This window comes from Bradyrhizobium sp. WU425 (genome assembly GCF_021052305.1).
GTDB lineage: Bacteria > Pseudomonadota > Alphaproteobacteria > Rhizobiales > Xanthobacteraceae > Bradyrhizobium > Bradyrhizobium canariense_D.
This window is the reverse complement of the sequence record NZ_CP088089.1, coordinates 1,183,297-1,227,500: the sequence shown is the minus strand read 5'-3', so window position 1 is coordinate 1,227,500 and position 44,204 is coordinate 1,183,297. Positions and strand designations below refer to the sequence as shown.

At 63.7% G+C, this 44,204-nt stretch carries 37 protein-coding genes, 2 tRNA genes, 2 rRNA genes and 1 riboswitch (2 of these 42 only partly in view); of the genes, 14 read left to right on the top strand and 27 right to left on the bottom strand.

What is annotated here, in order from left to right:
* The 4 genes from BcanWU425_RS05850 to BcanWU425_RS05835 all read right to left on the bottom strand — a co-directional run.
* Positions 1-1,063 (bottom strand): 23S ribosomal RNA (locus tag BcanWU425_RS05850) (it extends 1,810 nt beyond the left edge of the window).
* Positions 1,064-1,468: 405 nt separating this feature from the next.
* Positions 1,469-1,544: transfer RNA gene (locus tag BcanWU425_RS05845), tRNA-Ala, on the bottom strand.
* A gap of 33 nt (positions 1,545-1,577) precedes the next feature.
* A tRNA-Ile gene (locus tag BcanWU425_RS05840) sits at positions 1,578-1,654 on the bottom strand.
* 188 nt (positions 1,655-1,842) lie between these two features.
* Positions 1,843-3,331: ribosomal RNA gene (locus BcanWU425_RS05835) — 16S ribosomal RNA — on the bottom strand.
* Together the 16S and 23S rRNA genes with 2 tRNA genes alongside form the textbook arrangement of a ribosomal RNA operon.
* 1,030 nt (positions 3,332-4,361) lie before the next feature.
* Between BcanWU425_RS05835 and BcanWU425_RS05830 the strand changes: the two genes are divergently transcribed.
* Together BcanWU425_RS05830 and BcanWU425_RS05825 are read left to right on the top strand one after the other, a co-directional pair.
* Positions 4,362-6,425, top strand: coding sequence for a M23 family metallopeptidase (locus BcanWU425_RS05830; RefSeq protein ID WP_018453272.1), 2,064 nt, complete (start codon positions 4,362-4,364; stop codon positions 6,423-6,425).
* A gap of 158 nt (positions 6,426-6,583) precedes the next feature.
* Positions 6,584-8,203: an SMP-30/gluconolactonase/LRE family protein gene (locus tag BcanWU425_RS05825; RefSeq protein WP_085350725.1), complete on the top strand. Its 1,620-nt coding sequence runs from the start codon at positions 6,584-6,586 to the stop codon at positions 8,201-8,203.
* Positions 8,204-8,303: 100 nt separating this feature from the next.
* On the opposite strand, the gene clpB is transcribed toward BcanWU425_RS05825, so the two are convergent.
* Positions 8,304-10,943: an ATP-dependent chaperone ClpB gene (gene clpB, locus BcanWU425_RS05820; protein ID WP_204512463.1), complete on the bottom strand. Its 2,640-nt coding sequence runs from the start codon at positions 10,941-10,943 to the stop codon at positions 8,304-8,306.
* Positions 10,944-11,200: 257 nt separating this feature from the next.
* Between clpB and BcanWU425_RS05815 the strand changes: the two genes are divergently transcribed.
* Positions 11,201-11,989: an MOSC domain-containing protein gene (locus BcanWU425_RS05815; RefSeq protein ID WP_018453269.1), complete on the top strand. Its 789-nt coding sequence runs from the start codon at positions 11,201-11,203 to the stop codon at positions 11,987-11,989.
* 112 nt (positions 11,990-12,101) lie between these two features.
* On the opposite strand, the gene BcanWU425_RS05810 is transcribed toward BcanWU425_RS05815, so the two are convergent.
* Positions 12,102-12,941, bottom strand: a complete 840-nt coding sequence (locus BcanWU425_RS05810; protein WP_204512464.1) for a TIGR02594 family protein — start codon at positions 12,939-12,941, stop codon at positions 12,102-12,104.
* 199 nt (positions 12,942-13,140) lie between these two features.
* Between BcanWU425_RS05810 and BcanWU425_RS05805 the strand changes: the two genes are divergently transcribed.
* On the top strand, positions 13,141-14,004 hold the full coding sequence (locus tag BcanWU425_RS05805) for an alpha/beta fold hydrolase (RefSeq protein ID WP_204512465.1): 864 nt from the start codon (positions 13,141-13,143) through the stop codon (positions 14,002-14,004).
* Between the two features lie 51 nt (positions 14,005-14,055).
* Here BcanWU425_RS05805 and metW read toward each other — a convergent pair whose 3' ends face one another.
* A complete protein-coding gene (metW, locus tag BcanWU425_RS05800; RefSeq protein WP_085361203.1) occupies positions 14,056-14,718 on the bottom strand; it encodes a methionine biosynthesis protein MetW in 663 nt (220 codons plus the stop codon).
* 15 nt (positions 14,719-14,733) lie between these two features.
* Entirely contained in the window at positions 14,734-15,936 is a 1,203-nt protein-coding gene (gene metX, locus BcanWU425_RS05795; protein WP_204512466.1) for a homoserine O-acetyltransferase MetX, read from the bottom strand.
* A gap of 90 nt (positions 15,937-16,026) precedes the next feature.
* A riboswitch (SAM riboswitch) is annotated at positions 16,027-16,106 on the bottom strand.
* A 204-nt stretch (positions 16,107-16,310) separates the two neighbouring features.
* Here metX and BcanWU425_RS05790 point away from each other — a divergent pair.
* From BcanWU425_RS05790 to BcanWU425_RS05780, 3 genes are read left to right on the top strand one after another with little or no spacing between them, the layout of a single operon-like run.
* Positions 16,311-17,159: a chorismate mutase gene (locus BcanWU425_RS05790; protein WP_026232498.1), complete on the top strand. Its 849-nt coding sequence runs from the start codon at positions 16,311-16,313 to the stop codon at positions 17,157-17,159.
* A gap of 34 nt (positions 17,160-17,193) precedes the next feature.
* Positions 17,194-18,288 carry a histidinol-phosphate transaminase gene (gene hisC / locus BcanWU425_RS05785; protein WP_204512467.1) on the top strand — a complete coding sequence of 365 codons (1,095 nt, stop codon included), beginning with the start codon at positions 17,194-17,196 and terminating at the stop codon, positions 18,286-18,288.
* Entirely contained in the window at positions 18,285-19,223 is a 939-nt protein-coding gene (locus BcanWU425_RS05780) for a prephenate/arogenate dehydrogenase family protein (RefSeq protein ID WP_204512468.1), read from the top strand. The genes hisC and BcanWU425_RS05780 overlap by 4 nt, the downstream gene beginning before the upstream one ends.
* A 114-nt stretch (positions 19,224-19,337) precedes the next feature.
* On the opposite strand, the gene BcanWU425_RS05775 is transcribed toward BcanWU425_RS05780, so the two are convergent.
* The 4 genes from BcanWU425_RS05775 to BcanWU425_RS05760 form a co-directional block, all read right to left on the bottom strand.
* Entirely contained in the window at positions 19,338-20,906 is a 1,569-nt protein-coding gene (locus BcanWU425_RS05775; RefSeq protein ID WP_204512469.1) for a hypothetical protein, read from the bottom strand.
* A 299-nt stretch (positions 20,907-21,205) separates the two neighbouring features.
* Complete coding sequence (locus BcanWU425_RS05770; RefSeq protein ID WP_204512470.1) at positions 21,206-21,433, bottom strand: hypothetical protein; 228 nt, start codon at positions 21,431-21,433, stop codon at positions 21,206-21,208.
* A gap of 190 nt (positions 21,434-21,623) precedes the next feature.
* Positions 21,624-22,967: a GDSL-type esterase/lipase family protein gene (locus tag BcanWU425_RS05765; RefSeq protein WP_204512471.1), complete on the bottom strand. Its 1,344-nt coding sequence runs from the start codon at positions 22,965-22,967 to the stop codon at positions 21,624-21,626.
* 242 nt (positions 22,968-23,209) lie between these two features.
* Positions 23,210-24,394 (bottom strand): DUF2125 domain-containing protein, encoded by a 1,185-nt coding sequence (locus BcanWU425_RS05760; protein WP_018453259.1) that lies wholly within the window; start codon positions 24,392-24,394, stop codon positions 23,210-23,212.
* A 110-nt stretch (positions 24,395-24,504) separates the two neighbouring features.
* Between BcanWU425_RS05760 and BcanWU425_RS05755 the strand changes: the two genes are divergently transcribed.
* Positions 24,505-25,116 carry a gamma-glutamylcyclotransferase gene (locus tag BcanWU425_RS05755; protein WP_018453258.1) on the top strand — a complete coding sequence of 204 codons (612 nt, stop codon included), beginning with the start codon at positions 24,505-24,507 and terminating at the stop codon, positions 25,114-25,116.
* On the opposite strand, the gene BcanWU425_RS05750 is transcribed toward BcanWU425_RS05755, so the two are convergent.
* The 4 genes from BcanWU425_RS05750 to ftsE form a co-directional block, all read right to left on the bottom strand.
* Complete coding sequence (locus tag BcanWU425_RS05750) at positions 25,113-25,886, bottom strand: lysophospholipid acyltransferase family protein (RefSeq protein ID WP_085361285.1); 774 nt, start codon at positions 25,884-25,886, stop codon at positions 25,113-25,115. The two genes, BcanWU425_RS05755 and BcanWU425_RS05750, sit on opposite strands and share 4 nt — an antisense overlap.
* A gap of 33 nt (positions 25,887-25,919) precedes the next feature.
* Positions 25,920-26,624 carry a YdcF family protein gene (locus BcanWU425_RS05745; protein ID WP_204512472.1) on the bottom strand — a complete coding sequence of 235 codons (705 nt, stop codon included), beginning with the start codon at positions 26,622-26,624 and terminating at the stop codon, positions 25,920-25,922.
* Between the two features lie 277 nt (positions 26,625-26,901).
* Positions 26,902-27,870, bottom strand: a complete 969-nt coding sequence (locus BcanWU425_RS05740) for a cell division protein FtsX (RefSeq protein ID WP_204512473.1) — start codon at positions 27,868-27,870, stop codon at positions 26,902-26,904.
* Positions 27,863-28,522, bottom strand: coding sequence for a cell division ATP-binding protein FtsE (gene ftsE, locus BcanWU425_RS05735; protein ID WP_008135325.1), 660 nt, complete (start codon positions 28,520-28,522; stop codon positions 27,863-27,865). Before ftsE ends, BcanWU425_RS05740 begins: the two co-directional genes overlap by 8 nt.
* Positions 28,523-28,713: 191 nt before the next feature.
* On the opposite strand from ftsE, the gene BcanWU425_RS05730 reads away from it, so the two are divergent.
* Positions 28,714-29,595 (top strand): MJ0042-type zinc finger domain-containing protein, encoded by an 882-nt coding sequence (locus tag BcanWU425_RS05730; protein ID WP_204512474.1) that lies wholly within the window; start codon positions 28,714-28,716, stop codon positions 29,593-29,595.
* 59 nt (positions 29,596-29,654) lie between these two features.
* Positions 29,655-30,029, top strand: a complete 375-nt coding sequence (locus BcanWU425_RS05725; protein ID WP_018453253.1) for a response regulator — start codon at positions 29,655-29,657, stop codon at positions 30,027-30,029.
* Between the two features lie 136 nt (positions 30,030-30,165).
* On the opposite strand, the gene BcanWU425_RS05720 is transcribed toward BcanWU425_RS05725, so the two are convergent.
* Positions 30,166-31,329 carry a DUF4175 family protein gene (locus tag BcanWU425_RS05720; RefSeq protein WP_085350740.1) on the bottom strand — a complete coding sequence of 388 codons (1,164 nt, stop codon included), beginning with the start codon at positions 31,327-31,329 and terminating at the stop codon, positions 30,166-30,168.
* Positions 31,317-33,263: a TIGR02302 family protein gene (locus BcanWU425_RS05715; protein WP_204512475.1), complete on the bottom strand. Its 1,947-nt coding sequence runs from the start codon at positions 33,261-33,263 to the stop codon at positions 31,317-31,319. The genes BcanWU425_RS05720 and BcanWU425_RS05715 overlap by 13 nt, the downstream gene beginning before the upstream one ends.
* Positions 33,264-33,429: 166 nt before the next feature.
* Between BcanWU425_RS05715 and BcanWU425_RS05710 the strand changes: the two genes are divergently transcribed.
* Complete coding sequence (locus tag BcanWU425_RS05710) at positions 33,430-33,813, top strand: carboxymuconolactone decarboxylase family protein (protein ID WP_007597318.1); 384 nt, start codon at positions 33,430-33,432, stop codon at positions 33,811-33,813.
* 217 nt (positions 33,814-34,030) lie between these two features.
* Positions 34,031-34,927 (top strand): NAD(P)-dependent oxidoreductase, encoded by an 897-nt coding sequence (locus BcanWU425_RS05705; protein ID WP_018453250.1) that lies wholly within the window; start codon positions 34,031-34,033, stop codon positions 34,925-34,927.
* A gap of 400 nt (positions 34,928-35,327) precedes the next feature.
* On the opposite strand, the gene BcanWU425_RS05700 is transcribed toward BcanWU425_RS05705, so the two are convergent.
* A complete protein-coding gene (locus tag BcanWU425_RS05700; protein ID WP_018453248.1) occupies positions 35,328-35,654 on the bottom strand; it encodes a DUF1330 domain-containing protein in 327 nt (108 codons plus the stop codon).
* Between the two features lie 131 nt (positions 35,655-35,785).
* Positions 35,786-36,484, bottom strand: a complete 699-nt coding sequence (locus BcanWU425_RS05695) for a winged helix-turn-helix transcriptional regulator (RefSeq protein WP_018453247.1) — start codon at positions 36,482-36,484, stop codon at positions 35,786-35,788.
* A gap of 182 nt (positions 36,485-36,666) precedes the next feature.
* Between BcanWU425_RS05695 and BcanWU425_RS05690 the strand changes: the two genes are divergently transcribed.
* Positions 36,667-37,185: an SRPBCC family protein gene (locus BcanWU425_RS05690; protein WP_026232494.1), complete on the top strand. Its 519-nt coding sequence runs from the start codon at positions 36,667-36,669 to the stop codon at positions 37,183-37,185.
* A gap of 56 nt (positions 37,186-37,241) precedes the next feature.
* Here the strand turns inward: BcanWU425_RS05690 and lysA are convergent, their stop codons facing one another.
* The 3 genes from lysA to argH form a co-directional block, all read right to left on the bottom strand.
* A complete protein-coding gene (gene lysA, locus BcanWU425_RS05685; RefSeq protein WP_204512476.1) occupies positions 37,242-38,507 on the bottom strand; it encodes a diaminopimelate decarboxylase in 1,266 nt (421 codons plus the stop codon).
* Between the two features lie 23 nt (positions 38,508-38,530).
* Entirely contained in the window at positions 38,531-38,821 is a 291-nt protein-coding gene (gene lptM / locus BcanWU425_RS05680) for an LPS translocon maturation chaperone LptM (protein WP_007615309.1), read from the bottom strand.
* A gap of 94 nt (positions 38,822-38,915) precedes the next feature.
* Positions 38,916-40,313 (bottom strand): argininosuccinate lyase, encoded by a 1,398-nt coding sequence (gene argH / locus BcanWU425_RS05675; RefSeq protein WP_018453243.1) that lies wholly within the window; start codon positions 40,311-40,313, stop codon positions 38,916-38,918.
* Between the two features lie 106 nt (positions 40,314-40,419).
* Here argH and tlpA point away from each other — a divergent pair, with 106 nt between their 5' ends.
* Complete coding sequence (gene tlpA, locus BcanWU425_RS05670; protein WP_026232493.1) at positions 40,420-41,109, top strand: thiol:disulfide interchange protein TlpA; 690 nt, start codon at positions 40,420-40,422, stop codon at positions 41,107-41,109.
* Positions 41,110-41,120: 11 nt separating this feature from the next.
* On the opposite strand, the gene BcanWU425_RS05665 is transcribed toward tlpA, so the two are convergent.
* From BcanWU425_RS05665 to BcanWU425_RS05650, 4 genes are all read right to left on the bottom strand, one after another.
* Positions 41,121-41,315 carry a hypothetical protein gene (locus BcanWU425_RS05665; protein ID WP_007615312.1) on the bottom strand — a complete coding sequence of 65 codons (195 nt, stop codon included), beginning with the start codon at positions 41,313-41,315 and terminating at the stop codon, positions 41,121-41,123.
* Positions 41,316-41,463: 148 nt separating this feature from the next.
* Positions 41,464-42,345, bottom strand: a complete 882-nt coding sequence (locus tag BcanWU425_RS05660) for a 3-hydroxybutyryl-CoA dehydrogenase (protein WP_204512477.1) — start codon at positions 42,343-42,345, stop codon at positions 41,464-41,466.
* Positions 42,346-42,537: 192 nt separating this feature from the next.
* Positions 42,538-43,482 carry an electron transfer flavoprotein subunit alpha/FixB family protein gene (locus BcanWU425_RS05655; RefSeq protein WP_018453240.1) on the bottom strand — a complete coding sequence of 315 codons (945 nt, stop codon included), beginning with the start codon at positions 43,480-43,482 and terminating at the stop codon, positions 42,538-42,540.
* Positions 43,482-44,204, bottom strand: partial view of an electron transfer flavoprotein subunit beta/FixA family protein gene (locus tag BcanWU425_RS05650; RefSeq protein ID WP_018453239.1) — the 3' portion only. The gene runs 27 nt beyond the window's last position; the window shows 723 of its 750 coding nt (coding positions 28-750); the start codon falls outside the window, past its right edge; its stop codon occupies positions 43,482-43,484. The genes BcanWU425_RS05655 and BcanWU425_RS05650 overlap by 1 nt, the downstream gene beginning before the upstream one ends.

Below are 44,204 nucleotides of genomic sequence, written 5' to 3'. Positions count from 1 at the left end.
ACCCGCCGTGTGACTCCCGGATAGTACTCTCAGGTATTCGGAGTTTGGTTGGGTTTGGTAAGACGGTAAGTCCCCCTAGCCCATCCAGTGCTCTACCCCCTGAGGTATTCATCCGAGGCGATACCTAAATATCTTTCGCGGAGAACCAGCTATTTCCCAGTTTGATTGGCCTTTCACCCCTAACCACAAGTCATCGGAGTCTTTTTCAACAGACACCCGTTCGGTCCTCCAGTGAGTGTTACCTCACCTTCAACCTGCTCATGGCTAGATCACTAGGTTTCGGGTCTAATACAACGAACTTGACGCCCTATTCAGACTCGCTTTCGCTACGCCTTCGCCTATCGGCTTAAGCTTGCTCGTTAAATTAAGTCGCTGGCCCATAATACAAAAGGTACGATGTCACCCAGAACGTATCTTGGGCTCCATCTGTTTGTAGGTGTCCGGTTTCAGGTCTATTTCACTCCCCTCGTCGGGGTGCTTTTCACCTTTCCCTCACGGTACTGGTTCACTATCGGTCGCTGAGGAGTACTTAGGCTTGGAGGGTGGTCCCCCCGCGTTCAGACAGGATTTCACGTGTCCCGCCTTACTCATGGATACATCATCGCATTACTCGTACGGGGCTATCACCCTCTAAGGCCCAGCTTTCCTGACTGGTTCCGATTGTCTTTGATGTATCACTGGCCTGGTCCGCGTTCGCTCGCCACTACTAACGGAGTCTCTGTTGATGTCCTTTCCTCCAGGTACTTAGATGTTTCAGTTCCCTGGGTTTGCTTGAAACCTCCTATGTATTCAGAAGTCTCATACCTTCTTTTGATAACCGGAAATCCAAAACCTCTTCGATCGAAATCTAAAGGCCTAGGCATCTCACATTTCTGTTCGAACCCCACACCACAGTCTTTCGACTGAGGTCTTGGAGTTCCGGCTATCGAAGGTGGGTTTCCCCATTCGGAAATCCATGGATCAAAGCTTCTTCGCAGCTCCCCACGGCTTATCGCAGCGTAGCACGTCCTTCATCGCCTCTCAGCGCCAAGGCATCCACCGAACACCCTTAAGGCACTTGATTGCTCTCATTATCAATGTCCACACACTCGGCAGAATGTTGTCTGCAGAACTACCTTGCGGCACGCGCCCTCGATGAACGCTATCTGCAGCCGGACAATGATTAGAAAGACCAGCTTGCTTCGTAAGATCGTTCCGATAGCGAGGCGGTCAAGCTTCGCTAAAAGGATCATTTACAACTCGCTTGTCTTTCAAAGCAGCCTTGTGAGCTACAATGGAAGACGCACGAGCGCCGAAATGATCCGGAGATAATGAAGTATCGCGCAACAATTACTTGTTGCCCGATCCAACTCGGATCGATCTCCTCTTTACGATGTCAGAAATCACGCAGCTTACTGTCCATCCGGACTAGTAAGTGCGAAGTGATGTTTCGCGGACGACGGTATGAGCAGCCGGTGATCAAACCATCTGGTGGAGCCAGACGGGATCGAACCGACGACCTCATGCTTGCAAAGCACGCGCTCTCCCAGCTGAGCTATGGCCCCGTAACCAGAAGACGAATGCTCACTCGATGAGTGTGGTGGGCCTGGGAAGACTTGAACTTCCGACCTCACGCTTATCAAGCGCGCGCTCTAACCAACTGAGCTACAAGCCCCTAACGCATATCCAGTCAAGGACCAGGGATTCTGCAAGGTTGCAGCCCCAGCGCGTGTTCGTCCGCGAAGAAAGAGAAACGAAGACGGCGAAATCCCGCCAATGCAGCTCAACGATCCTGACGACCGTTGGCCACTGATGTTTCTAAAACGGTTCGATAGAAGCAAGCTTCTGAAGAACCATCCTTAGAAAGGAGGTGATCCAGCCGCAGGTTCCCCTACGGCTACCTTGTTACGACTTCACCCCAGTCGCTGACCCTACCGTGGCCGGCTGCCTCCCTTGCGGGTTAGCGCACCGTCTTCAGGTAAAACCAACTCCCATGGTGTGACGGGCGGTGTGTACAAGGCCCGGGAACGTATTCACCGTGGCGTGCTGATCCACGATTACTAGCGATTCCAACTTCATGGGCTCGAGTTGCAGAGCCCAATCCGAACTGAGACGGCTTTTTGAGATTTGCGAAGGGTTGCCCCTTAGCGTCCCATTGTCACCGCCATTGTAGCACGTGTGTAGCCCAGCCCGTAAGGGCCATGAGGACTTGACGTCATCCCCACCTTCCTCGCGGCTTATCACCGGCAGTCTCCTTAGAGTGCTCAACTAAATGGTAGCAACTAAGGACGGGGGTTGCGCTCGTTGCGGGACTTAACCCAACATCTCACGACACGAGCTGACGACAGCCATGCAGCACCTGTGTTCCAGGCTCCGAAGAGAAGGTCACATCTCTGCGACCGGTCCTGGACATGTCAAGGGCTGGTAAGGTTCTGCGCGTTGCGTCGAATTAAACCACATGCTCCACCGCTTGTGCGGGCCCCCGTCAATTCCTTTGAGTTTTAATCTTGCGACCGTACTCCCCAGGCGGAATGCTTAAAGCGTTAGCTGCGCCACTAGTGAGTAAACCCACTAACGGCTGGCATTCATCGTTTACGGCGTGGACTACCAGGGTATCTAATCCTGTTTGCTCCCCACGCTTTCGTGCCTCAGCGTCAGTATCGGGCCAGTGAGCCGCCTTCGCCACTGGTGTTCTTGCGAATATCTACGAATTTCACCTCTACACTCGCAGTTCCACTCACCTCTCCCGAACTCAAGATCCTCAGTATCAAAGGCAGTTCTGGAGTTGAGCTCCAGGATTTCACCCCTGACTTAAAGACCCGCCTACGCACCCTTTACGCCCAGTGATTCCGAGCAACGCTAGCCCCCTTCGTATTACCGCGGCTGCTGGCACGAAGTTAGCCGGGGCTTATTCTTGCGGTACCGTCATTATCTTCCCGCACAAAAGAGCTTTACAACCCTAGGGCCTTCATCACTCACGCGGCATGGCTGGATCAGGCTTGCGCCCATTGTCCAATATTCCCCACTGCTGCCTCCCGTAGGAGTTTGGGCCGTGTCTCAGTCCCAATGTGGCTGATCATCCTCTCAGACCAGCTACTGATCGTCGCCTTGGTGAGCCATTACCTCACCAACTAGCTAATCAGACGCGGGCCAATCTTTCGGCGATAAATCTTTCCCCGTAAGGGCTTATCCGGTATTAGCACAAGTTTCCCTGTGTTGTTCCGAACCAAAAGGTATGTTCCCACGCGTTACTCACCCGTCTGCCGCTGACGTATTGCTACGCCCGCTCGACTTGCATGTGTTAAGCCTGCCGCCAGCGTTCGCTCTGAGCCAGGATCAAACTCTCAAGTTGGACTTGAACTTTGAACCGGCTGATCACAACGTTTTGACGAGGTCCCACCATTTTTCATCGACCGAAGTCGATGAGCTGCCCGCGATTCACATCGCTGGCAACGATGGTGTAACCTTAAAACGTGTACCGCCGAAGTCTTTCGTCCCCTCTCAGAACTCAAAAGCCGAAGCTCTTCAGTATCCGAGAGGCGCAAGGACTCCGCCGTCCACGTTTCTCTTTCTTCATCTTCACTTGTCAAACAGCCCGGGACCAGGAGGTCCCAACCTTCCAGAGAGGAAGGGTTCCGACACCCTTACCGACGATGGATGAACTCCAATCGACTTACGTCGACTGTTGTGTCACTCAACAAGGTGAGGAGCATCAGTGGCGCGTTCGCTCGCCTTGGTCAGTGACCCGGCGGCGCCGCGCTCAGTGGTCGGGTTATAGGCCCCGCCCATCGGGGTTGTCAACGACCATTGTCAGAAAATCGTCGCACGGTGGATTGTTCGAAAAATCCACGCGATTACAGCAGGTTAGAAAGTCGCTGAGCGGCTGGATCGCGCCGGCGCGGAGAAAAAACTCAAAAAAAGTTTGGGCTCGAGAGGGCTCCGGAGGCGGCATGAGGCGACTTGGACGCGACTTGGATCGCTCGTCCCTGGAAGGCCCCTGACGCCCGGCCGTTCGGGAAACTTTTCCATATTAGGCGCCGTACTTGAGCCACAATCCCCCGGCGTTCTGGTACAGACAAAGCTTGAATCGCAGGGATGCCAGTGGGGGCTGCCGGCGGTTTGTGTGGGGTCAGAGGAAGGCGATCATACGATGAAGCGGCCTTCTTCAGACATTCGAGACACATCGAGAGATCTTTTTCCGCTTAGCTGTTCGTAAATTCGGCCGGTCCGACATCTGGGCCTTCTGACCGCGGACGCCTATGCGGCTTGCCTTTTCCAGAGACGCCCCGAAGAGGGCGGCTCAAGGAGGGGCTCGAAACAGGGTTGCTCGAAACGGGGCTGCTCGAAATCGGGCTCTCGGATCGTTGATTGGGGGACTTGGGTTGAACCATAGGACGTCACGCGGCGCTTACGGGCGTGAGACCGGGATCATCGATCTCGGCCACGAGCCGCCGCTGTCCGTCGATGGTTCGGAAGCCGCCGTCATCGATCGCCGCCGCGTCTCGGTGCAATGGTTCAGCGGGACGATTCTAACCGGACTTTGCGGCGCAGCCCTGATCGGCGGCGCCGTTTTCGCTTCGCTCGACGGCGAGATGACCTTCGCCAAGGTGCCGGAGCGCGTCGAAGGCGCGCTGCGCGGCGCATTCGGCGCAGCCGACCGCACCGCCACGCTGCACAAGAGCGACCGCCTGCCGCCGCCGAGCGAATCCACGGCCTCGCGCAACATCGTGCGCGTCTCGACCGTCGCCCGCGTCGGCAACCGCGACGTGATGCGGGTGCGTCCCTTCATCCGGATTGCCGGCAATCTGTCGATGACGACGAGCGATCTGTCGGCGAAGATCCCGCCATTCAACGCCCAGCGCCTTCTCACCGATGTCGGATCCGATCCGAAGGCGGCATCCGAGGATCCCAACAATCCGGAAGCCGTCGAACCCGACGCCGAGGTCTCGTTCGTCACCAAGGACCTCTCCCAGGTGCTGCCGAAAGCCAAGATTTCCGCAGTGGTGGCGCTCGACGACATCCTGATGCGGGTCCGCGATGCCGCCAACTGGCGCGGCAATGGCGGGGTGCGCTACGCCGCGCTCTCCAATGCTGCGGCCGACGTCTCCGGCGCGACCGGCCCGTCCGATATCAGAAGCGCCTACGCCACCGAAGTGTCGCCGTCCGATCCCTATGCCGGCTTCGAGACGCGCGTGGTGCCGGAAAACGTCACGCTGCTGCCGAAGACCAAAGAGCAGATCACCGGCGGCAATCCCAACGGCGAACGCGTCCACGTGGTCAAGAAGGGCGACAGCGTCGCCGGCGTGCTGCGCGATCTCGGCGCCACGGCCGAGGAGATCAAGGCGATCACCGCGACGCTTGGGCCGCGCGGCCGCGACGGCGGCCTGAAGGAAGGCGAGAAGCTGCGGATCCTGATGGCGCCCGCAAGCCCCGGCGCCCGCCTGCAGCCCTACCGCGTCGTCATCGCCAACGAGACCATGGTCGAGGCGATCGCGGCGCTGTCCGATCTCGGCAAATACGTCGCGGTCGACGTCTCCAGCATGAACACCGTCGCCGACGCGGCGGCGAACGCCAACAGCGACGACGATGACGAGGATGACGGCACGGGCGTGCGGCTCTACCAGAGCATCTACGAGACCGCGATGCGCAACAAAGTGCCGATGCCCGTCATCGACGACATGATCAAGATCTATTCCTACGACGTCGATTTCCAGCGCAAGGTGGCGCCGGGCGATTCATTCGACGTGTTCTACGCCGGCGAAGACGAAGGCGTGACCGCGAGCGAAAAGAACGACGTGCTGTTCGCTTCGCTGACGCTCGGCGGCGAGACCAAGAAATACTACCGCTACCAGAGCCCCGATGACGGCGTCGTCGATTACTATGACGAGACCGGCAAGAGCGCGAAGAAGTTCCTGGTGCGCAAGCCCGTCAACAACGCCATCATGCGCTCCGGCTTCGGCGGCCGCCGTCACCCCATCCTCGGCTATGTGAAGATGCATACCGGCGTCGACTGGGCCACCTCCTACGGCACGCCGATCTTCGCCTCCGGCAATGGCGTGATCGAGAAGGCCGGCCCCGAGGGCGGCTACGGCAAATACATCCGCATCAAGCACAACAACGGCTACGAGACCGCTTATGGCCATATGTCGGCCTTCGCCAAGGGCATGGAGCCCGGCAAGAAGGTGCGGCAGGGCCAGGTGATCGGCTTCGTCGGTTCGACCGGCGCGTCGACCGGCCCGCACGTCCACTACGAAATCCTGGTCAACGGCCGCTTCGTCGATCCGCTGCGTGTGAAACTGCCGCGCGGCCGCTCGTTGGAAGGCCCGATGCTGGCCGGCTTCGAGAAGGAGCGCGACCGGCTCGACGGCATGATGAGCGGCCGCGCCGGTGCCATCGCCCGGATGTCGGACGCCACCGGCGGTCCGTTGCAGGTCACCAACAGGTAAAGCCGGCGAACCGGGCCGAGATCGGCCGGACATATTCAAGCACGAGCCGGATTTGACGACGTCGCGCGGGGCCCGGCTTGGCCGCATCACAACGTCAAGTTTCGTTTGCCAAAGCGGCATGAGGAGCGAATACTTTCCAAAAAACGGGAGGTCTCGCCATGAAGAACAGGCTCGCCTGCGCAGCCTTCGTCGCTGCGGTCGTCTCCGCTACCAGTGTTTCGGCCGAAAACTGGGAGGTCACCAAGCTCGTTCCGGGCTCGGCGTTCCACGGCGTGCACGGGCTTGCGATCGACAAGGCCGGCCATCTGTTTGCCGGCAGCGTCGCGGGCGCGGCGCTCTACGAGGTCGACATCCCCGGCGGTAGCGCGAAGGTTGCAATCCCCGCCCCGATCGGAATGGCCGACGACATCGCATTCGCCCCCGACGGCACCATGGCCTGGACCGGATTCCTGGCCGGCGATCTTTATTCGCGCAAGGGCGACGGCCCGATCAAGAAACTCGCTTCAGGCCTTCCCGGCATCAACTCGCTCGCCTTCCGCAAGGACGGCAGGCTGTACGCCACCACCGTCTTCCTCGGCGACACGCTCTATGAGATCGACGTCGAGGGCGTCAAACCGCCGCGCCAGATCATGGAGAAGATGGGCGGCCTCAACGGCTTCGAGTTCGGTCCCGACGACAAGCTCTACGGTCCGCTCTGGTTCAAGGGACAGGTCGCAAAGGTCGACGTCGACAAGGCCGAGCTGACCGTCGTCGCGGACGGCTTCAAGGTCCCGGCCGCGGTGAACTTCGATTCCAAGGGCGATCTCTGGGTAGTCGACACCGCGCTCGGCCAGCTCGTTCGGGTCGATCCCAAGTCGGGCGCCAAGACCATGGTCGCACAATTGAAGCCGTCGCTGGACAATCTCGCGATCGACGACAAGGACCGAATCTACGTCTCCAACATGGCCGATAACGGCATCCAGGAGGTCGATCCGGCGACCGGCCAGGCGCGGCAGGTGATCATCGGCAAGCTCGCCTTGCCCGGCGGCATCGGCGTCACGTCAGAGAACGGCAAGGATACGATCCACGTCGCCGACGTGTTCGCCTATCGCACGGTGGACGGCGCGACCGGCGAGGTCACCGAGAAGGCGCGCATGCACGCCGCCGGCGTCACGCTCGAATATCCGATGAGCGCAACGGCGAAGGGCAACGATGTGGTCCTATCGAGCTGGTTCACCGGCACGGTGCAGGTGATCGACGGCAAGACCGGGGCCACCCGCGACATGCTGCACGGCTTCAAGGCGCCGCACGACGCGCTCGTGCTCGCGGACGGCAGCATCCTGGTGGCCGAGTTCGGCACCAAATCGCTGGTCCGCGTCAGCGGCGAGCACGGCAAGGATCGCACCACACTGATCGGCGGCCTCGAGGGCCCGGTCGGGCTCGTCGCTGGATCGCGTGGCGAGGTCTATCTCACCGAAGCCTTTTCCGGCGTGATCTCGATGATCGAGAGCAACGGCGAAAAGACAGTCGTCGCCAAGGACCTGAAAATGCCCGAAGGCATCGCCCGCGCCAGAGACGGCAAGCTGATCGTAGCGGAGGTCGGCGCCAAACGGTTGATCGAAATCGTGCCGGAGACCGGCACGGTTACCGAGATCGCGGCCAATCTTCCAATCGGCCTCGTGGGTGCACCCGGAGGACTGCCGACGCACATTCCGACAGGCGTCGGCATCGGGGAATCCGGCACGATCTATTTCTCTTCTGACATCGAGAACGCGATCTACAAGCTCACGAAGAAATAGGTCGCCGCAGTAAGTTCGCCAACAACCCGCAAAACAAACCGCCCCGGAGAGGTTGACATCTCCGGGGCGGCTTGTTGCTTCAGGCTTCGAATGCCGACGATCAGTTCAGCTTCCGCTTCGACACCGGCGCCTCGAACTGGGCGATCTCCGCGGTCTGCGGCGCCTTGCCGTTGAAGGTCAGCACGTTGCCTTCGGAGGAGATCGCAACGTTGTCGCCGTCCTTGACGTCGCCGGCCAGGATCATCTCGGCGAGCGGATCCTGGACGTGACGCTGGATCACGCGCTTCAGCGGCCGTGCGCCGTAGGCGGGATCCCAGCCCTTGGCGGCGAGCCAGTCGCGGCCCGCAGCGTCGAGCGTCAGCACGATCTTGCGATCGATCAAAAGCTTTTGCAGCCGTGCGAACTGGATCTCGACGATCCGGCCCATCTCGCTCCTCTGCAAGCGATGGAACAGGATGATCTCATCGACGCGGTTCAAGAACTCTGGCCTGAAGTGCGCCCCCACCATGCCCATCACCTGCTCGCGCACGGCCGAGGTATCCTCGCCCTCCGGCTGGTTCACCAGAAACTCCGAACCGAGGTTCGAGGTCATGATGATCAGCGTGTTGCGGAAGTCGACGGTGCGGCCCTGGCCGTCGGTGAGGCGGCCGTCGTCGAGCACCTGCAACAGCACGTTGAACACGTCGGGATGCGCCTTCTCGATCTCGTCGAACAGCACGACCTGGTAGGGCCGGCGCCGCACCGCTTCGGTGAGCGCACCGCCCTCGTCATAACCGACATAGCCCGGAGGCGCGCCGATCAGCCGCGAGACCGAGTGCTTCTCCATGTACTCGGACATGTCGAGGCGGACCATCGCGGTCTCGTCGTTGAACAGATACTCGGCGAGCGCTTTCGTCAGCTCGGTCTTGCCGACGCCGGTGGGCCCGAGGAACATGAACGAGCCGGTCGGCCGGTTCGGGTCCTGCAGCCCCGCGCGCGAACGGCGAACGGCGGTCGCGACCGCACGCACGGCCTCGGCCTGGCCGACGACGCGCTTGCCGAGCGAGTCCTCCATCCGCAGGAGCTTGTCTTTCTCGCCTTCGAGCATCTTGTCGACGGGCACGCCGGTCCAGCGCGAGACCACCTGCGCGATGTGGTTGGCGGTGACCGCCTCCTCCATCATCTCGCCGGAGTTCTCCTTGGCCTCGATCTCCGCAAGCTGCTTTTCCAATTCGGGGATCCGGCCATAGGCCAGCTCGCCGGCCTTCTGGAATTCACCGCGCCGTTGTGCGTTGGCAAGTTCAACCCGCAAGCCGTCGAGCTCGGCCTTCAGTTTCTGAGCGTCGGAGAGCTTGTTCTTCTCCGCGCTCCAGCGTGCGGTGAGCGCCGCGGACTTCTCCTCGAGATCGGCCAGCTCCTTCTCCAGCGTCTGCAGGCGGCTCTTCGACCCGGCATCGCTTTCTTTCTTCAACGCTTCCTGTTCGATCTTCAGCCGGATGATTTCCCGATCCATCGAATCCAGCTCTTCCGGCTTGGAATCGACCTGCATCTTGAGCCGCGCGGCCGCCTCGTCCATGAGGTCGATGGCCTTGTCCGGCAGGAAGCGGTCGGTGATGTAGCGGTTGGACAGGGTCGTGGCGGCGACCAGCGCGGAATCGGTGATCCGCACGCCGTGGTGCTGCTCGTATTTGTCCTTCAGCCCGCGCAGAATGGAGATCGTATCCTCGACCGAGGGCTCGCTGACGAAGATCGGCTGGAATCGCCGCGCCAGCGCCGCGTCCTTTTCGACGTGCTTCTGGTACTCGTCGAGCGTGGTGGCGCCGATGCAGTGCAGCTCGCCGCGGGCGAGCGCAGGCTTGAGCAAATTGGACGCGTCCATCGCGCCATCGCCCTTACCAGCGCCGATCAGCGTGTGCATCTCGTCGATGAACAGGACGAAATTACCATCGCTCCCGGTCACCTCCTGCAGCACGGCCTTCAGCCGCTCCTCGAACTCGCCGCGATATTTTGCACCTGCAATCAGCGAGCCGAGGTCGAGCGACAGCAGCTTCTTGTCCTTCAGGCTCTCCGGCACGTCACCGTTGACGATGCGCAGCGCCAAGCCCTCGGCGATGGCGGTCTTGCCGACGCCGGGTTCGCCGATCAGGACGGGATTGTTCTTGGTCCGGCGCGACAGCACCTGGATCGTGCGGCGGATCTCCTCGTCGCGGCCGATGACCGGGTCGAGCTTGCCGTCGCGCGCCGCCTGAGTGAGGTCGCGGGCATATTTCTTCAGCGCGTCATACGCGTTCTCGGCCGTGGCGGAGTCCGCCGTTCGGCCCTTGCGCAGCGCTTCGATCGCCGCGTTGAGGTTTTGCGGGGTGACGCCGCCCTTGGCCAGGATCGCGCCCGCCTCGCTGGTCTTCTCCAGCGCCAGGCCGAGCAGCAGCCGCTCGACGGTGACAAAGCTGTCGCCGGCCTTCTCGCCAGCCTTTTCGGCGGCGTCGAAGGTGCGCGCGAGTTCGGGCGCCAGATAGATCTGGCCGGCTCCGCCGCCAGAGACCTTCGGCACCTTGTTCAGGGCGTCCTCGGTCGCCTTCAGGATTGCGCGGGAATTGCCGCCGGCGCGGTCGATCAGGCCGGCAGCGAGGCCTTCATTGTCGTCCAGCAGCACCTTCAGGACGTGCAGGGTCGAAAACTGCTGGTGCCCTTCGCGCACCGCAAGCGACTGCGCGGACTGGACGAAGCCTCTGGAGCGTTCGGTATATTTTTCGATGTTCATTTCGTGGTCTTTCCCTCGGCCTGCCCCTGGAGCCCTCAAAGGCACTCCAAACGGCATCTTCATTGGGTTTCCGATTACCGCATTGACGTTTCTCAACCGGCAACGGTCGTTATCAGCCGGCGCTGGCGCCGGCCTGACCCAGATGTGGGAAGCGAGGCCTCGGACCGGAAGAGGCGAGTTCACAATTTCGTGCGCGGATCCGCCCGCTTGGCGCCGGTGGGCCGAATCCCCTAAGTAGCGGCATGACACCCAGCGCAATGACAATCAGCCAGACCGCCGAGATCACCGGGCTCTACCGCTACCCGATCAAGGGCCTGACGCCGGAGGCCCTGCCCCGCGTCTCCCTGCGAGCCGGCCAGACCCTGCCCGCCGACCGCCGCTACGCCATCGAGAACGGCCCGAGCGGCTTCGATCCGGAAGCACCGCAGTGGAAGCCGAAGATCCAGTTCCTGATGCTGGCGCGGAATGAGCGGCTAGCTTCGCTCGACAGCCGGTTCGAGGACGCGACCAATTGCCTGACCATCCGCAAGGACGGCCAGATCGTCGCCAGCGGCGATCTCGAGACCGCCGCCGGGCGCGCCGCCATCGAGGACTATTTCAGGGAAAATTTTCAGCCGGAGCTGAAGGGCCCGCCCAAGATCCTGTCCGGCCGCGACCACAGCTTTTCAGACGTCGCCCGCAAGGTCGTGTCCATCATCAATCTCGACAGCGTCCGCGCGCTCGAGACCATGCTCGGCGGCGCCGCCGTCCACCCGCTACGCTTCCGCGCCAATCTCTACGTGAAGGGCTGGCCGGCCTGGTCCGAGCTCGACCTCGTCGGCCAGACGCTCGCGATCGGACAGGCCCGGCTGCAAGTGGTCAAGCGCATCAAGCGCTGCCCGGCCACCAATGTCGACCCTGATACCGCCAAGCGCGATCTCGAAATCCCCGCCACGCTCTCGAGCAATCTCGGCCACATGGACTGCGGCATCTATGCCGAGGTGATCGCTGAAGGCGACATCGGCGTGGGCGACGCGGTTGCATTGGAACAGCCGAAGCTGGTGTGACGCTGCGCGCTGGCCCCGCTCCGCCATTGCGAGCGAAGCGAAGCAATCCAGGAATGCGCCCGCGGAGACAGTCTGGATTGCTTCGTCGCTTCGCTCCTCGCAATGACGGCCGTCAGTTCGGCATCACATACGCATAGATCCGGCCGCGCGAGACCGGTGCTTCGCGAACGCGGTTGCCGTTGTTGCCGGAGATCATGATCGGATTGCCCTGCGCGTCGACACCGGTGATGATGCCGACATGACCGCCCCGGCCACCACGCGACATCACTGCGATGGCGCCGACCTGCGGACCGGACACGCGCGTGCCGTAATGCGCGAACGAATTCGCCATGTCGGAGCCGGTGCCACGATGACCGGTCTTTTCGAGCACCATGTTCATGAAGCGCGCGCACCACAGGCTACCGCGACCGGTCGGATTGCCGCCGACATAGCGGCGTGCCTCGGACACGAGGCCCGACCCACCGCCGAAGCCGCCGCCGCTCGTCGCGCTATTGGCCATGCCGCCGTCATTCGCGTTAGTGGCTATCCCACCTCCACGCCTCATAATTCGACGGCTGGCGCGCGTGGTCATCTCACCGCTGGTAACCATTCCAGCGTTGCCGCTCATGGCCATTCCACGGCTGCCGCTCATGGCCATTCCACCACTGCCGCTCATAGCCGTTCCAGCGCTGCCGCTTATGGCGATGCCGCCGCTATTGGCGTTCGAATCATAGCTGGCGAAGGTGTTGCCGAAGCCGTTCGCCTGCAATTGCGCCGCGCCGCGCTCGAAGCGCGAGCCGCGTGCATGCCGGTAATGATGATGTCTGCTGGCGTGATGCGCGTAAGCGTGCCGCTCTGCGCTATGACGATGAGGTCGTGCTGACGCCGGAGAAGTGAAGGCGGCGAACGCCGCGAAGAAAACAGCCAGCGCAACGACACAGCGCGACAGGCGAGACGCAAACAACTCGAACATTCTTCATCCTTCGTTGACACCCCACTTCCCCGTCGGCCCGTGCGGTGGCCGACATCCGCGGGCTGTATCAGTATCCTGATGTGGCGAGAACAAGACGCGGCCCCTAAGAATTTGGACGATGATTAATAAGTGCTACCATCGTATGCGCTGACCGCAGGACGGCATTCCAAAGCCGCAGCCACCTCAGGGAGAAAACCGGATGCCTCACGCCCTCACGAAGGACAATTGTCGACTCTATTTCGAAGAAGCGGGCACGGGCACGCCGATTATTTTTCTGCACGAATTCGCGGCCGACTACACCAATTGGGAGCCGCAGATGCGCTACTTCTCGCGCGGCCATCGCTGCATCACCTATTCCGCACGCGGCTACACGCCATCGGACGTGCCTGATGGCGAGGTCTACCGCTACACGCATTTCTACACCGATGCGCTCGCGGTGCTCGATCATCTGAAGATCGATCGCGCGCACTTCGTCGGCCTCTCGATGGGCGCCTATTCGTCGCTCCAGATCGGGCTCAACGCGCCCCAACGTGCGCTGTCGATGACGCTCGCCGGCGTCGGCTCGGGCTCGGAGATCGAGAACCTCGACGCTTGGCGCCAGCAGTGCCGCGCCAACGCGGAGCAATTCGAGATGCTCGGCTCAGCCGAAGTCGCAAAAGTCACGCGCGAGGCGCCGAGCCGGATTCCCTTCCTGGTGAAGGACCCGCGCGGTCACGCCGATTTTTATGCCGCCCTGGCGCGGCACGACGCCAAGGGATCAGCGCGGACGATGCGCGGCTTCCAGGCCGGCCGTCCCTCGATCTTTACGATGACGGACGCGATCAGAGCGGCCACGACGCCGGCACTCATCATCTGCGGCGACGAGGACGATCCGTGCGTGGGCGCAAGCCTGTTCCTGAAGAAGCATCTGCCGGCGGCAGGGCTCGCCATGTTTCCAAAGTCCGGCCACGTCCTTAATCTCGAAGAGCCAGCGCTGTTCAACGAAACGGTGGAACGGTTCGTCACGCTGGCGGAAGCGGGAAGATGGCCGGTGCGCGACCCGAGGTCACTGGCGGCGCATTAGCGCGAAGGCGTCACCAGGTACTGGGTCGCGTAGATGGGGTAACGGGCCGGCCTACTTCCTGCCGCCCCGCGTCAGCAGAAACACGCCCTGCTCGCCGAACAGATTCCACACCCACCAGGGCATCCGCAGCCGCAGCGGACGGCCGTAGAGGTCGAGCGCCTCGGCACGTTCCATCTTGACGTCGATCGCGTCGCAGAGCTCGACGAAATCCTTGATGGTGCAGAAATGGATGTTGGCGGTGTCATACCAGCTTGCCGGCAGGTTCTCCGTGCGCGGCATGTGGCCGCCGATCAGGAGCTGGAGCCGCATCTTCCAGAAGCCGAAATTCGGGAACGACACGATGGCGCGGCGGCCGATGCGCAGCAAATTCTCCAGCACCACTTTCGGCTGCCGCGTCGCCTGCAACGTCTGCGACAGGATCACGTAGTCGAAGGCGTCATCCGGATAATTCACGAGGTCGGTGTCGGCATCGCCCTGCACCACCGCAAGACCCTTGGCGACGCAGCGGTTGACGCCCTCGCGCGACAGCTCGATGCCGCGGCCGTCGACACCGCGGGTTTCCAGCAGTTGGAGCAGGTCGCCCTCGCCGCAGCCGACGTCGAGCACCTTCGAGCCCGGCTTGACCATCTCGGCCACCAGCACATGGTCGGCGCGAAAATCACCGGGTTGCCCGGCCACAACGCCGCCGAGCGGCAACGTTTCCTGTACAGACATGCCTAGTCGTCCTTGTTAAGCATTCCTGGCGGTAAGCCCGCGCGCCTTGCCCGCCGATTGCAGGAAGGCACGGGCGATGTCGAAGAACTCGGGCACGTCGAGCAGGAACGCGTCGTGACCGCGATCGGTCTCGATTTCGGCGAACGACACCCGCGCGCTCGACGCATTCAGCGCGTGCACCAGCGCGCGCGATTCCGAGGTCGGGAACAGCCAGTCGCTCGTGAAGGAGACCACGCAGAAGCGGGTCTGGATTCCCGCGAACGCCTTCGCCAGCACGCCACCATGGTCGGCGGCGATGTCGAAATAGTCCATCGCGCGGGTCAGATAGAGATAGGAGTTGGCGTCGAAGCGCTCGACGAAGGACGAGCCCTGGTAGCGCAGATAGGACTCAACCTGGAAGTCGGCGTCGAAAGAGAAAGTCGGCAGCTCGCGGTCCTGCATGCGCCGCCCGAATTTTCGATGCAGCGCGGCGTCGGAGAGATAGGTGATGTGCGCCGCCATCCGGGCGACAGCGAGGCCACGATGCGGATGGATGCCTCGATCGGCATAGCCGCCATGGTGCCAGTCGGGGTCGGCCATCACCGCCTGGCGGCCAAGCTCGTGGAACGCGATGTTCTGCGCCGAGTGTCGTGTCGAGCAGGCAATCGCCAGCGCGGAGAACACGCGACTCGGATACGCCGCAGTCCATTGCAGCACTTGCATGCCGCCCATCGAGCCGCCGACGACCGCGAACAGCGTGTCGATGCCGAGCCGGTCGATCAGCATCGCCTGCGCGCGCACCATGTCGGGGATGGTGATGACGGGGAAATCGAGCCCCCAAACCTTGCCGGTCGCGGGATTGATCGAGGCCGGGCCGGTCGAGCCCATGCAGCCGCCGATCACGTTGGAGCAGATGATAAAATACTCGCTGGGATCGAGCGGTCGGCCCGAGCCGACCAAAGTCTCCCACCAGCCGGGCTTGCCGGTGACAGGGTGCACATTGGCGACGTGCTGGTCGCCGGTCAGCGCATGGCAGATCAGGATCGCGTTGGAGCGATCGGCATTCAGCTCGCCATAGGTCTGGTAGGCGATCTGGAACGGGCTGAGATCGACCCCGCAGTCGAGCCGCAGCGGCTGCTCCGAGCCGAACTGCGCGACGTGCGAACTCGGATGATCCACCTCGTGCGACCGCTCGTCGGCGGTGATCGCGGGACTCGGAATTGACTGGACGCCAACCATCTGACCATCGACCTCGTTTGCGGTCGTCGTGGTGACCGCATTGACATCAGGCCATGAAAAACCCGGCCTGAACGATAGGTTCGGCCGGGATCGAAAGCGTCCCCGGCCTGTTTAGCGAGTTTTTTAACGTGGCTGCAAGCCGGCCGGCTCAAATGACCACGGAACGGGTAAAAACTACCGTCCTGGACGGTTTTCGTCAAGTCACGGCCCGGATCAGCCAAATTCGCCTGTCGCGCCACGGGCGGAAAGGGCCCGATTTCTCTTTGCATTTCTCTTTGCTTTCGCAGCCCCGACTGCCTAATCAGGATATCCATCACAGCGGTGACGGCTCGACTGATCCGCATTGGAACGCCTCTCAGCAGCACCTGTCAGACATGTCCCAACGTCCGCCCGCGCCACCATCACTCCAGGAATTGCGTAAGGAGATCGACGCGATCGACGAGGGCATGCATCGCCTGCTGATGCAACGCGGCGACATCATCGACCGCCTGATCCAGGTGAAGCAGACCCAAGAGGTCGGCTCGGCGTTCCGCCCGGCACGCGAGGCCTCCATGATGCGCGACCTCGTGCAGCGTCATCGCGGCATCCTGCCGCTCGACACGGTCGAGAGCATCTGGCGCGTCATCATCGCGACCTTCACCTATGTCCAGGCCCCGTTCTCGGTCCACGCCGACATCTCGGCGAGCGAGCCGGCCATGCGCGATTCCGCGCGATTCCATTTCGGCTTCACCGTGCCTTACGTCGCGCATTTCAGCGCGCAGGCGGCGGTCGAGGCCGTCGCGAAGTCCAAGGGCGATCTGGCGCTGGTCTCGGCGACCTCGAGCCGCACGCCGTGGTGGCTGTCGCTGGAAGAAGCTGGCGCGCCAAAGATCATCGCGCGGCTGCCCTTCGTCGAGCGCGCCGACCATCCGGCGGCGTTGCCCGTGTTCGCGGTCTCGCGCGTCGCCGACAGCGCGCTGGTGACGGAGGTCGAGACCTTCAGCGTACGCGTCTCTGGGTGGAATGCGGAGGTCGCGCGCGCCCTGTCGCCGCTCGCTGAGATCGTGGCGGTGCCCGACACCGCCTTCGACGGCGCCGCGCTGCTGGTCTCGGTCACCGCGACAAGCAGCATCGACAAGATCAAGGCTGCCCTGATCGAAGCGGGGGCCTCGGTGCGCTCCACGGCCCTCGTCGGCAGCCACGCAACGCGCTATACGGTGCCCCCGACCGGGTCGAAATCGTAAGTCGCGAACCGCTTAAGCCAGTCCGGAGTTGAAGATGTCCCGCCCCATGCCGAATCCCGGCATTCTCGATATTGCGCCCTATACGCCCGGCAAGACCCCGGTGGCAGAGCCCGGCCGCAAGGTGTTCAAGCTCTCGGCCAACGAGACGCCGTTCGGGCCCTCGCCGAAGGCGATCGAGGCGTTCAAGCAGGTGGCGGATCATCTGGAAGACTATCCGGAAGGAACCTCGCGCGTGCTGCGCGAAGCAATCGGGCGCACCTTCGGGCTCGATCCCAACCGCATCATCTGCGGCGCCGGCTCGGACGAGATCCTCAACCTGCTCGCCCACACCTATCTCAGCCACGGTGACGAGGCGATCTCGACCACGCACGGCTTTCTGGTCTATCCGATCGCGACCATGGCGGTCGGCGCGAAGAATGTCATCGCGGCCGAGAAGAACCTCACCTGCGATGTCGACGCCATCCTCAAGGCGGTGACGCCGAAGACAAAGCTGGTCTGGCTCGCCAACCCCAACAATCCGACCGGCACCTATGTGCCGTTCGACGAGGTCAAGCGCCTGCGCGCCGGCCTGCCCTCGCACGTGCTGCTGGTGCTGGACGCAGCCTATTGCGACTACGTCTCGCGCAACGATTACGAGATGGGGATCGAGCTGGTCGCGACCACCGAAAACACGGTGGTGACCCACACCTTCTCCAAGATCCATGGTCTTGCGGCGCTGCGCATCGGCTGGATGTTCGGCCCCGAGCACATCATCGACGCGGTCAACCGCATCCGGGGTCCCTTCAACGTGTCGACGCCGGCCATGTACGCCGCCGTTGCCGCGATCGAGGACACAGCGCACCAGGCCATGTCGAAGCAGTTCACCGAGACCTGGCGCGACTGGCTCGCCGAGGAGATCGGCAAGCTCGGGCTGAAGGTGACGCCGAGCGTCGCCAATTTCGTGCTGATCCACTTCCCGACCGAGGGCAAGACCTCGGACGCAGCCGACGCCTTCCTCACCAAGCGCGGGCTGGTGCTGCGCGGCTTGAAGAACTACGGCCTGCCGCATTCGCTGCGCATGACCATCGGCACCGAGGAGGCCAACCGCCTCGTCGTCGAGGGCCTGCGCGACTTCATGGCCGGACGATGAGCGCGACCCCGCACTTCCAGCGCGTTGCGCTGATCGGCTTCGGCCTGATCGGGGGCTCGATCGCGCGCGCCGCGAAGCTCCAGGGCCTGGCTTCCGAGATCGTCACCACCGCGCGCTCGGAGAAGACGCGCGCACGCGTGATGGAGCTCGGCATCGTCGATCAGGTCGTCGCGACCAATGCGGAAGCCGTGAAGGACGCCGATCTCGTCATCCTCTGCATTCCCGTCGGCGCCTGCGGCCCGGTGGCGCAGGAGATCTCCGCGCATCTCAAACCCGGCGCGATCATCTCCGACGTCGGCTCGGTCAAGGGCGCCATCGTCAGGGATATGGCGCCGCACCTGCCGGAAGGCGTCCATTTCGTGCCGGCGCATCCCGTCGCAGGCACCGAGCATTCGGGTCCCGATTCCGGCTTCGCCGAGCTCTTCATCAACCGCTGGTGCATCCTCACCCCGCCGGAGGGCGTTGATGCGGCTGCCACCGATCGCCTGCGCGCGTTCTGGACGGCGATGGGTGCCAAGGTCGAGGTCATGACGCCGGATCATCATGATCTCGTGCTCGCGATCACCAGCCATCTGCCGCATCTGATCGCCTACACCATCGTCGGCACCGCCGACGAGCTGGCGCAGGTGACGGAGTCAGAGGTCATCAAGTTCTCCGCCGGCGGCTTTCGCGACTTCACGCGCATCGCCGCCTCCGATCCGACGATGTGGCGCGACGTCTTCCTGGCCAACAAGGAAGCCGTGCTGGAGATGCTCGGCACCTTCACCGAGGATCTGGCAAAGCTCACCCGCGCGATCCGCCGCGGCGACGGCGAGGCGCTGTTCGACCACTTCACCCGCACCCGCGCCATCCGCCGCGGCATCGTCGAAATCGGCCAGGACTCAGCCGCGCCCGATTTCGGCCGGCCGCATGCGCAGCTCGGCAACAAACCGTAGCACCGAAGTGGCCCGGATGGAGCGCAAGCGTAATCCGGGACTTCCGTCGCTTGAGGCAGGATTCCCGGATCGCGCTTCGCTCCATCCGGGCTACGAGCCTGCGTGGCTCCGTCACTAGAATGGGTAGTACCGGATCTGCGTCATGACGACATTGTCGTCGGTCTTCGGCGCGCCGCCGACACCGGCGAACGCGAACCGTTGCGTGTAGGAATATTGCAGGCCTGCTTTGAGTGTGCCGAAATTGCCTTGGTAGATGGTGTCGTAAATCCCGGCCGTGATCTGCCGAACCTCCCTGGTGTTGCCGTTGCAGGTCGCGCCCGCCGAGTTTTCGGTGAAGCAGCCGGTGTTGTTGTAGAGCGGATTGCCGTAGCCGAACGGCACCGTTCCAACATTGGCGAAATTCGCCTTGGCCTTTTCGAGGCCTGCATAGGAGTAGACATCGAGGCTGGGCGTCGCGTGCCAGATCAGGCCGACGGCGGCCGCCGTGACCGTCAGCGGGAGGATGGTGCCGTCCTGCGCCAGCGCCGCGTCGGGGAACGGCGTTGCCGTGAAGCGGCCCAGCACGCCATGCGAGCCATAGAGCTGAAGATCGAGAGTTTTCGGAATCAGCTCGGCGAAGATGTGACCGCCGAAGCTTCCGGTGTCGTAGGTGTGGTTGGCGTTATTGAAGCGGTCGAACAGCTGGCGGTAGAGCGCCCACGCCTCGACATGCAACTTATAGGGCCCGAGCCTTGGGTCCCAGGCTGCCTTGACGGTGACGTCGGGCACCTGATTCAGACTGACATTATTGAGGTTGTTGAAGAAGCTGCCGCCGGGACCGGTCAGATTGACCTGAAGGTTCGGGTTCAGCACGCCCTGTGGTCCGAAGGCGGGGGTGCCGACGGTCGGGACGTTGCCGCCGAAGAACGCTGTCTGGGCATTCTCGACCGACGCAGCCAGCTTGAACTCCGGTCCGATGTCCTGCCAGACGCGCAGCCCGGGCTGCCGTGCGGCAAGAAATCCCGGAACGGATTCGAAGTCGATCACGCCGGGCGCATCGACGCCGCGAGGATCGATGCCGGACTTGGTCGGCGCGTTCAGCGACCAGGATTGCCCGGCGAGGAAGTGAAGACCGAGATCGGTGCGGTCCAGTTCCAGGCTGAGCTGCCGCATGCGCGGATTGAACGAGTTGGTCGCAACCGAGCTCGCCGTCTGAGCCGCACCTTCGAAATCGATCTCGCCATAGCCCGCGAGGTGCGTGTCGGCATCGGCATTGCCCTCGGCCAGCACCGAGAACCTGCTCTGGCGTGCCGAGAAGCGCGTTTCCGGGATGTTGAAGTTGCGGCTCTGCTGATAGGGGATGAAGTTGTAGACTGAGCCGGTATCGGAAGCGAGATTGCGCGAGCGGTAGATGCCGGTGAGATCGACCCAGCCACCGAAGGTCAACGTCACGCCCTTGTAGCAGACCTTGCCGGCCGCACATGGATCGGCGGCGAGCGCCTTGTAACTTGCTGGTAACTGAACGGCCTTCGCCTGCGCTTCAACCTGTCGCGTCTTGCGCGCCTCGGAGTCCACGCGCTGCTGGAGCTCCTTCAGCTTCGCCTTCAGCGACTGGATTTCGGTTGTGACATTGTCGTCGGCATGCGCCTGCCCTGAACAGGCAGCGAGAATACCCAGCATCAGTCCGCAATTGATGATCCGCACTTGAAGCTTCCTCCATTTGGGAAGCGGATTGGATTCCGCGCGCCATCTCCGGCGCATGCATGCTTCCCTGGTGTGGAGTGATTTGAATGCGGCTGCGGTTATTCGCGGCGCCGTGCATCTTCTGCATCACGTTTTCCTGACGATCCTGTTTGGAATATTTTCGTTGGCTGTCGATCCGCACGCGCGACTGTCGCGATTGTCCAAGGCAACTTTTCAAGGCCTCGTTCAAGGCAACGCGCATTGGGCCCGGCCGGGACATGACCGGGCCCAGTTCGCGACGGCCAAGTGGTGGATGGCGGCTATTTGCCCTTGGTCGCGCGCATCACCGTTGGGCGCGGTGATTTCGGCGAGGGGACGAAGGCCATCGTCTCCCGCGTCGTGGGATTCGAGACGTTGCGATCACCGTTCGGATACATCGAGGCGTATGCTGCCGGCTCCTGCGACTGCCATTGCCACTGCGCGAACGCGGGCGTCGCGAGCGTGGTCGAGATGGCGATACCGGCAATGAACAGCCTGGACTTGATCATGATATCTCTCCTGCCTGGGCGACCGCATCATCGTGTGGCCGACATGGATAGAGAGCGGAGTTTGCGGCTCGGCATTCCCAGCCAGTCATCACGATCCGGCGAAGCGGCCGTGAGTTCAGCTCGTAACCCGCATGGAGGGAGTTACGACAGCTGAGGGCGATGAATGGGGAGAGGAGACTCTGAATCCATCCTACTGCTTCGCGCTACGATTAATCTTTCCCGGCTTGAACAGATCGAGGTCGATGGCCTGTCCCATCGCCAGATATCCGGTGCGGTTGGGATGAAGCTTGTCGCCGGCACCACCAGTCGTGCTTTCGGGAACGAACTCCGGCTTGAGGCCACCCGAGGCCGGATCGAGCGTCGCCCGATCAAAATCGATCACACCGTCGAATGTCCCCGAGCTACGGATGAATGCGTTGAGCGCCTTGCGCTTGTCATCCTGCTCGGGAAAACCATGTGCCGCGCTGGTGCTACCCAATGCCGAAACGACGGTGGCGCCGATGATCCGGGCTTGCGGCCATTTCGCACGTAGCCTCGCGACGCCATCCTTCATCGCGGCGATGACTTGGTCGGTGGTAAAATTGCCGTTCTTGCTGAAATCGTTGATACCTTCCAGCCAGATCAGGCTCGATATGCCGGACAGCGACAGCACGTCACGCTCGAGCCGCTGGCCAGAAGCGGGGCCGCCCGCGTACGGTTTGTCGGGACCATATTCGGCCGGGCCTGCGATTTGGTTGCCACCGATGCCGCCATTCACTACGGCAACCTTGTTGCCGTAGACCGCCTTCAGGCGACGCGACAGCACGTTGGGCCAGCGATCGTCGCCATTCATGGTTGAGGCGGTCCCGTCGGTAATCGAATCGCCAAACGCCATGATGGCGAAGGCATCGGCAGGCGCAGTCATCTCGACCGCATCGAGGAAGAACCACGACGCGGTCGCATAGGGGAAGGAAGCTTCGTCTTCCAGGGCGCCCTTCGCGCCGGCGGCGGGCGCACTGACATAGGAGGTGGTCAGCGCTTTGGCGTGCCAGGTCATCGGACCGCTCTGGCCGGCGACATGAAAACTGACCGCAAGCCGGCGGCCGGCGAGGTCATCAGGCCGCTTTGCAAACGGCAGCGCGATCGCATCGCTCCAGACCGAATTCCCCGGCGACACCGTAATGGAAGGCGTGCCGGCGAACGTAACCGGAATGTTGGAGCCGCGGATCAACGCGGCACTGCCCGACTGCAGGCCGACGTAAACGCCGTCAAACGTGACGGGTTTGGTGCCGAAGGCGTTGCTGAGCCGGATGCGGGCCTGACGGCCCCAGATATCCGGCCGCACGATCAGGCGAAAGGTCTGGTCCCGCGCACCGGCCGCAGGCTCGGGAAACGCGAATTTCTGTTCGGGCTGGGCTGACGGATTGCCGACGGGGTATGGGCCCTGAACCGCGCCCGTCCAGGACACCACCCAATGTTCGCTATCCTTGGCGGTTGCGGTCTGAAGCGAGGCAACGAGCAGCGATGCTGCCACGAGACAATTCAACGCGCGCATTGTTTCCCCCGAACCCCAGATAATTTCGCCGCGACCTTAGAGCCGTCAGTTGGTCTTCAATAGGACGGCAGAACGCTACCTGTCCAGACGCGCTGACGCACTCCTCGCCCGACGCAGGAGAGAACCTCGCAGGTTGCGTCACCGGCGCCGACAAGAAGCTCTTCGCAGAAGCGATCTGTTCACAGTTTCGAACGCATCAGACGGACCGAGCTGTCCGCCCGGCAGGTTTATGAATTCACGACCTAATACAGCGGCGGGATCTGGCCGACCTTGACCGGGCCGAGCAGCACGGCGCCGTCGACGAACTTCAGCGGGAAGCTGCGAGCCTTCTTGCCTTCCAGCGTGCTCTCGGTGCCGATCGAATTGATGCCGGCGGCAACGCCGGCATTGGCGTTCTGCTTGATGACCTTGCCGAGGCCGGGAACGGCACGGTCGAGCGCACCGAACAGATTGTTGAGGTCCTGCGACTTCACGCCGGGCGCGACGCGATCGAGGGTCGCCTGCGGCACCCCCTCCTGCAGCATCTTCTCGATGCCGAGCGCGGGGATCACGCGCTCCAGGCCCGTCACGGTCATCTGCAATTCGCCATCGAGGCGGCCGTTTGCCGAGAGCCCGAGCGTGCCGGCCGCAACCGCGATCATCTCGCCCTGCTGGATGCGGGACTGCACGATCTCGATATGGCCGCCGGCGGCCTGGATCTCGCGGAAGCGCTGCGGCCACGGCTTTGGCGTGAGATCGGACAGTCCGGTGATCTTCGCCCGCGTGTCGGCCTCGAACGGCTCGGCGAGCAGCGGATGAACGCCCTGGACGCTGCCCTGCGCGATCTGGAGCACGGTCTCGATCACGGGATGATCGGACGGAGATCCATCCGCAAGGCGTCCATGCAGCTCGACCTGTTTTGCGCGCGCGAGCGGCACCTGCATGCTGCCGTCGACACGATTGACGGTCGGCTCCTCGAACACGATGGAAGCGCGCTCCGGCACGGCGGGCAGGCCGACCACACTGCTGCGACCCTTGCTCCAGTTCACCACGAAGGTGCTCTGCGTGACGCCGTCAGTGAGCGTCGCGGGTGCGGTAAATTCGGCGATGACGCGCTTGGGATCGTAGACTTGGGCGACGACCAGGATGTTGTCGAGCTTCGCCGTGAACGGCGTCTTGCTGGCGTTCTGCGACACCAGGGCGACGCTGGCGCCCGAACACCGGACCTCGAAGCGGAAGGGGAAGCCCGCGATCGAGCGCTTGGCGCAATCATAGACGCGGCCGGATTTGGCCTCCTGCGCGCGCCAGGCATCGGCGGCGATTTCGGCCTGCGACGCCGCATAGAACCAGAAGCAGCTCCACGCCACCGCGAGGATCAGGAGGATGACAGGGGCGATGAAAAGGCCCCAGCGGGAGCGCCGGCGTGCGGCAACGGTCATATCGGACATGCGGCGACCCTTTGACCCCTGATTTTGTCAAATGTAAGCGAGGTTGGCGTGCTCCGAAAGGCGGAGAATTCGCTTCGCTTGGGAGCGCGGTTCTGGTAGCCGTGCCCGAAATGTCGGAAATCACCCTCCCCTCCGTCACCACAGCCAAAGGCGACCTCTGGGTGTTCGGCTACGGCTCGCTGATGTGGCGGCCGGGTTTCGAATTCGAGGAGCGCGTCCCCGCGCGGCTGGTCGGCGAGCACCGCGCGCTCTGTGTCTATTCCTTCGTCCACCGTGGCACGCCGGAGAAGCCGGGTCTGGTGCTCGGCCTCGACCGCGGCGGCGCCTGCCGCGGCATCGCCTTCCGCGTCGCCGAAAAGAACCGCGCCGACGTCGTCGCCTATCTGCGCGCGCGCGAGCAGGTGACGTCGGTCTATCGCGAAGTCATGCGCTCGGTGTGGCTGGAGAACGATGCGCGGCAGCGCGTCTCCGCGCTCGCCTATGTCGTCGACCGCGGCCATGTGCAATATGCCGGTCGGCTGTCGCTCACCGACCAGCATCGCCACGTGCTCCAGGGCCACGGCCAGTCCGGCGCCAACCGCGACTACGTGACTGCGACGGTGAAGGCGATCGAGGCCGAAGGCTTTCGCGATGCGCAGCTGCATCAGCTTGCCATGATGCTGCATGGTGATGCGCATTCTCCGCACGCGCCGGCTCCGGCGGACGATCGGGAAAACCGCTAGCTCTCCAACGGCGCATAGCTCGGCGCCGAGCCGATCAGCTGCTCCTGCTCCTTGCGGCCCGCTTCGACGAGGCGACCGGTCGCGTCTTCGATCACCGTTTGCACACGGGAGAGATACTCGTCCTTGGGCAAGCCCGGCGGCAGCGGATCGAGGAATTCCACCACCAGCGTGCCGGGATAGCGCATGAAGGTGCGGCGCGGCCAGAACAGGCCGGAATTGAGCGCGATCGGCAGGCACGGCGCGCCGCAGGACGAATAGATCTGCGCGAAGCCGCTCTTGTAGTCCGGTGGCGCGCCCGGGGCGCGGCGCGTGCCTTCGGGAAAGATCACGAGCTGCCCGCCGCTGCGCACCGCCTCCCGCGCCCGCCGCGTCATGTCCAGCAGCGCCTTGACGCCGGCATTGCGGTCGATCGCGATCATCCCGGTCTTGACCAGGAACTGGCCGAACACCGGGATCTGCATGAGCTGACGCTTGAGGATGAAAATCGGACGGTCGAAGAAGCCCGGCAAGACGAACGTCTCCCAGAACGACTGGTGCTTCGCCACAACGACCAATGGTCCCCTCGGGATCTTTTCGAGGCCGCGGAATTCCACCTTGATGTTGCAGACAGCCCGCATCAGAAACAGCGTCGCCTTTGCCCACCATTGCGCGACCGTGAGCATGGCGCGCGGCGGCAATGCGAAGGTCGGCAGCGCCACGATCGCGAGGCACACCAGCACGGTGTAGAACAGCACGTTGAACACGAGCGATCGCAGGAAAATCAAGAACATCGAGGATCCGATCAATTGCCGATCAGTTGCCGATCAATTGGCCTGTGCGGTGGCGGGCCGCTTCGCCTGCAGCCCGGAAGGCTGCTCCGACATCTCGGGCGAAAGGTCAATCCCGAAATCCTCCAGCCGCACCCTGACCTCCGCCGCGATATACTTGACATATTCCGACAGCAGCAGCCGCAAAGTGGACGCCGAGGTCCACCACGGCTCGTCGCGCCATTTGTCGCCGACCACCACGAACGGGATCAGTGTCGCCTCCGGCATCGCATGCGAGAATTCCACCAGCGCGCGCGGCATATGATAGTTCGAGGTGACCACGATCAGCGATTTGAAGCCGCGTCCCGCGGCCCAGCGCCGCGCTTCCGCGGCATTGCCGCGGGTCGAGACCGCGGTGCGGTCGAGATCGACGCAGCAACGCATGAAAGACTGGTTCTCCGGCAGCGTCCGGGAGATGTCGCTCGCCGTCGAGGTCGGGTGTACGCCGGAGATCAGGAGCCTCCTGCCGTAGCCGGCAGCGAGCAGCTCCATCGCATCCGACACCCGCGAGGAGCCGCCGGTGAGCACCACGATGCCGTCCGCCTCGCGGTCCGGCGCGATCTCGGCGCCGCGCAATTGCGACAGAAACGCAATAAAGCCCGCCGCCGCGCCGACGAAGGCGAGCGCAATCGTCGACATCACGGCCGCGCGCAGCCACCCGCGCGGCAGTTTCGGCGATCGATCGGCGGTCGGCGCGCTCATGCGATGTCGGTGATCCCTTCCCAGAGGTGATTTTAGGACGTTTTGAGGCGAAGTGGAGTCCGGTTTGTCGGCCTCAAACTATGTGGCGAAGCGCTGGGGCCGCGAACCAGATTTCCCCTCTCCCCTTGTGGGAGAGGGTGGCTCGCCGCGATAGCGGCGAGACGGGTGAGGGGTATGTCTCCGCGAACTCGCCTCGACGTTCGTGCACGTGGATAGAACCCCTCATCCGGCGCTTCGCGCCACCTTCTCCCACAAGGAGAGAAGGAAGAAAACCATCTCAATCGACATCATTCAGCGTCGCGAACAGCGTCTGGCGCGAGGCGACCGCGGTGATGGCGCCGATCAGCACGGCCTGCACCGCGAGCACGATGTAGCCGGATGGCCGCAGCGAGAAGGTGCCGAGCAGCGCGGCGAACTGGTCGCCGACGGGAGTGCCCGAAAACCAGCCTGCAATCGACTCGGAGAAGCCGAACACCAGCATGGCGGCGCCGCCGCCGATCACGCCGCCCTCCAGCCCCAGCCTGAGGAAATGACGCAGGAAGCGGTTGGCGATGTAGCGGTCGCCGGCGCCGACGAAATGCAGCACCTCGACGATCGGACGGTTCGCCGCCATGGCGCCGCGGGTTGCGAACGACACCGAGATGATGGTGGCGACGATGACGAGCGCGAGGATGCCGAGACCGGCGAGCACGGTGGCGTTGGTCATCGAGCGCATGCGCTCGATCCAGGCGCGGTGATCGTCGACGCTGGCGCTTGGCGCCACCTGGGTCACGCGGGCGCGCAAGGCGCCGAGATCGAGCGCCGTGCCGGGCTGCACGCGCGCGATGATCATGCGCGGGACCGGCAGATCGTCCATCGACAGCCCGGTGCCGAGCCAGGGCTCGAGTAGCTTGCCGCTCTCGTCCTTCGTGAACGGCTTGACCTCGACGATGCCGGCTTGCGCGCGCATGGCCTCGGTCACCGCCGCGGTGTCGCGTTCGAGATCGCGGCCCGTCTGCGGCCGGACCTGAATGGTGATCTCGCTCGCGACATCCGACTGCCATTCGGCGGCGGAGGCGCTCACCAGCAGCACCGTGCCGGTCGTCATCGAGGCCAGGAAGGTCATGATGGCGACAACGGCGACCAGCGCGCGGCCGTGGATCGAGGCGCGCGGCACGATCGGCGACAGATTGCGCGCCCGGGCCGGAAGCGGCGGCCCCTCCTGCCCGAGATCGACCAGCACGCCGCGCTCGTCGGGCCTATTCATAGACGTGCAGCCGTCCCTGGTGCAGCACGAAGCGTCGCGCCTCGTACTGGTCCATCAGGGCGATATCGTGGGTGGCGATGATGACGGCGGTGCCTGACTTGTTGAGCTCGATGAACAGCCGCAGCAGGCGGCGGCCGAGCGTCGGATCGACGCTGCCGGTTGGCTCGTCGGCCAGCAGCAGCTGCGGCCGCGAGATCACGGCGCGCGCGATTGCCGCGCGCTGCTTTTCGCCGCCGGACAGGATCGGCGGCAGCGCGTCCATGCGCTCGCCGAGCCCAACCCATTTCAGGAGATCGATGACCTCCTTGCGGTAGCTCGATTCGCTGCGGCCCATCACGCGGAACGGCAGCGCCACGTTTTCATAGGTCGTCATGTGATCGAGCAGGCGGAAATCCTGGAGCACGATGCCGATGCGCTTGCGCAAGTCTGCGATCTCGTCCTTGCCGAGCTGCGAGATGTCGTGACCGAACAAGTTGACGAGCCCCCGCGTCGGGCGATGCGAGAGGAACAACAGGCGCAGCAACGAGGTCTTGCCGGCGCCGGACGGGCCGGTGAGGAACTGGAAGGAATGCGCCGGGATCTGGAAGTTGAGGTCGCGCAGGACCTCGGGCCCCAGGCCGTAACGCAATCCGACATTTTCGAACCGAACCAAGCTCAGCTCCGTTCGAGAGAGGCCGCGGGCCGCACGGCTGTGCTCCGCCACACGCGATCCGCGGGTTTTGCGGCCGTTATGGTTTCCGGTTCGTTAACGGTCGTCCTGTAGCATAATTGGTAGCATCTTTCCGTCTCGGTTCTCCACGACCGTGTCACGGTCAAGACTTGTCCATGCATCAAGGCTCGTCCATGCGTATCGTCTGCCCTCATTGTACGACATCCTACGCCATCAAGCCCGCGAGCCTTGGGGCGAACGGGCGGACCGTGCGCTGTTCCCGTTGCAAGGAAACCTGGGTCGCCCAGGCCGAGGATGCCATCGAGGAGGCATCTGTGCCGGCCATGGCCGCGGCCAGCCGGGCCGACGACCAGGCCGATCTCGCCGAGCAATGGAACTCCTATGCCCAGGACGACGGAGCCGCTGACGCGCCTGTCGTTGACAGCCCCTCGATCGCCAGCGACTGGCCGGACCAGGAAGCCGCCGACACCGAGGACGAATGGTCCGCGGCCGCCCGATCCGTTGAGGAGGAAGTCGGCGGCGAACAGCACCAGTCCTGGTTCCGTGGCCTGTTCGGCCGTCGCCGCGGCGCGCGAGTGCGCCGTCCGGTGGCCACGGCGGCCCCGCGAAAATCCCATTTCGGCCTGCCGACCGCCTGCGCCGCCATGGGCGCGCTGGTCCTGGCGCTGGTGATCTGGCGCGGCGACATGGTGCGGCTGCTGCCGCAGACGGCAGCCTTCTACAGGATGGTTGGCCTCGAAGTTAACCTGCGCGCACTCGCCTTCAAGGACGTCAAGCTCTCCAGCGAGACAGTAGACGGTAAGCAGGTGCTGGTGATCGAGGGCGTGATCGTGGGACAGGGCAAGAAGCCGCTCGACATTCCCCGCTTGCGCTTCGCAGTGCGCGACGCGCAAGGCGCGGAAATCTACGCCTGGAACGCCGTTCTGGAACAGACCGTGCTACAGCCCGGCGAGCGCGCCTTCTTCCGCTCGCGCCTGGCCTCGCCGCCGCCGGAGGGCCGCAATATCGACGTTCGCTTCTTCAACCGGCGCGACATCGCCGGCGGCAGCGTATAATCGATTTCGCAGGTCTCGCAGGCAAAGTTGGTGGCGAGATTGATCCCAAGGTTGGTCTCATGTCCAAGATCCTGATCGCCGACGACGAGGATTCGATGCGCCAGCTGGTGGCGCGCGCCATCGCCATGGACGGCCACGAGATCGTCACCGCGCAAGACGGCGCCGAGGCGCTGGAGATCCTCACGCGCGCGGACGGCAGGTTCGACCTGCTGCTCACCGACATCCAGATGCCGGTGATGGACGGCATCGCGCTGGCGCTTTCCGTCGCACGCGATTTCCCCGATTTGACCATTCTGCTGATGACCGGCTTTGCCGACCAGCGCGAGCGCGCCTCGAACCTCAATGCGCTGGTGCATGACGTCGTGACCAAGCCGTTCTCGGTCGCCGACATCCGCACGGCGGTGGCGGACGCGCTGGCGGCGAAGAAGGGGTAGCGGCGTCGGGGCGCCACGTATTCCGCTGTCATGCCCCGGCTTGACCGGGGCATCCAGTACGCCGCAGCCTCTCGATTGAATCACAACCGTCTCGGAGTACTGGATCGCCCGGTCAAGCCGGGCGATGACAGAGAACTCAAAAATCCTTCAGCAGCCGCTCGATGTAATCGAGCTCGATCTGCGGGCGCGAGCTGTCCCCCAAGCGGCGGCGGAGCTCCTCGAGGATGCGGCGGACGCGCTGGGCGTCGATCTCGCCGGGGATCTTGACCGTGTAGTCGTCGCTCAGATCGCGGCCGTGAAGTGGGCGACCGAGCGGATCGGTCTGATTGCCGCCGCTCTGCTGACGGCCGGGCCGGTTGCCGGGGCCATCGCCCTGCCCGTCGCCATCGCCCTGCTGCATCGCCTCGGCCATCTTCTGCGCGCCCTTGCGCAAGGCCTCGAGAGCTTTCCCCTGCGAGTCCACGGCACCATCCGAATTGCCTTCGCCGAGCTGCGAGCCGGCATCGCCCATGGCCCCGTCGGCGGCGTCCAGACTGCCGTCGTCATCGCCCTGGTCACCGTCCTGATCGCCATCCTGGCCCGGTTGTCCCTGCTCGCCCTGCTGACCTTTTTGCCCCTTCTGGCCCTGGCTCTTCTGGCCCTTTTGCCCCTTCTGCGTGAGGCCGCGCTTGGCGAGCTCGTCCTGCAGCTTCTTCAGGCGGTCGCGCAGCGACTGCTGATCCTGCTGGAGATCCGACATCGACTGGTCGCCCTGCTGCTTGCCGCGCGAGCGCTCACGCCGGGAATCCTGTCCCTGCTTGAAAGTCTTGTCGCGCAATTGCTGCTGCTTGCGGATCATGTCGCTGAGCTCGTTGAGCGCCTGCTCCATGTCGCTGTCGCCGGATTGCCCGGGCTGCGCCATCTGGAGGTTTTCCATGATCTGCGCGAGCTGCTCGAGCAGGCGCTGGGCCGCCTCGCGATTGCCTTCCTTCGCGGCCTTCTCGATCTGCTTCAACAGCTCGTCGAGATCGCGCTGCGTGATGACGGAACGATCGCGATTGGAGGATTGGCTCTTTTCCGTCGCGCGCTTGTAGTCCTCGAGCTTCTGAATCGCATCGGATTGATTGTTCAGGCTCCGTCCGGACTCCTTTTGCCTGAGGCTGTCGCCGGACTCCTGCATCGCCTTTTCCGCGCTATCGAGCAGCGCATCGGGATCCTGGTCCTGCTGGGCCGAGACGGCAGCGGGGAAGCCTCCCAGGAGGAGGGCAAGACAGGCGATCGAGATCGCCTTCACGACTGGCACGCGCGCTAGCTTCCGCATTTCCGGTCCCGCGTAAACTGATTGGCGCCGTCCTCGCCCCCCTTCGCCCGGCTGTTCGCCGACTTCCGATAGGCCTGCAGCTGCTGGCGCAAGACGTCCTGCTGCTGCGCCAGCTCTTCGAGCTGCTCGGGCTTGGCATGCTGGGTCTTCTGTCGCAGCTCGACCGCCTTGTCGAGGATGAGCTGAACCTCTGCCGGGAAAGGCTGCCGGGGTCCAAGCGGATTCTGCTCGGCGCGCCGGGCGAGATCGCGCACCTTGCCGGCCATCGCCTCGCGAAGCTTTTGCGTCAGCGCTTTGATCTCGTCCTCGCTGGCGCCGCGTTCCAGCGCCCGCTTGAGCGCGTCCTGAGCCGAGCGCAGCGCGGCGTTGACGCTGCCGGCGACACCGTCGTCCTCGATGGTGACCGCGAACGCCCACATGCTTCCCACTACATCGCGCAGCGCGTCGTCAGTGCGGGCGGCTTCCAGCTGCAGCGCCAGACTGCGCAGGCCGAGATAGCAGCCCGCATCCGGCGTGAACAATTCGGGTGCGATCATCAGCGCGTCGAGCGCGGCGTAGACATCCGAATTCTTGTTGGCGTCGAGCGCCAGGATGCGGCGCTGCTCGACCAGCGCGCGCGCGAGCGAGTTGGTGAACAGCCGCTCGGGCAGGCGCATGTTGAAGGGCTCGCTCTTGGCCTCGTTGCCGGCCTCGTCCTTGGCGGTGAGGGTCAGCGTGACATCGGCACCGGCATAGGGATCCTCGCTGAGGTCCTTCACCGTCTGACCGACGCCGTTGCGGGTGCGCGCATTCGGCAGCACGAGCGGGAATTGCGGCGGCTGGAATAGCGGCCGCGCGGCGGCCTTGGTGTCGGCCTCCTTGCTGCCATCCTTGACACCATCTTTGGTATCGGCGGCACGCAGGCCGATTTGCGCATCGGCGCCGGTGACGCCGTAATCGTCCTCGATCTTGTAGGTGAGCTGGAGTCCGCCACGGGCCTGGCGCTCGGGATCCTTGGCCAGCGCGATCGTCGGCGCGCGGTCCGGCGTTGCCGCAAACGCCCATTGCGGCTGGCCGGAGGGCGCGCGGACATGCGCGGTGCCGTCGCCGCTGATGGCAAAATGCTTCTCGTTGGTGCCCTTGGGCGCGGCTTCGGTGGGCGCTACTTCCTTGAGGCCGCCGGAGACGACAACATCAAGGCTGCCGCCGGAGGAGCGAACGATCAGGGTCGAGCCGGCGGGAACGGCAAGCGGACCGCTGGCCGGCAGCGCGGCGGCCTCCTTGTTCGCGGCCGACAGAATGACCGGCGGCTTGCCGGTGTAGAGCGGCGGCGTGACCCAGGCATCGACGCGAACATTCGTCGGGGCCAGCACGCCGTTCCAGTGGAAGGCGGCCCCGAGCCGCATCGCACGCTCGTCGCCGGCAGCGAAGAAGGTCGCAACCAGCATCACCATGACCAGCGCGCGCAGCGCCCAGGGATCATGCAGAGCGAGCCGGGGCTTCGGCAGACCGGCGCGGATGCGCTTGATCGAAGCCAGCGTGCGCTCACGCTGCGCCCGCCACAAGGCCTGCGCAACCGGGTCCTGCGAGCTCAGCGTGTCCGTCAGCGTGGTGGCCGGCCGGTGACGGATGCCGGAGCCGCGGTCGAGTCGGGCCAGCGCCTCCTCGCGGCTCGGCCAGCGGAAGCGACTCAACGGGAACAGGGTGACAATCGCGACGCCGGCGAAAACGACGAGACCGATGGCGCGGGCAATGGACGGCAGCGCCAGCCAGAGGCCGGCCCAGGACACCACCAGGAACAGACCGACGACGGTGAGAAGCCGCGCCAAATTTGGCCAGGCACGCTCCCACGCGATGGCATAAGTGGCCCGCTGCAGGGCTTGCGCCAGCTTCAGCCGCGACAGAGCGTCGCCATCGCGGATCGGGTCTGACGGGTCGGGGGTGACGCCGTTCAATCAACTCTCCAGGTTGCCCGGTAGAGAAGCGTACCACAACGGCAGCACTGAGGCATCCGTTCCTGTACGGGAGACACCCCTTTTCCCGCATAACACGAGGACGTGACTGGCCCGCCGCAACCCCGTAATTTCCGCGCCGACAGCCAAGGAAAACAAAGGAAACACCATGGACAAGAAGATGCACGACAAGGGCCTGGAAGTCCGCAAAGCAGTGTTGGGCGAGGCCTATGTCAACAACGCCCTGAAGACCGTCGACGACTTCAACCGTCCGTTCCAGGAGATGCTCAACGAATATTGCTGGGGCACGGTGTGGGGCCGCGAGGAGCTGCCGCGCAAGACCCGCAGCATGCTCAACATCGCGATGATCGCGATCCTCAATCGTCAGCACGAATTCCGCGCGCATCTGAAGGGTGCACTCACCAACGGCGTCAGCCGCGACGAGATCCGCGAGATCCTGATGCAGGTCGCAATCTATGGCGGCATGCCGGCCGCGGTTGACAGTTTTCGAATCGCGCGCGAGGTGTTCGCGGAGATCGACGGCAAGGCGTGAGGGGTGCCGGCGTGAAGGACGGGGACGCGACGTCCCCATGTCGTCCTGGCGAAAGCCGGACCCATAGCCACTGGCAGGTGTGGTTACGGGCACTCGGAGTTGCCACTTCGCGCCAAAACGTCTCCCTGGGGTAATGGGTCCTGGCTTTCGCCAGGAAGACACCGAGGATGGATACGGGCCGATCAACAACAACGAATAATCACCACAAGGAAACACCATGGACATCGGATTCATCGGCCTCGGAAATATGGGTTTCCCGATGGCACGGCGGCTGATCGAGGCCGGCCACCGGCTCGTCGTATTCGACACGCGCCAGGAGGTCGTCGACAAGCTGGTGGCGCGCGGCGCCACTGCGGCGACGTCGCCGAAGGACGTCGCCGACCAGGTCGAGACCGTCATGGCGAGCCTGCCTTCGCTGCAGGCTTCGCTCGCGGTTGCGACGGGGCCGAACGGCGTGATCGAGGGAAGCCGCGTCAAACGCTTCGTCGATCTCTCCACCGTCGGCTCAGCGATGGCGGTGAAGATTCACGGCCTGCTCGCCAAGCATGACATCGTGCAGATCGATTGCCCAGTTTCCGGCGGCGTCGGCGGCGCCGAGAAAGGCACTCTCGCGGTAATGGTCTCGGGGCCGAAGACCGAGTTCGAGCTGCTCAAGCCCGCGCTCGACGTCATCGGGAAAGTGTTCTTCATTGGCGAGAAGCCCGGCGCGGCGCAGACCATGAAGCTCGCCAACAACTTCTTGTCGGCCACCGCGATCGTGGCGACCTCGGAAGCGGTGGTGATGGGCGTCAAGGCGGGGCTCGATCCCGCCGTGATGATCGACGTCATCAATGCCGGCTCCGGCATGAACACCGCGAGCCGCGACAAGTTTCCGCGCTCGGTGCTGCCGCGCAGCTTCGACTTCGGCTTCGCCACGGGATTGATGGTGAAGGACGTGCGGCTGGCGCTGGAGGAGATGAAGCAGCTCGGCCTGTCGATGGAGGTCGCGGAGGCGGTCTGCCGGTTGTGGGAGACGGTCATCAGCACGGAAGGCGCCGAGTCCGATTTCACCGCGGCGATCAAGCCGATCGAGAAGAGGGCGGGCGTTGTGGTGGGCGGCAGGCCACCCGGCTAGCGCCAACACGACAGCGCAGCGCCGACGACCGGCGCTGCGCTGTCCTCCTTGGATCGATCTGCTACGAGCGGCGTCTGCCAAGTTCCGGAAGGTCGATCGGCTGCTCCAGTTGCAGGGAGGCCGAGCCCCCGCTGCATTTGATATACTTCTCGTCGCACCTGCGCATGCACCGTCTCTCGCTCGAGCATTTCGCAGAGGTATTGTTGCAGCTGACCCACGTAATGTCGCACCGTGTGACCCGGGCCGACGCGACGCCGGAGAGTCCGAGCACGAAGGCCACGCTGCAAGCTACGAAAAGCATGCGAAGCAGGCCGGCGCCGGCGAGTGAATCGTTCATTCGATCTCCTGTGTTGGCCGGGCACGTCTGCGCCTGCGGCCGGGTTTTTGACGAAGACGCAGTTCAAGCCTTGGCGAGATAGGGGATCGTGCCGGCCAAGTCCGTATCGTCGATCAACTGGAAGCGGCTCTCGCTGCCGCCCCTGCGCGCTGCCGCGAATCGGCCGTAGGCGGGATCAGTAACGAAGGACTCCGCCGCTTTCGCCGTGGGAAAAGACATGATCGCGATCAGCGATGTGTCGAGAGGGGCACCTTCAAGAGTTTTCACATTGCCGCTGCGGGAAAGATACTTGCCGCCATGCTTGTGCACCAGCTCGTGGACGGACGCGGCGTAGTCCGGCACCCACTTTCCGTCAGTCACTTTGATGTCCGCGATCAGATACGCTGTCATGTCGTGTCTCCTGGCTCGAGTTCAGCTCCGCGTTGAAGGGCGGGCATCACTTGGTGCCAGAACACGGCGCGGACTTGCCAGTACGGGAACTGTAGCGGGGCGATACAAATACTGAATTGCGCCGCCCTGGATCAGCTCGCCAGCTTGCGTTCCTTGGCGAACGGGCTAAGGCCGAGCCAACTTTGCATGGCCGCGGCAAGCTGCCGATCGCCGGTGAGCAGCATCCGCCGGCTTGCGGCGGCCGCCCGCACGGAATCGAGTCCCATCCAGATCGCCGTCATGGTGCGCAGATCAACCGACACGTAAAGGTCAACGTCGAAACCGGGATCAATCGAGCAGAGGTCGACACTGTCGTCGGGATCGACGATCAGCCACCACAATCGCTGCGTCGAAGGTAATTCCGGATACGCGAACTGCAGCACGCTGCGGCGGGTCGGCATCGGCGTCGTGTTCAAATTCCGCCGCATGTCCCACATCAACAGCTGGACATCGAGATGCTGAAGCGACAGATCCGACTCGATGCGGCGCTGGCCCCAGATGCCGAACGCCTCGACGATGGGGCCGAGTTCGCGTCCGGAAGCGGTCAGCTGATACTCGATCACGCCGCGCTCGGAAGCCGACGGCTGGCGGATGATGATGCCTGCAGCTTCGAGTTCCTTGAGGCGCTGGGAAAGCAGCGCAGGCGACATGCGGGGAACGCCGCGGCGCAACTCGTTGAACCGGGTCGAGCCGGCGACGAGTTCACGTAGCAGCACGACGGTCCAGCGCGTGCACAATATCTCGGCCGCCATCGCGACCGGACAGAACTGCCTGTAGCTGCCGATGGTCATGCGGGCCTCCGTGACAAGCGAAGGCGCAACCTTAGGGCCGCGGCGCGCGGCTTCCTAGTTCAGTTTCTGTATCAGCACCGATTCATTCTCTGAACTGGCCGCGGACCGTGGTGAGCGTCTATTCGACCGGCATTGGCAAGCCGGCCGCCGCAATCGCGGCCCGCCGGACACAGGAGATTACCATGAAGAAATACGATTCAACGGCTTCCAGATTGCTCGTTTCGGTTCGCAGCGCCGCGATTTGCACCCTCGGCCTGGGCGTCGGCGTCATGCCGGCGTCCGCAGCCAATCTGACGAGGAGCATCGAGGTCAGCAGTGCTGCGGCCGAGGTGTGGTCCGTCATCGGGCCGTTCTGCGCGATCAAGGATTGGCTGCCGCCGGTGGGGCAGTGCATTGCGGACGGCAAGTCGCCGCCAACCCGGACGCTCGTCACCAGGGACGGCAAGGCCTCGTTCGTGGAGACGCAGACTGCGCGGAACGACAAAGACTACAGCTATTCCTACGCGTTCCTGTCGAGCCCACTGCCGGTGAGCCAGTACAAGTCGACCATCAAGGTCACGGCAAAGGGTGAAGGCGCATCGGTGGTGACATGGACCGGCATCTACACGCCCGACCCGGGGCGGGAGAAGGAAGCGGTCGATGCCCTCGGCGGCGTCTATGATTCCGGCCTCGCCGCAATCAGGGACCGGTTCAAGAAGTAGGGTCAATGCAGCGATGGGCGCAGCGCTAGCTGCGCTCATCGTGGACAATCACAGCCTCATAGCCACGGCGCCGGCGTATCCATCGCGATCAATTGCTCGACCTCGATGCGCGGACGCACGACCGCGTACTGGTCGCCCTTCACCAGCACTTCGGGCACCAGCGGCCGCGTATTGTAGGTGCCGGCCTGCACTGCGCCGTAGGCGCCGGCGGTCATGATGGCGATGAGGTCGCCGGGCTTTGGCGTCGGTAGCGTGCGATCGAGTGCGAGATAGTCGCCGGTCTCGCAGACCGGGCCGACGACGTCGGCCATGATGGTCGCGGCCCCCGTCGCAGGCTGCGTCACCGGCAGAATGTCGTGATGGGCCTCGTACAGCGTCGGGCGGATCAGATCGTTCATGGCGGCGTCGATGATGACGAAATTCTTGCCGTCACCGTGCTTCACATAGATCACCTTGGCGACCAGGATGCCGGCATTGCCGACCATCATGCGGCCCGGTTCGAACATCAGCGTGCAGCCGAGATTGTGGCTGACGCGCTTGACCATCGCGGCATAGGCGTCGGGCGCCGGCGGCGCCTCGCGGTCCATGTAATAGGGAATGCCGAGACCGCCGCCGAAATCGACATGCGAGATGTTGTGGCCGTCGGCACGCAGCGTCTGCACGAATTCGGAGAGGATGCGGAACGCGATCTCCATCTTGGAGAGGTCGGTGATCTGGCTGCCGATATGCACGTCGGTGCCTGTGACCTCGATGCCCGGCAGCTTCGCGGCGCGGGCATAGACCTCGCGGGCATGCGCGATCGGGATGCCGAACTTGTTCTCGGACTTGCCGGTCGAAATCTTCGCATGCGTGCCGGCATCGACGTCAGGATTGACACGGATCGAGATCCGCGCGGTCTTCCCGGTCTCGGTCGCAAGGCGCGACAGCAGCTCGAGCTCGGGCTCGGATTCGACATTGAGGCAGAGGATGTCGGCCGCCAGCGCAGCGCGCAGCTCGGCTTCCGTCTTGCCGACGCCGGAGAACAGGATCTTGCTTGCTGGAATGCCGGCGGCCAGCGCGCGCTTCAATTCGCCGCCGGACACCACGTCCGCGCCGGCGCCGAGCCTGGCCAGCGTGCGCAGCACCGACTGGTTGGAATTTGCCTTCATGGCGTAGCAGACCAGCACCTTCTCGCCCGCGAAGGCGTCGGTGAAAACGCGATAGTGCCGCTCGAGCGTCGCGGTCGAATAGCAATAGAACGGCGTGCCGACGGTTGCAGCCAGCTCGGACAGGTTCACCGCCTCGGCGTGCAGCACGCCGTTGCGATAGTCAAAATGATTCATGGCGTTGGCTCAGTTGCCCCAGCCTATCGGCTGGGTCTTTCGTCCAGGAGCGGGTCGAGGATAAACGGTTTCTTCCTGCCCTTGGTCGCCGCCGGTGCGGCGTCCGCGCCATAGGTGGGGTTGAACACGCTCGGCGTCTTCTGGGCTTCGGTCTCGGTATCGGTCGGCGGCGCGACGTTGGCCGTTGACGCGCTGGAGGCGGTCGGCGGCAGATCCAGCGGGCCCTTGCGGCCACAGCCGGCAAGCGCGAGCGCCGTCAGGCTCAAGACAATGATGGCCCACCCCGAGCCGGCCGGGCGAAACTTTGACGTCACGACGAAATCCCCACTACGCGCGGCGCACCATACAGAGATTGGCGCGCTCTGGCGAGACCCGGATGACCATGAAACATAAGCGAAATTTTGCTCCTCAGCCCAATTTTCGCTCTTTTTCCAGCCGCTTCAGCCAGGCCTTGGCCTGCGATGCCACGTTCTTCGGCGCGGTACCGCCGAAACTGGTCCGGCTCTTCACCGACGATTCGACCGAGAGCACGCCAAGCACGTCTTTCGTGATCTTCGCTTCGATTGCCTGCATCTCCCTCAGCGGCAGCTCGTGCAGCGCCACGCCGCCCTCGGCGGCTTTCGCGACGATGCGGCCGGTGACGTGATGGGCCTCGCGGAACGGCATCTTCAGCGTCCGCACCAGCCAGTCGGCAAGATCGGTCGCGGTGGCGTAGCCCTCGCCTGCAGCAAGCTTCATCTTCGCTTCATCAGGCACGAGATCTCGGACCATGCCGGTCATGGCGCGGATCGCGAGCGACAGCGCGGCGAAGCCTTCCATGGCGCCCTGCTTGTCCTCTTGCATGTCCTTTTGATAGGCGAGCGGCAGGCCCTTCATGACGATCAGCAGCCCATTGAGCGCGCCGATGACGCGGCCGGTCTTGGCGCGCACCAGCTCGGCGGCGTCAGGATTGCGCTTCTGCGGCATGATCGAGGATCCCGTGGTGAACTTGTCGCTGAGGCGGATCATGCCGACCAGCGGCGAGGTCCAGATCACGATCTCCTCGGCAAAGCGCGACATGTGCACGGCGCAGATCGAGGCCGCCGACAGCGTCTCCAGCACGAAGTCGCGATCGGAGACCGCATCGAGCGAGTTCGCCATTGGACGGTCAAAACCGAGCGCCTTCGCCGTGGCGTGACGGTCGATCGGGAACGAGGTACCGGCGAGCGCTGCAGCTCCGAGCGGGGACTCATTCAGCCGCTTGCGCGCGTCCTGGAAACGGCCGCGATCGCGCGCGGCCATCTCGACATAGGCGAGCAGATGGTGGCCGAAGGTCACCGGCTGCGCGGTCTGCAGATGCGTGAAGCCCGGCATGACCGTTCCGGCGTGCTCCAGCGCGCGCTCGACCAGCGCCTGCTGGAACGCGGCGAGCGAGGCGTCGGTCTCATCGAGGACATCGCGGACATAGAGACGGAAATCGGTCGCGACCTGGTCGTTACGCGAGCGCGCGGTGTGCAAGCGGCCGGCGGCAGGGCCGATCAGCTCGGACAGGCGGCTCTCGACATTCATGTGAATGTCCTCGAGCGCGCGCTTGAATTCGAAGGCGCCCTTGCCGATCTCTGACAAAATCGTGTCTAGACCCTTGCCGATATTTTTCGCATCAGAGTCCGTGATGATGCCCTGCGCGGCCAGCATCGCGGCGTGGGCCTTGGACGCGGCAATGTCCTGGGCAAAGAGGTGACGATCGACGTCGATGGAGACGTTGATCTCTTCCATGATCTCGTCGGGACGTTCCGAGAACCGGCCGCCCCACATCTTGTTGCTCATGATCCCCTGCTCACGCCTTGCCTGTGGCCGCCGCACGTTTGCTGACGGCTGCCAGCCGTATTAAGAGGCCTCTGATAGCCATATCTGCGACCGGATGACAAACGATATGCTCGACCCCAACGACAGGCTCGACCAAAGGACAGCACGGTCGGCCACGCGCCGTATCCCCGTGGTCATCGCCACCGTGGTGGTCGGGGGCCTGGCTGGCTTTGCCGCGCTGTACGGGCTGGGCCTGGGCCGGGCCCCCTCCGGCGATCCCGCCTGCCGGGCCGCGGTGAACACCGCACAGAAGATCGCGCCGCTTGCCCATGGCGAGGTGGCGGCGCTGACCATGGCGACCGCACCGCTAAAGCTGCCGGACCTGGCCTTCGAGGACGCCGACGGCAGGCCGAAGAAGCTGTCGGATTTCCGCGGCAAGACGCTGCTGGTGAACCTCTGGGCCACCTGGTGCGTGCCCTGCCGCAAGGAAATGCCGGCGTTGGACGAGCTCCAGGGCAAACTTTCGGGCCCGAATTTCGAGGTGGTGGCGATCAATATCGACACCCGCGACCCCGAGAAGCCCAAGACGTTTCTGAAAGAGGCCAATCTCATCAGGCTCGGCTATTTCAGCGATCAGAAAGCCAAGGTTTTTCAGGATCTTAAGGCGATAGGCCGGGCCTTGGGCATGCCCACCTCGGTGCTGGTCGATCCTCAAGGCTGCGAGATCGCGACGATCGCGGGGCCGGCGGAATGGGCGAGCGAGGATGCGCTCAAGCTGATCCGGGCTGCGACGGGCAAAGCCGCAGCGTCGTTCTAAGCGATGATGTTTTAGGCGGTGACGTTGAGGTTGCTGCCGACGCCAGCGCCGACATTGGCAAGCGAGGGCTGTCCGGCGCCGAGCAGCGTCAGGACGGTGGATTTCTCCGCATCCGCGTTCTGCTTCATCAGCGTCGCCGAGATATTCGACTGCAGCGCGCCTTGCTGAGAGGCCAGCATGCTGCTGACCATCGCCATCATGTCCATTACGCAAACCCTCGTACCGGCGGTAACCTAGAGGCGGGCGGTTAACGGGACATGAATTGTCGCGAGTCGCCGTAAGGTAGGCTTTCTCCGTCTCCCGGCTCTGCTGCGTATCGCTAACGCGCTGCGCAATGTCCCGGCACGAAACCCCTTATCTCGTCGGAATCGGCTTGGCGCCGCGGTAGTCGTAAAAACCGCGCTGGGTCTTGCGACCGAGCCAGCCCGCCTCGACGTATTTCACCAGCAGCGGGCACGGGCGGTACTTGGAGTCGGCGAGGCCCTCATGCAGCACCTGCATGATCGACAGGCAGGTATCGAGGCCGATGAAATCAGCGAGCTCCAGCGGGCCCATCGGATGGTGCGCGCCGAGCTTCATCGCCGCGTCGATCGCCTCGACGTTGCCCACGCCTTCGTACAGCGTGTAAATCGCCTCGTTGATCATCGGCAGCAGGATGCGGTTGACGATGAAGGCCGGGAAATCCTCGGAGACCGCGACCTGTTTGCCGAGCTTGCCTACGAATTCCTTTGACGCCTCGAAGGTCTGGTCGTCGGTGGCGATGCCGCGGATCAACTCCACCAGTTCCATCAACGGCACCGGATTCATAAAGTGAATGCCGATGAAGCGTTCGGGCCGGTCAGTGGCGGCGGCCAGCCGCGTGATCGAGATCGAGGAAGTATCGGAAGCGACGATCGCCTCGGGCTTCAACACAGCGCAGAGATCGTGAAAAATCTTGCGCTTGACCTCTTCCTTCTCGACGGCGGTCTCGATCACGAGATCGCAGTCCGCGAGATCCTCCAGCTTCTCGCCGGCTACGATACGCGCCATCGCCTTGGCTTTGTCGTCCTCGCTGACGGCCTTCTTGGAGACCTGGCGCGTCAAATTGCCGTTGATCGTGGCCATGCCTGACTTGAGGCGGTCGGTCGAAATATCGTTGAGCACCACGTCGAAGCCGGCCAACGCAGCGACATGCGCGATGCCATTGCCCATCTGCCCCGCGCCGATCACGCCGACCTTCTTGATTACTGCCGCCATAATGTCATCCACCGGAACGGCGCGCTATCAACCGCGCCTGCCTATCCCCCTGAGCCGGGAGGTCTGATTTAATCAGAACCCGGCCTCGAAACCTAGATTGGATCGCTTCGAAGGCGTGTCCCGCGCCAAAGAAAACGCCTCAAAAAGCAACACCGGCCGGAGTTTATAGCTCCGGCCGGTGTTTAGCGCGTTTTACTTGCCGAGCTTGCCGAGTTCGGCCGTCAGCTCCGGAACCGCTTGGTAGAGGTCGGCGACCAGGCCGTAATCAGCGACCTGGAAGATCGGCGCGTCCTCGTCCTTGTTGATCGCGACGATCACTTTGGAGTCCTTCATGCCGGCCAGATGCTGGATCGCGCCGGAAATGCCGACCGCGACATAGAGCTCGGGGGCCACGACCTTGCCGGTCTGGCCGACCTGCCAGTCGTTCGGCGCATAGCCCGCATCCACCGCCGCACGCGAAGCGCCGACACCGGCGCCAAGTTTATCGGCGAGCGGCTCGATGTACTTTGCGAAGTTCTCGCGGCTCTGCATGGCGCGGCCACCGGAGACGATGATCTTGGCCGAGGTCAGCTCGGGACGGTCACTCTTCGCGACCTCCTCGCCGACAAAGGACGACAGGCCCGGATCGGCCGCCGCCGCGACGCTCTCGACCGACGCGCTGCCGCCTTCACCCGCTGCGGCGAAGGTGGAGGTGCGCACCGTGATGACCTTCTTGGCGTCCTTCGACTTCACCGTCTGGACGGCGTTGCCGGCGTAGATCGGGCGCTCATAGGTGTCGGGGGCGATCACCTTGGTGATCTCCGAGACCTGCATGACGTCGAGCAGGGCCGCGACGCGCGGCATCACGTTCTTGAAGCGCGAGGTCGCGGGCGCGACGATGGCGTCATAGGACGGCGCCAGCGAGACGATCAGCGCGGCCAGTGGCTCGGCCAGATCGTGCGCGTAAAGCGCGCCGTCGGCGAGCAGCACCTTCTTCACACCGGCGAGCTTTGCGGCGGCGTCCGCCGCGGCCTTGGCGTTCTCGCCGGCCACCAGAACCTCGACGTCCGCGCCGAGCGCGGCCGCCGCGGTCAGGGCCTTGTTGGTCGCATCCTTGAGCGACGCATTGTCGTGTTCGGCAATCAGAAGCGTCGTCATCAGAGCACCCCGGCTTCGTTCTTGAGTTTCGACACCAGCTCGGCGACGTCCTTGACCTTGACGCCCGCCTTGCGGCCCGCCGGCTCGGTCGTCTTGAGAACCTCGAGGCGCGCGGTGAGATCGACGCCATAATCGGCGGCAGTCTTGTCCGCAATCGGCTTCTTTTTGGCCTTCATGATGTTCGGCAGCGAGGCGTAGCGCGGCTCGTTGAGACGGAGATCGGTGGTGACGATCGCCGGTCCCTTCAGCTTCACGGTCTGCAAGCCGCCGTCGACTTCGCGGGTGACCTTGAAGTCGCTGCCTTCGACCTCGAGCTTCGAGGCGAAGGTCGCCTGCGACCAGCCGAGCAGCGCGGCCAGCATCTGGCCGGTCTGATTGCTGTCGTCGTCGATCGCCTGCTTGCCGAGAATGATGAGGCCCGGCTGCTCTTCGTCCGCAATCTTCTTCAGGATCTTGGCGACCGCGAGCGGCTCGACCGCACCCTCGGCCTTCACCAGGATGCCGCGATCGGCGCCCATGGCGAGACCGGTGCGGATCGTTTCCGACGCCTGCGCCGGTCCGATCGAGACCACCACGACTTCGGTCGCCTTGCCGGCTTCCTTCAGGCGCAGCGCTTCTTCGACCGCAATTTCGTCGAACGGGTTCATCGACATTTTGACGTTGGCGAGTTCAACACCCGATCCATCGCTCTTGACGCGGACCTTGACGTTGTAATCGACCAC

Coding starts and splice junctions, on each gene's coding strand:
- BcanWU425_RS05825 (WP_085350725.1), top strand. CDS start 6,584: ATGAAGAACAGGCTCGCCTGCGCAGCCTTCGTCGCTGCGGTCGTCTCC.
- clpB (WP_204512463.1), bottom strand. CDS start 10,943: ATGAACATCGAAAAATATACCGAACGCTCCAGAGGCTTCGTCCAGTCC.
- BcanWU425_RS05815 (WP_018453269.1), top strand. CDS start 11,201: ATGACAATCAGCCAGACCGCCGAGATCACCGGGCTCTACCGCTACCCG.
- BcanWU425_RS05810 (WP_204512464.1), bottom strand. CDS start 12,941: ATGTTCGAGTTGTTTGCGTCTCGCCTGTCGCGCTGTGTCGTTGCGCTG.
- BcanWU425_RS05805 (WP_204512465.1), top strand. CDS start 13,141: ATGCCTCACGCCCTCACGAAGGACAATTGTCGACTCTATTTCGAAGAA.
- metW (WP_085361203.1), bottom strand. CDS start 14,718: ATGTCTGTACAGGAAACGTTGCCGCTCGGCGGCGTTGTGGCCGGGCAA.
- metX (WP_204512466.1), bottom strand. CDS start 15,936: ATGGTTGGCGTCCAGTCAATTCCGAGTCCCGCGATCACCGCCGACGAG.
- BcanWU425_RS05790 (WP_026232498.1), top strand. CDS start 16,311: ATGTCCCAACGTCCGCCCGCGCCACCATCACTCCAGGAATTGCGTAAG.
- hisC (WP_204512467.1), top strand. CDS start 17,194: ATGTCCCGCCCCATGCCGAATCCCGGCATTCTCGATATTGCGCCCTAT.
- BcanWU425_RS05780 (WP_204512468.1), top strand. CDS start 18,285: ATGAGCGCGACCCCGCACTTCCAGCGCGTTGCGCTGATCGGCTTCGGC.
- BcanWU425_RS05770 (WP_204512470.1), bottom strand. CDS start 21,433: ATGATCAAGTCCAGGCTGTTCATTGCCGGTATCGCCATCTCGACCACG.
- BcanWU425_RS05765 (WP_204512471.1), bottom strand. CDS start 22,967: ATGCGCGCGTTGAATTGTCTCGTGGCAGCATCGCTGCTCGTTGCCTCG.
- BcanWU425_RS05760 (WP_018453259.1), bottom strand. CDS start 24,394: ATGTCCGATATGACCGTTGCCGCACGCCGGCGCTCCCGCTGGGGCCTT.
- BcanWU425_RS05755 (WP_018453258.1), top strand. CDS start 24,505: ATGTCGGAAATCACCCTCCCCTCCGTCACCACAGCCAAAGGCGACCTC.
- BcanWU425_RS05750 (WP_085361285.1), bottom strand. CDS start 25,886: ATGTTCTTGATTTTCCTGCGATCGCTCGTGTTCAACGTGCTGTTCTAC.
- BcanWU425_RS05745 (WP_204512472.1), bottom strand. CDS start 26,624: ATGAGCGCGCCGACCGCCGATCGATCGCCGAAACTGCCGCGCGGGTGG.
- BcanWU425_RS05740 (WP_204512473.1), bottom strand. CDS start 27,870: ATGAATAGGCCCGACGAGCGCGGCGTGCTGGTCGATCTCGGGCAGGAG.
- BcanWU425_RS05730 (WP_204512474.1), top strand. CDS start 28,714: ATGCGTATCGTCTGCCCTCATTGTACGACATCCTACGCCATCAAGCCC.
- BcanWU425_RS05725 (WP_018453253.1), top strand. CDS start 29,655: ATGTCCAAGATCCTGATCGCCGACGACGAGGATTCGATGCGCCAGCTG.
- BcanWU425_RS05720 (WP_085350740.1), bottom strand. CDS start 31,329: ATGCGGAAGCTAGCGCGCGTGCCAGTCGTGAAGGCGATCTCGATCGCC.
- BcanWU425_RS05710 (WP_007597318.1), top strand. CDS start 33,430: ATGGACAAGAAGATGCACGACAAGGGCCTGGAAGTCCGCAAAGCAGTG.
- BcanWU425_RS05705 (WP_018453250.1), top strand. CDS start 34,031: ATGGACATCGGATTCATCGGCCTCGGAAATATGGGTTTCCCGATGGCA.
- BcanWU425_RS05700 (WP_018453248.1), bottom strand. CDS start 35,654: ATGACAGCGTATCTGATCGCGGACATCAAAGTGACTGACGGAAAGTGG.
- BcanWU425_RS05695 (WP_018453247.1), bottom strand. CDS start 36,484: ATGACCATCGGCAGCTACAGGCAGTTCTGTCCGGTCGCGATGGCGGCC.
- BcanWU425_RS05690 (WP_026232494.1), top strand. CDS start 36,667: ATGAAGAAATACGATTCAACGGCTTCCAGATTGCTCGTTTCGGTTCGC.
- lysA (WP_204512476.1), bottom strand. CDS start 38,507: ATGAATCATTTTGACTATCGCAACGGCGTGCTGCACGCCGAGGCGGTG.
- argH (WP_018453243.1), bottom strand. CDS start 40,313: ATGAGCAACAAGATGTGGGGCGGCCGGTTCTCGGAACGTCCCGACGAG.
- tlpA (WP_026232493.1), top strand. CDS start 40,420: ATGCTCGACCCCAACGACAGGCTCGACCAAAGGACAGCACGGTCGGCC.
- BcanWU425_RS05665 (WP_007615312.1), bottom strand. CDS start 41,315: ATGGACATGATGGCGATGGTCAGCAGCATGCTGGCCTCTCAGCAAGGC.
- BcanWU425_RS05660 (WP_204512477.1), bottom strand. CDS start 42,345: ATGGCGGCAGTAATCAAGAAGGTCGGCGTGATCGGCGCGGGGCAGATG.
- BcanWU425_RS05655 (WP_018453240.1), bottom strand. CDS start 43,482: ATGACGACGCTTCTGATTGCCGAACACGACAATGCGTCGCTCAAGGAT.